The sequence below is a fragment of the Anoxybacillus andreesenii genome (genome assembly GCF_030813005.1).
In the GTDB taxonomy this organism is placed as follows: domain Bacteria; phylum Bacillota; class Bacilli; order Bacillales; family Cytobacillaceae; genus Robertmurraya; species Robertmurraya andreesenii.
Map to the genome: position 1 here is coordinate 114,948 of NZ_JAUSTU010000012.1, position 42,529 is coordinate 157,476.

Below are 42,529 nucleotides of genomic sequence, written 5' to 3' on the forward strand. Positions count from 1 at the left end.
TCCCTTTATTATGCAATCGATTGCTTGAGAAAATCAATCAGGATTACGGCCGGAATGTAGAAGGGATTTCAGCAGCGGCTAGAAATCGGCTCCTTCAATATCATTGGCCGGGGAATGTCAGGGAGCTTGAGAACATCCTTGGCAGAGCCGTTATTTTCATGAGTAATCACGAATCCGAAATTGACCTTGAACATTTGCCAGAGTTAGTCCGAGATACGACAGGAAAACCGGATCATGTGTCACTCCCTCTTGCCGAAGGAAAGACCCTCCATACCCTAGTTGAACAGTTTGAAAGGAATCTGATCGTTGACATGCTAAAAAGGATGAAGGGGAATAAGACTGAAACAGCTAAAGCCTTAGGCTTATCCGTAAGAAACCTCTATTATAAGCTTGAAAAATACAAAATTGCCAATGATGGCATGCAGGATTTTTCATAGGTATGAAAAAAAATTCATGGTTTATGGTCAATTATTAAAACGCTTTCATTATTTTTCTCTTGGCACGTTTCTTGCAGAATAATATCTGCCAAATTATAAATCTGTATTCGACCGTGATAATAAGAGAAGAGTCATGAGAAGGAGGTTGAATACTGAATGAAATTGGATTCGCTAATTGAAAGAGCCAGCCAATTTGGAGAAAAGACGGTCGCAGTAGCTGCTGCAGAAGATGAGGAAGTACTTGAAGCTATATGCCATGCCTTGCAATTAAATCTAGCTCGTTTCTTATTATTTGGTGATAAGGAGAAAATATCGGCGATGATGGAGAGAAAATTTCCAGGAATGCATCAACATCAAAAACTGGAAATGATTCATACACCGACAAACTCCCTTGCCGTTGAGAAAGCAGTAAGAGCAGTTCATATAGGTGAAGCCAATGTGTTAATGAAAGGGAATGTCCAAACGGCTACCTTGTTAAAGACCATTCTAAATAAAGAGTATGGACTAAGAACGGGTCGGATCCTTTCACAGGTGGCTGTCTTTGAAATACCGGACTTCGAACGATTCATCTTCATTACGGATTCAGCTATGAATATGGAGCCAAATGTTGAGCAAAAGGCTGAAATAATATCGAATGCCGTTCAAATTGCGAGAAGTATTGGTTTAGAATGTCCACTTGTTGCCCCAATCGCCGCTGTTGAGGTGGTGAATCCGAACATGCAGGCAACAATCGATGCGGCCATTCTAACTCAGATGAACCGAAGGGGACAAATTGTAAATTGCATTGTCGACGGACCACTCGGCTTTGATAATGCAGTATCAATTAGTGCTGCTGAACATAAGAGCATTAACAGTGAAGTTGCCGGTCGCGCCGATATTCTTTTAGTACCGACACTCGAGGTGGGGAATGCTCTGTATAAATCATTAACCTACTTTGCCAAGGCAAAGGTCAGTTCCGTTATTGCTGGGGCGAAGGCACCCATTGTACTCACTTCTCGTGCTGACACTGCCGAAGCCAAGTTTAATTCTTTAGTATTAGCGATATGTTCCGCAAATGAAAGCTGAAATGAAATTTTTAACTCAAAGGAGAGGTTGAAAAATGGAAATTTTTAAATATATGGAAACTTATGATTATGAACAGCTCGTTTTTTGTCAGGACAAACAATCTGGATTGAAGGCGATCATTGCCATTCACGATACGACATTAGGGCCAGCTCTAGGTGGAACGAGAATGTGGACTTATGATTCTGAGGAAGCAGCGATTGAGGATGCCTTGCGCTTAGCCAAAGGCATGACTTACAAGAACGCTGCAGCTGGATTGAATCTAGGTGGTGGAAAGACGGTAATTATCGGTGATCCTCGTAAAGATAAGAACGAGGAAATGTTCCGTGCATTCGGTCGCTATATTCAAGGCCTGAATGGACGCTATATTACCGCAGAGGATGTCGGTACAACGGTAGCGGATATGGATTTGATTCACGAAGAAACCGATTATGTAACAGGGATTTCTCCTGCATTCGGTTCATCAGGAAATCCTTCACCAGTCACAGCCTATGGCGTATATCGTGGAATGAAGGCTGCAGCTAAAGCAGCATTTGGAGATGACTCCCTAGAAGGAAAGGTCATTGCGATACAAGGAATCGGCAATGTTGCCTATAATTTATGTCGCCATCTTCATGAAGAAGGTGCAAAGCTCATCGTTACTGATATTAACAAAGAGGCTGTCGGTCGAGCTGTAGAAGAATTTGGCGCTACCGCTGTTGATCCGAATGAAATCTACGGAGTCGAGTGTGATATTTATGCACCTTGTGCTCTTGGTGCGGTTATTAACGATGATACGATTCCTTTAATGAAAGCGAAGGTTATTGCGGGTGCGGCTAATAACCAATTAAAAGATACTCGCCACGGTGATATCATTCATGAAATGGGGATCATTTATGCACCGGATTATGTCATTAATGCTGGTGGAGTTATCAATGTTGCAGACGAACTCTATGGCTATAATCGTGAGCGTGCGATGAAGCGTGTGGAAACCATCTACAACAATATTGAAAAGGTAATTGAAATTGCCAAGCGAGATGGAATACCTACGTATAAGGCAGCTGATCGAATGGCGGAAGAGCGGATTGAAAGAATGCGCAACTCCCGAAGCCAGTTCCTTCAAAATGAACATCATATTTTAAGCAGAAGATAAAGAATGTAAGGAGAATAAGCTGAATAGGTGAACTGCATTCAGCTTTTTTTCCTACCTAGTCATCGTTTTATTGGAGGGTTATACTGTGCCACAATCTGTTAATCGAATTCTCGTCATCAACCCTGGCTCGACTTCCACAAAAATTGGAGTTTTCGATAATGAGCTACCCATATTTGAAAAAAACATTCGTCATGATCGGGAAAGATTAAGTGAATTTAACAAAATCATTGACCAATATGAATTTCGCAAAAATACGATTCTCGAATCATTGGATACAGAAGGAATTAATATTTCGAAGCTCGATGCCGTATGTGGACGTGGAGGCCTGCTTCGTCCGATTGAAGGCGGTACTTATCGAGTGAATGATTCCATGCTCTCTGATTTACGTGCAGGCTTTGCTGGTGAGCATGCTTCTAACCTCGGGGGGATTCTTGCTTTTGAAATCGCAGCAGGGTTAAATATTCCGGCCTATATCGTTGATCCTGTCGTAGTCGATGAAATGGAGCCGGTTGCACGTATTTCGGGCTTTTCTTTAATCGAAAGGAAAAGTATTTTTCATGCTCTTAACCAAAAAGCAGTCGCCAGAAGAGTCGCCAAGGAGCTGGGACTGAAGTACGAGAATCTCAATTTCATTGTCGCTCATATGGGCGGCGGTATCACAGTTGGGGCACATAAAAAAGGTAGGGTAGTCGATGTCAACAATGGCTTGCACGGTGATGGCCCTTTTAGTCCTGAACGCGCTGGAACCGTGCCCGCAGGAGATTTAGTTTCCCTCTGCTATTCAGGCCAGTATTTTTTTGAGGAAATCATGAAAAGGCTTGTCGGACAGGGTGGCCTCGTCGGTTACTTACAAACGAATGATGCTCTTCAAGTCGAAAACATGATTGCAAATGGTGATGAAGAGGCTCGTCTTGTATATGAAGCGATGGCCTATCAGGTTGCGAAGGAAATTGGTGCTGCTAGTGCCGTTTTGGCAGGAAAAGTGGATGCCATTATTCTAACAGGAGGACTCGCTTACGGAAAAGAGTTTGTCAGCACTATTAGTGAACGGGTTCACTGGATAGCTGACGTCATTGTGAAACCGGGTGAGAATGAGCTGCAGGCACTCGCTGAAGGGGCGCTTAGAGTTCTGCGCGGTGAGGAAAGAGAAAAAGAATATCATGTGGCTTCTAATAGTAATGAGAAGGTTCTTAAAGGGAGGTAGTCACGGTGGCGAAGGAATATGATTTAGTGATTTTAGGTGGGGGTACAGGCGGATATGTAGCAGCAGTCCGTGCCGCACAGCTTGGATTGAATACAGCTATTGTAGAAAAAGAAAAGCTTGGCGGAACATGCCTGCACAAAGGCTGTATTCCAAGTAAAGCGCTTTTAAGAAGTGCTGAGGTATTTGCGACAATTAAGCGCAGCGAGGAATTTGGCGTGGAGACATCTGGTGTGGCCCTTAATTTCGCCAGAGTTCAGGATAGAAAAACGAAGATTATCGATCAGCTTCATAAAGGCGTCGAGCATTTAATGAAGAAGGGAAAAATCGATGTCTATGAAGGGCTTGGAAGGATATTGGGCCCATCCATTTTCTCACCTATGCCAGGCACGATTTCTGTTGAAATGAATAATGGTGAAGAAAATGAAATGCTTATTCCGAAGAATGTCATCATCGCAACCGGCTCTCGACCAAGAACTCTTCCGGGATTAGAAATTGATGGGAAGTATGTGATGACCTCTGATGAAGCACTGCAAATGGAATCGCTTCCAAGCTCCATCATTATTGTTGGCGGTGGAGTGATTGGAATCGAATGGGCATCCATGCTTTCTGATTTCGGAGTAGATGTGACTGTATTAGAATATGCGGATCGCATTATTCCTACAGAGGATAAGGATATTTCCAAAGAAATGCAAAGATTGATGAAGAAAAGGAAAATCAAAGTTGTTACAGGAGCAAAGGTGCTTCCAGAAACCTTACAAAAGGGAGAAGGAGTTGCGATTTCTGCGGAAGTAAAGGGAGAGCAAAAAGAATTCCATGCTGAGAAAATGCTCGTTTCCGTAGGGCGCATGGCAAATGTAGAAGGAATTGGCCTTGAGAATACAGATATACAAGTTGAAAAAGGCGTGATCGTTACGAACTCTTTTTATCAAACGAAGGAATCTCATATCTACGCGATTGGGGACTGTATTGGTGGGATGCAGCTAGCACATGTCGCTTCTCATGAGGGGATTGTTGCTGTAGAGCATATAGTTGGAGAGAGCCCAGAGCCTCTTCAATATCACTTGATTTCCAGATGTATCTACAGCTCTCCAGAGGTTGCTAGTGTCGGCTTGACAGAGGATGAAGCGAAGGAAAAAGGACATAAGGTCAAGGTGGGCAAGTTCTCATTTCGTGCCATTGGCAAAGCGCTTGTTTTTGGTGAATCCGATGGCTTTGTCAAAATGATTGCCGATGAAGACACAAATGATATTTTGGGAGTGCATATGATTGGTCCTCATGTGACTGACATGATTTCTGAGGCAGGGTTAGCACAAGTGTTGGATGCAACACCTTGGGAGGTTGCCCACACGATACACCCGCATCCAACCCTATCCGAAGCAATTGGAGAAGCAGCCTTAGCAGTAGATGGCAAGGCAATTCATGGATAATTTTTCCGAGGAGGGAATTGAATGGCTGAAAATCGTCATAATGCTCTAGGTTTGAGCGATCAGGATGTATTATCAATGTATGAAACGATGCTATTGGCAAGACGCATCGACGAACGGATGTGGCTTTTGAACCGTGCTGGTAAAATTCCTTTTGTCATTTCATGTCAGGGTCAGGAGGCAGCACAGGTTGGGGCAGCATTTGCTTTAGATAAAGATAAGGACTATGTTCTTCCTTATTATCGGGATATGGGCGTGGTCCTCACCTTTGGCATGACAGCAAGAGATTTAATGCTTTCAGCCTTTGCGAAGGCAGAGGACCCAAATTCTGGTGGTCGTCAAATGCCAGGGCATTTTGGACAGAAAAAGAACCGCATTGTAACAGGCTCATCCCCTGTAACCACTCAGGTTCCCCATGCGGTCGGTGTAGCACTCGGTGGAAAGATGGAAGGGAAGGACTTAGTTGCCTTTGTCACCTTTGGAGAAGGCTCCTCGAACCAGGGGGACTTCCATGAGGGGGCAAACTTTGCGGGTGTTCATAAACTACCTGTTATTTTCATGTGTGAGAATAATAAATATGCGATTTCCGTCCCGATTGAAAAACAGCTAGCCTGTGAGAAGGTATCAGACCGTGCCATTGGATATGGTATGCCGGGAGTGACAGTGGATGGAAATGATCCCCTTGAGGTTTACAAGGTCGTGAAGGAAGCTGCTGAACGTGGTCGTCGTGGGGAAGGTCCGTCCTTAATTGAGACCATTTCCTATCGTCTCACTCCGCATTCCTCTGATGACGATGACCGTAGCTACCGTGCACCGGATGAAGTAGCTGAGGCGAAGACGAAGGATCCAATCATCACTTTTGGTGCTTATTTGAAGGAAACCGGTGTCATGGATGATACCCTTGAAGCAGCCATTAATGAAAAGGTTATGAAAATAGTAAATGAAGCGACAGATTACGCAGAAAATGCTCCATATGCTGAACCAGAATATGCGTTGAAGCATGTCTATGCTGAGTAAGGGGGAGATGAAATGCCAGTAATTTCTTATATTGATGCCGTGACGATGGCTATTCGCGAGGAAATGGAAAGAGATCCGAAGGTTTTCGTTCTTGGTGAGGATGTCGGGAAAAAAGGTGGAGTCTTTAAGGCGACGCAAGGGTTATATGAACAGTTTGGCGAGGACCGTGTAATGGATACTCCCCTTGCTGAATCGGCAATAGCAGGAGTTGGTATCGGAGCGGCAATGTACGGGATGCGCCCCATTGCCGAAATGCAATTTGCAGATTTTATTATGCCTGCTGTCAACCAGATTATTTCGGAGGCTGCGAGAATTCGTTATCGTTCCAACAATGATTGGAATTGTCCCATTGTCATTCGTGCTCCTTATGGGGGAGGGATTCATGGGGCATTGTATCATTCCCAATCAGTTGAAGCGATTTTTGCCAACCAGCCCGGACTCAAAATTGTCATGCCTTCCACCCCTTACGATGTGAAGGGACTTCTTAAGGCAGCGATTCGAGATGAGGATCCTGTTCTCTTTTTCGAGCATAAAAGGGCTTATCGTCTGATCAAGGGTGAGGTTCCAACGGATGATTATGTTCTCCCAATCGGTAAGGCAGACGTCAAATGCGAGGGCGACGATATTACTGTCATTACTTATGGGCTCTGTGTTCATTTTGCCCTACAGGCTGCGGAAAAATTAGCGAGCGAGGGAATTTCTGCTCATATTCTCGATTTACGGACCATTTATCCTCTTGATAAGGAGGCCATTATCGAAGCGGCTTCAAAAACTGGGAAGGTCCTCCTTGTCACAGAGGATAATAAAGAAGGCAGCATTATCAGTGAAGTATCCGCGATTATCGCAGAGAACTGCCTTTTCGATTTGGATGCACCAATTAAGCGATTAGCAGGTCCGGATGTTCCTGCGATGCCTTACGCACCTACAATGGAGAAATTTTTCATGGTCAATCCTGAAAAAATTGAGAAAGCGATGCGGGAATTAGCTGAATTCTAGAATCTAGAGGATTTAACCGTAAGGAGGTTGTCATATGGCCATTGAGCAAATTAAAATGCCACAATTAGGGGAAAGTGTGACAGAAGGCACCATTAGCAAGTGGCTCATTGCTGTTGGAGATAAAGTAAATAAATACGACCCGTTAGCAGAGGTCATGACTGATAAAGTGACGGCTGAAATCCCTTCCTCTTTTACAGGAGTGGTAAAGGAGCTAATCGCCGAGGAGGGCGATACCCTTGCAGTCGGACAAATCATTTGCACGGTTGAAATCGAGAGCAGTGGTGAACCGGTGATAGACTCTGAACCAGCATTAGTGGAAGAAAGTCCATCCGAAGTACCAGCTGCTACAGAGGCAAGCAATCGAGCTCGTTATTCTCCGGCTGTTCTGAAGCTTTCTCAGGAGCATGGCATTGATTTGAACCTTGTTCAAGGAACAGGTGCAGGTGGACGTATTACGAGAAAAGATATTCTAAAGCTTGTGGAATCTGGAAATATTCCACAGCCGATACAGAAGATAGATCAACCAAGTAAGGTACAAATCGCTCACGACCCTATGCCAAATCTAAAGCAAGCGCCTCAACCAAATATTCCAGTCGGTGTAGGTGATACAGAAATTCCAGTCACAGGAATACGGAAGGCGATCGCTGCCAATATGCTTCGCAGTAAGCATGAAATCCCTCATGCCTGGACGATGGTCGAGGTTGACGTGACCAATCTCGTCAATTATCGCAATTCCGTAAAAGATGATTTCAAAAATAAGGAAGGGTTTAATTTAACCTTCTTCGCCTTCTTCGTAAAAGCAGTCGCCCAGGCTCTAAAGGAGTTCCCGCAAATCAATTCCATGTGGGCCGGAGATAAAATTGTTCAGAAGAAGGACATCAACATTTCGATTGCAGTTGCGACCGATGAGGCCTTGTTTGTTCCTGTGATAAAAGCAGCTGATGAAAAGTCGATAAAGGGTATTGCTCGGGAAATTACCGAGTATGCTTCTAAGGTGCGAAGTGGAAAGTTAACGAGTGAAGACATGCAAGGAGGAACCTTCACTGTTAACAATACGGGTTCCTTTGGCTCCATTCAATCAATGGGGATCATCAACTATCCCCAGGCTGCTATTCTTCAGGTGGAATCGATTGTGAAGAGACCGGTCATTATCAATGACATGATCGCCGTTCGCGATATGGTTAATCTCTGCCTATCTCTCGATCATCGAGTCCTGGATGGCCTCATTTGTGGAAGATTCCTTCAAAGAGTGAAGGAAATCCTTGAGCATGTGAGCGAGGAGAATACGCCAATTTATTAAGCTCTTTTCTCAAACATTGTTGCTATTGAACAATCAATAATTAGACAAAACGATGCTTGATGTAGTCTATCTGTAGAAACAACGGAGAAAAGTGCTGCTCAATCTATGCGTATCGCACGCCTAGTATGAAACGGAATGGCCGGTATTAGGGACATTCCAACAATCCGTGCGAAAATAGCCATTTATTAGGAAGAATATGATAGAGGAATCGTCACCCATGGTGGCGGTTTTTTCTCTTCATTGATAAAATAAAGATAATACATATTGTTTGAATCTTAGCACAACTGTTTCTCGTAATCTGGACAGGAGGAGAAGCCTATATGGATGTCAAGGAAATGCGTGAATACACATTCCCGACAAGCACATTGGAGGAATGGCAGAAAAAAAGTGAAGAGTCTCTTAAAGGGAGAAAAATAGAAACACTTGAAAAGCAAACTTATGAAAATATCAAACTAAAACCGCTTTATACAAGGGCTGAAGGAACTCCACAAAGCCAATATCCAGCTCAATCTGATTTTAGAAGAGGATTTCAACCACTTGGCTATTTCAAAGAGGAATGGAGGGTAGCACAAAAGCTTTCAACCGAAAACGGAACATTAAAAGAAACACTCTCCAAAGCATTTGACAGTGGGCAAACAGCAATTGCATTGGATGTTACAACCGCTGTATTATCCCAATTAAAGGAAATGGAAGAGTTTCATGATCAATACCCTTATAGCGTGAATGCAAGGGAGCACCATGAAGAAATGATAAAAGTAGTAAGTGGCTTTTCAAACGCTGGTTCTGGTACAGGCTTTATAGCCAAAGACCCAATCGCTCTTCTTGCAGAACAGGGGGCTAGTGAAGATATCCTCAATGAAAAATATGATTCTTTTCATAACACGGTTAAAAAAGCTAGAGTGAGCCTTCCATATGTTCGAACCATTTTGGTTGACACGATTCCATATCATAATGGTGGAGCAAACGCCGTTCAAGAGTTAGCCATCGCCCTAAGTACGGCGGTCACTCATATTGAAGAACTTCTTAGTAGAAGAGACCTCTCTATCGAGGAGATTATTTCAAAGCTTGTCTTCCAATTTGCGGTTGGTGCAAACTTCTTTATGGAGCTATCAAAGCTTAGAGCTTCTCGAATTCTCTGGAATAAAATAATGGAGGCCTACGGGATAGCGGAAGAAAAAAGGGAAATGGTCATTGCTGCTTCAACTTCCAGCTACACGAAAACGGTGTATGACCCATATGTGAACATGCTTCGTGCTGGAAGTGAGGCCTTCGCAGCTGTTCTAGGTGGTGTTCAATATTTGCATGTGAGTCCTTATAATGAGCCAGAAGGAATCACGACGGACTTTTCGGACCGTATCGCTCGAAACATCCAGCTGATTTTAAAGGAAGAAGCCCATTTGACGAAAACGGTCGATCCAGCAGGAGGCTCCTGGTACATTGAGCATCTAACAACTGAGCTTGCGGAAAAGGCATGGGAGCTCTTTCTTTCAATTGATGAAAGAGGTGGCATGATCGAAGCATTGAAGCAGGGCTGGCTGCAGTCAGAAATAGCTGCTGTACAAGCAAAAAGGAAAGAAGCGATTTCCACAAGGAAGCAAACGATCGTTGGAACTAATCGCTATGCCGATCTCCGTGGGGACCGGCTTGAAATACCTGAAAAGGTAGATCTTTTCACGGGAGGTTTTATCGAGCCCATTCCACAAAGAAGGCTGGCCGTGGTTTTTGAACAGCTAAGGAAAAAAGCAGATTCATTAACAAAGCCCTTTGTTGGTTTGATTACACTTGGTGAATTAAGAACCCATAAAGCACGCCTTGATTTCGTCAATGGCTTTCTTGCTCCTGGTGGAATTGAAGGGGTTGCAAGTGGGGAAGTGAATAGGGCTGAAGAGGCTCTAGCTTTTATGAAAGAGTCGAATTACAGGCATTACTGCCTATGTGGATCTAATGAACAATACGAGGAATTCGGGTTAGAGATAGCTAAGCAAATCAAAGCAGAGTATCCCGATATTCAGCTTTATCTTGCTGGTTTGCCGACAAACGAGGAAAAATGGCTGCAAATCGGGATAAGGGATTTTATCCATTTAAAGAGCAATTGCTATGAAACATTAGCTGCTCTTATCGCTGAAATGGAGGTGGCATCGGATGAGTAAGCCAGATTTTAAAAGCATTTCACTTTTTTCAGAGGAAAAGGCAGGGAAATCGGATTGGAAGCAAAAGGCTGAACAAGCTATTAATCAGTCGATTGATCAGGTCTTTTCCGAGACCAATGAGGATATAAAAATAAAGCCTTTATATACTGAAGCGGATCGTGAACAACTGGAGCAGCTTGATCATTTACCAGGATTGCCACCGTACACAAGGGGGCCATATCCGACGATGTACGTCAATCGTCCATGGACCGTCCGCCAATACGCTGGCTTTTCAACAGCTGAGGAAAGCAATGCCTTCTATCGCCGCAATCTAGCGATGGGACAAAAGGGATTATCTGTTGCCTTTGATTTGGCAACACACCGTGGCTATGATTCCGACCACCCTCGTGTTGTCGGTGATGTCGGCAAAGCCGGAGTTGCCATCGATTCGGTCTTGGATATGAAAACATTGTTTGACGGGATTCCTCTTGATCAAATGTCTGTGTCGATGACGATGAACGGAGCAGTCCTGCCTGTGCTGGCCTTTTATATTGTGACAGCAGAAGAGCAGGGAGTTTCCCAGGAGAAGCTGTCCGGCACAATTCAAAATGATATTTTGAAGGAATATATGGTACGCAATACGTATATTTATCCACCTGAAATGTCGATGAGAATTATCGCTGATATTTTTGAGTATACGTCGACCTATATGCCGAAATTTAATAGCATTAGTATTTCCGGCTATCATATGCAGGAGGCCGGTGCGCCTGCAGATATTGAATTGGCCTACACGCTTGCCGACGGGCTTGAATATGTACGAACAGGGCTCAAGGCAGGAATTGACGTTGATTCCTTTGCCCCACGATTATCCTTCTTTTGGGCGATTGGAATGAACTACTTTATGGAAGTGGCAAAAATGAGGGCAGCTCGTATGATTTGGGCCAAAATGATGAAGTCCTTTAATCCGAAAAACCCAAAATCATTGGCATTAAGAACCCATTCGCAAACATCAGGCTGGAGCCTAACAGAGCAGGATCCATTTAATAATGTTACGCGCACCTTGCTTGAAGCCCATGCAGCTGCAATGGGGCACACACAGTCCCTCCATACGAACGCTTTAGATGAGGCGATTGCGCTGCCAACCGATTTTTCAGCAAGGATTGCACGAAATACCCAGCTCTTCCTGCAGGAGGAGACGGGGATTACCGATGTGATTGATCCATGGGGTGGCTCCTACTATGTCGAGGCATTGACTGACGAGCTCGTAAAGCGTGCCTGGGAGCATATAGAAGAAATTGAAGAATTAGGTGGCATGGCTAAGGCGATTGAAACGGGCTTACCGAAAATGAAAATTGAAGAAGCAGCAGCAAGAAGACAGGCGCAAATTGATTCCGGAAAGGAAACGATCATTGGGGTCAATAAGTATCGCCTGGAGCATGAAGAGCCACTTGAGATCCTTGATATTGATAATACCGCTGTGCGCCAAAGACAAATTGAAAAGCTCGCTGAATTGAAAGCGAGTCGGGATGAGGCAAGGGTGAAGGTAGCACTTGAGGCGATTACGAAGGCTGCGGAGACGGGTGAAGGAAACCTTCTTCAATTATCTGTTGAGGCTGCGAGAGCAAGAGCAACCTTAGGCGAAATCTCAGAGGCTATTGAAAAGGTTACGAACAGACATAAAGCAGTCATTCGCTCTATTAGCGGTGTCTATAGCTCGGCATTTTCAAATGAAGAGGAAATAGCGGAAATTAGGGAGATGACCGAGGAGTTCTTGGCTAATGAAGGGCGGCGTCCAAGGATTCTTATAGCCAAAATGGGTCAGGATGGCCATGATCGTGGTGCCAAGGTGATTGCGACCGCATTTGCCGATTTAGGCTTTGATGTCGATATCGGACCATTATTTCAAACTCCTGAGGAAACAGCATTGCAAGCAGTGGAAAATGATGTTCATGTCGTCGGGATCAGTTCCCTAGCTGCGGGTCATAAAACCTTGCTGCCACAGCTTATTGAAGAACTCAAAAAGCTTGGACGGGAGGATATTTTGGTCGTCGTCGGTGGAGTCATTCCTGCCCAGGATTATCAGTTCTTATACGAGCATGGTGCTGCCGCTATTTTTGGACCGGGAACGGTGGTTCCAGTCGCTGCGCAAAAGGTTGTACGTGCCATCTATGAAAGACTAGGCTATGAGGAAATTTGAGATGAAGGATGGAAAACAGCCTGTTCGTTTTCAAAGAAAACGGGAAAATACACTGTCTGTGGAAGAGCTTTATGAAGGTATTTTGAAGGGCGAACGGACCATTTTGGCACGGGCGATTACTTTGATTGAAAGCAATGCTGAGCACCATTTTCAAAAAGCACAGGAGCTTTTGACTAAGCTTCTTCCCCACGCTGGAAAAGCACTCAGGATTGGCATTACCGGTGTTCCAGGGGCTGGGAAAAGTACTTTCATTGAGGCCTTTGGAACCTATCTTTGTGGCCTTGGTTTGAAGGTGGCGGTTCTCGCAGTTGACCCTAGCTCGAGCGTAACGGGTGGCAGCATTCTTGGTGACAAAACAAGAATGGAGGAGCTTGCTCGAAATCCGAAGGCCTTCATTCGTCCTTCCCCCTCCAGTGGAAAATTAGGTGGGGTTCATAGGAAAACGAGAGAGACGATGCTAGTTTGTGAGGCTGCTGGTTTTGATGTCATCCTAGTTGAAACCGTTGGGGTTGGGCAAAGCGAGGTCCTTGTTCGAGAAATGGTTGATTTTTTCATGCTCCTTGTCCTAACGGGTGCCGGAGACGAGCTTCAGGGTATGAAAAAAGGAATTATGGAGCTTGCGGACGGAATTTTTGTCAATAAAGCGGATGGAGATAATAAACCATTTGCTGAGAAGACAAAGCGGGAATACAACCAAGTGCTCCATTTCTTACAGCCGGCGACAAAGGGCTGGGAGACGAAGGCTTACACGTGCTCGGCTCTATTTCATGAGGGAATCGACCGTGTCTGGGAAACGGTCAAAGCCTTTGACGAAAATACGAAGCGAACGGGGATTTTTGAAGAAAGGCGAAGAAAGCAAACGAAGGAATGGATGAGGTCAATGATTTTGGACCAGCTCCAATTCAGCTTTTTTAATCATCCCGCAGTGAAGGAGCTGCTCCCGAAATTTGAAAATGAAGTAATGGCTGGAAATCGAACCGTCTCTTCAGCGATCGATAGTCTTTTTCAGCATTACTTTCAAGAACAAAATGAATAAAAAAAGAGCTACCACGAAAATTTGTGGCAGCTTGAATAGGGGTAAATATGGGATAGTTATTGCTACTCTGTATTTACCCACTATATAAAAGGGTAAACCTATTTTTACAAATCTTCTAATTATTTCGAAGAAAATAATGCGAAGCCTATTCTTTAGGCAGCTTTGCAATCAAGAACATCAATTACTTGTCATAATCCCTTACCAATTGTTATTATGTAATAAACTTCAATTACAATAAAGGGAGCGAATATAGATGAACATGGATTTTAATTTATTCATGAATGATGTCGTTCGTCAGGCTCGACAAGAGATTGTTGCGGCAGGATATAAAGAATTAGCTACGCGTGAAGAAGTGGATGAAGCGTTGAAGCAAGAAGGCACAACGCTTGTGATGGTGAATTCTGTATGCGGTTGTGCGGGAGGGATTGCTCGTCCAGCTGCAATGCATTCGCTTCATTATGATAAAAGACCGAATCAGCTAGTAACGGTTTTTGCAGGACAGGATAAGGAAGCAACGGAACAAGCACGTTCCTATTTCACAGGGTATCCACCATCCTCACCATCCTTTGCATTGCTTAAAGATGGAAAGCTTTGTACCATGATTGAACGCCATGATATTGAAGGCCATAGCCCAATGGAAGTGGTGCAGAAGCTTCAGGATGCTTTTGAGCAATATTGTGAAGAGATTTAAGCCTCGGTATCTCCGAGGTTTTTTTCATGGAGTAAATTGAAATAATAATTAGTAATACCGATTTTCGCACGGATTGTGATTCAGGAATGTCCTTAATGCCGGCCATTCAGTTTCATACTAGGCGTAATAAATACTTGGGGGAGCATATGAAATTCAAAATTGGGTATCGAACCATTAAAACAGCTTTGGGGACGACGATTTCTATTTTATTGGCACAATCGTTGGGATTTTATAATTTTGCATCTGCAGGGATCCTCACCATTCTTTGTATTAAGCCGACGAAGATCATGTCTGTAAGGGCAGCTGTAGATCGGATGATTGCTTGTATCATTGCGATGGGCTTTTCGGCTGTATTTTTTGAGGTGCTCGCCTACAACCCGATTATAATCGGGGTGATGCTATTATTTTTTATTCCTACGGTTGTTAGTTTTAAGGCACAGGAAGGAATTGTGTCTAGCAGTGTGATCATTTTACACTTCTATAATGCCAAGCATGTCACCCTTGGTTTATTCCTAAATGAACTTGGTATCATTACGATAGGGATTGGAATAGCCCTGTTGATGAACCTTTACATGCCGAGTGTGGAGAAAAGACTTTTAGACTACCAGAATGAGATCGAGGGACAATTTCGAAAAATCATAAGGGAGATTAGCCATTATCTGAGGACAAATGATTGCCGCTGGGATGGCGAGGAAATTACTAATGCGGCAAAGCTTATCGATACAGCCAAATCCTTAGCATTTCAAGACGTGGAAAATCACTTTCTCCAGAATGAAAATTTATATTATCATTATTTTAAAATGCGAGAAAGACAGTTTGAAGTCATTGAACGAATCCTTGAATTAGTCGCTTCTATCCCTGTTCCAGTCATCCAAGGACAAATGATAGCCGATTTCCTCGATGAATTAGCGGATTTCGTCAGTCCGGGAGAGATTTCAAAGGATTTTCTCGAGAAATTGCTTGAGATGCGGAGGCAATTTCAAAATATGGAGCTTCCAAAATACCGTGAGGAGTTTGAGGTTCGTGCAGCTCTTCTGCAAATACTAAAAGAAATAGAAGCGTATTTAACGCTGAAACAATCCTTTAAGTTTCTTAAGAGGGAGAAGAAAAAGTATGTACGAGGTAGTATCGAATTAAGGTAGCGGAGCAGAAAGACCTGATTTTTTGTCAGGTCTTTTCCATTTCATTATAGGAACATTGATAGTCCGAGCAACAAAGTCGATGCTAGCATCGCGAATATCATTAAGTAAACAATCATTTTTCTTGTTTTTCTATTTTTCATAGATATATCCCTCCCTGTTTCCAGATCGTCTATTCCTATTTTACTAATGTTTTCGGAAATGAACAACCGCTCGATTTAGGGAAGGAAATAAGAACTTTTTATCGAATAGTATTTTTATCGAATAGTATAACAACATCGTGCAAAGGTTGGAGGGGGAGAACATGATTAAAAAAGTGGATCATATCGGAATTGCGGTGAGGTCTCTAGAAGAATCCTTGCCGTTTTATACAGAGGTATTGGGGCTCAAGTTACAGGGGATTGAAGAAGTAGAAAGTGAGAAGGTAAAGGTTGCCTTCATTCAAATTGGGGAAACAAAGCTAGAGTTGCTAGAGCCGACAAGTGCTGACAGTGCCATTGCAATGCATATCGACAAACGAGGGGAAGGCATTCATCATATTGCCCTCGGGGTCGATTCGATAGAAGCTAGAATAGCCGAAATGAAGGAAAAAGGAATCAACATGATCAATGATCAAGCAAAAATAGGGGCAGGGGGAGCATTAGTCGCTTTTATGCACCCGAAATCAACGGGGAAAGTTCTGATGGAGCTATGTGAGAAAAAGGAAAAGGGAGAGTAGTAGGATGGACATCTATGAAAAAATAAATGAACTATATGACAGGCGAAGAGAAGTAGAGCTAGGTGGTGGGGACGAACGGATTGAAAAGCAGCATGCCAAAGGGAAGCTGACTGCGAGGGAAAGAATTGATTTATTAGTAGACGAAGGGACCTTTGTGGAATTAAATCCATTTATTGAGCATCGCTCCCGAGATTTCGGGCTGGAAAACCAAAAGGGACCAGGGGATGGGGTTGTTACAGGCTACGGAAAAGTTAATGGCAGACCGATTTACTTATTCTCTCAAGACTTTACTGTTTTTGGCGGGGCCCTTGGAGAAATGCATGCCAATAAGATTGCGAATGTAATGGACTTAGCCGCAAAAAATGGTGCGCCTTTTGTCGGATTAAATGATTCAGGAGGAGCGAGAATTCAGGAAGGCGTCGTTTCTCTCGATGGCTATGGGAAGATATTTTACCGGAATTCGATTTATTCTGGAGTTATCCCACAAATATCTGTCATCATGGGGCCTTGTGCCGGTGGTGCTGTCTATTCTCCTGCGATTACAGATTTTGTGTTCATGGTGGAAAAAACAAGCCAAATGTTTATTACTGGCCCGAAAGTAATCGAAACGGTAACAGGAGAGAAAATCTCACCGGAGGACTTAGGTGGCGCAAGGGTTCACAATTCAATCAGTGGCAATGCTCATTTCCGAAGTGAAACGGAGGAAGAAATTATTGAAAAGGTCAGATTACTATTAAGCTATCTGCCGCAAAATAGTGAGGAAAAGCCTCCAATACAAGCCGTGGTGGATGAGGATGACTACCGTCCCGACCTCACGGATGTGATTCCTTTTGATGCGATTCGCCCTTATGATGTAAGGGTTGTTATTGAGCAGGTTGTGGATCAAGGTTCATTCCTAGAGGTACATAAAGACTTTGCCAAAAATATTGTCGTCGGTCTTGCAAGGATCAAAGGCGAGGTTGTTGGACTCGTGTGTAACCAGCCGAAATTTATGGCGGGTGGCCTTGATATTGACTCATCGGATAAGTCGGCAAGATTTATTCGCTTCTGCGATAGCTTTAATATTCCTATTATTACCTTTGAAGATGTGACGGGCTTTTTCCCAGGCGTAAAGCAAGAGCATGGGGGAATTATCCGCCACGGAGCAAAGATTCTCTATGCGTATTCTGAAGCGACCGTGCCAAAGCTAACTGTAATTTTGCGAAAAGCTTACGGTGGCGCTTATGTTGCCCTTAACAGCAAATCGATTGGTGCAGACCTCGTTTATGCCTGGCCGAATGCAGAAATTGCTGTTATGGGTCCACAGGGAGCGGCGAATATTATTTTTGCAAAAGAAATTCAAAATAGTGAGGACCCAGAGCAAACGAGAGCACAAAAAATTGAAGAATACCGTGAGAAATTTGCTAATCCATATGTGGCAGCAAGTATGGGCATGGTCGATGATGTGATTGATCCACGGGAAACGAGGATTAAATTAATCCAAGCGCTTGAAATGCTACGCAATAAAAAAGAATCGCGCCCAGCAAAAAAACATGGAAATATTCCTTTGTGATAAAAAATTTGCTGATCCTTTATTTGAAAAGCTATACTAAGATAGGAAGTTAAGACTGGAAGGAGCTACATCGATGATTAATGAAGAAAGATTATTAAATGAATTTTTGGAGCTTGTCCAAATCGACTCGGAAACAAAATATGAAACAGAGATCGCAAAGGTGTTGAAGAAGAAGTTCTCTGACCTAGGCGTGGATGTGTTTGAGGATGATACAACTAGCCAAACGGGCCATGGAGCTGGGAATTTAATCTGTACCCTTGAAGGCAATAAGGGTGGCGTGGATCCGATTTATTTTACCTCTCATATGGATACAGTAGTGCCTGGTAAAGGGGTCAAGCCATCGATCAAAGACGGCTATGTTGTGACAGACGGAACGACGATTCTAGGCTCTGATGATAAAACAGGTCTAGCGGTCATGCTTGAAGTTGTCCGTGTCTTAAAAGAGCAAAACATCGAGCACGGGACCATTCAATTCGTTATTACCGTAGGTGAAGAATCTGGCTTATTAGGTGCCAAGGCACTCGATCCGTCATTAATAAAAGCGAAATTTGGCTATGCTCTTGATAGTGATGGCAAGGTAGGGAATATCATTGTAGCGGCACCAACCCAAGCAAAGGTAAAAGCAACGATTCTAGGAAAAACAGCCCATGCAGGTGTTGCGCCTGAAAAAGGCATTTCAGCGATTACCCTTGCGGCAAAAGCGGTTGCGAAAATGCCACTCGGTCGGATTGATGAAGAAACAACCGCTAATATTGGAGAATTTAAGGGTGTTGGCCCTACGAATATCGTTTGTGACCGTGTAGAGCTTTTGGCGGAAGCGCGCTCCCTTGTACCTGGAAAAATGGAGGCTCAGGTTCAAAAAATGAAGCATGCGTTTGAATCGGTTGCATCGGAAATGGGAGGCAAGGCCGAGGTAGAAGTAGAGGTCATGTACCCGGGCTTTAAATTTGGCGAAGGCGATCATGTGGTCGAGGTAGCTAAGAAAGCAGCTGCCAAGATTGGTCGCACGTCGGAGCTATTAAAGAGTGGTGGAGGAAGTGATGCGAACGTCATCGCAGGCTTCGGCATTCCAACGGTCAATCTTGCTGTAGGCTACGAAGAAATCCATACAACCAATGAGCGGATGCCAATTGAGGAGCTAAATAAGCTTGCCGAGATGGTGATTGCGATTATTGAGGAAGTCAGCAAATAATAGCAATATGAAAGGGAACCCAAGAGGTTCCTCTTTTTTACTTACTTTTTTGCTGTTTCCGCACGGATAGTGGCTCTGGAATGTCCTTAATGCCGGCCATTCCGTTTCATACTAGGCGTGTGATACGAATAGAGTGAGCAGCACTTTTCTCCGTTGTTTTTACAGATAGACTGCATAAACAAGAGTTTTGTCTAATTATTTTTTGTTCAAAAGCAACAACGTTTGAGAAAAGAGCCGATATTTGAGCATTGTCATAGACAAAACTATGATATTATTAGTACGATAGTAGTAGAAAAGTTCTGTATTTACGAAGGAAAAGGAGGGGGATTTATGAACCATTCAAATAAGATAGTGGTTTTTACAGTCGGGAATGAAGAGTATGCAGTTCCAATTGATCATGTCCTTTCGATTGAGAAAGTAGAGGGAATTACCCCCATCCCCCATTTGCCTAGCTATGTTAGCGGAATCATTAGAGTCAGAGGCGAATTAATACCAGTCCTAGATGCAGAAAAAATACTCTACCATCGCTCAATTTCAGCAAGTGATTCGGTTAGAATGATTGTTCTTCAAACCTCTGAAATGTCGTTAGGGATTTTGGTCAGAAATGCAAAGGAAATTCTTGATATACCAGAAGAGCGGATTAAACAGGTAGGATTGGTCGCTTATCAAAAGACCAGTTATTTCTCAGGGGTCGTTAACCTAGAGAGCCGCCTAATCACGCTCATCTCTCCAACGGTTTTAGTGAAATCCCTTGAAGGAATAAGGGAAATTCAAGAATACATGCAAAGCCAAATACAGAAGTAGCCATGAGTTTGGCTGCTTTTTTTCGTTAATATGTTAGGCTGTGCTAATGCTGGATGTTGATTTTAGCCTTATACGTACGTGTGAACGGGTTTTACTCGGTACGAGTAACGTAGAGAACGCGTACGTATAAGGCGTATATAAGATCAACCTTTAACTCAGCATATGTTAAACTATTGTTAATACCTCGTGTAATTGGATGTGTTGTTTACATGAAGAGCATGTATCCGAAAAATGGGCGGGTCATTCTACATGTCGATATGAATAGCTTCTATGCCTCCGTTGAAATGGCTTACGATCCGTCGCTGAAGGGGAAGCCTCTTGCGATTGCGGGAAATCCTGAGGAAAGAAGAGGAATTATCGTCACTTGTAGCTATGAGGCAAGAAGCTATGGCGTCAAAACAACCATGCCATTATGGGAAGCAAAAAAGCTTTGCCCCCATCTAATTGTGAAACGGCCGGATTTTAATCGATACCGGGCGGCGAGCATGGGTATGTTTGAGATTTTGAATCAATTTTCAACTCTTGTTGAGCCCGTTTCTATTGATGAGGGCTATGTCGATATTACGAACAGCTATGAGTGGGGTGCTCCGCCCGAGATAGCTAAGCTCATCCAGCAACGACTGCTGCGTCAGCTTGATTTGCCATGCAGCATAGGCATTGCCCCGAATAAATTTCTTGCAAAAATGGCCTCTGATATGAAAAAACCATTGGGGATTACGATTTTAAGAAAAAGGGATATTCCAAAGGTGCTATGGCCGCTTGAAGTGGGAGAGATGCATGGAGTCGGAAAGAAGACAGCCGAAAAGCTAAACACCATCCATATTCATACGATTGAGGACTTGGCAAAAGCTAATGAGATACAGCTTAAATCCTTGCTTGGCATTAACGGAATCAGACTGAAGGAAAGGGCGAATGGCATTGATAACCGACCTGTTGATCCCGATGCTGTTTCTGATTTTAAGAGCATCGGCAATTCAACAACACTTCCTATGGATGTTGCGAACCAGCAGGAGCTTTTTTCTGTTTTGGAAAAGCTAGCGGAAAAGGTTTCCGTTCGATTGAAGCGGAAGGATGTACTGGCTAAGACGATTGCGATCACGATTCGTTACAAGGATCGTAAAACGATTACAAGAAGCAAGAAGCTATTAAATCCAATTTCTTCGCGGGATGAAATTCTTGGAGCTGCAAAGCAAATTTTCTTGCGGAATTGGTCGGGGGAAGCCGTCCGTCTACTTGGCATCACTGGAAATGATCTCGTCGAGAAGGATCATGCGGTCAAGCAGCTCGATTTATTTTCCTATGAAGAAGATGCCAAAAAAGAGCCGCTCATTGATGCCGTGTCCAAGCTGAAAGAAAAGTTTGGTGCACATATTATCGAGCAAGCAAGCCATCTTACCCAGGAACAAAAGCCGCAAATTGGTACGGATACGAGCTTCAACAAGGATTTCTTATACAAAACGAAAAAAGATACAGATTAGTTGATTTTTTTACCCATTTCATGAAAAACTATAGATGATCTGCTAAAGAAGGGAAGTAACGAAATGACAAAACAACAATTTGGCGTAATTGGGCTTGCGGTCATGGGCAAGAATCTCGCGATGAATATTGAAAGCAGAGGCTACTCTGTTTCCGTCTATAACCGCTCGAGAGAGAAGACAGATGAGATGCTGAAGGAGGTAGAAGGAAGAAATTTCGTTGGAACCTACTCCTTAGAAGAATTCGTTGATTCTTTAGAGAAGCCGCGCAAGATTATGCTAATGGTGAAGGCAGGGAAACCAACGGATGCAACTATTGAACAGCTGAAGCCACTCCTTGAAAAAGGGGATATCTTAATAGATGGGGGCAATACCTTTTTCGTTGATACCCAAAGACGTAACAAAGAATTAAGCGAGCTTGGCATTCATTTCATTGGAACAGGGGTGTCAGGTGGTGAGGAAGGGGCATTAAAGGGACCTTCCATTATGCCGGGAGGACAAAGGGAAGCGTACGATTTAGTTGCTCCAATTTTTAAGGATATTTCGGCGAAGGTGAATGGTGAGCCTTGCACGACCTATATTGGTCCGGATGGGGCAGGCCATTATGTCAAGATGGTACATAACGGAATTGAATATGGGGATATGCAGCTTATTTCGGAATCCTATTTTCTTTTGAAGCATGTACTAGGTCTATCCGCTGACGAGCTCCATCAGGTTTTCTCTGACTGGAACAAGGGCGAGCTTGATAGTTACCTCATTGAAATTACGGCTGATATTTTTAAGAAAATCGACGAGGAAACAGGGAAGCCACTTGTCGATGTCATTCTTGATACAGCTGGTCAAAAGGGTACGGGCAAATGGACGAGTCAAAGTGCCCTTGATTTAGGTGTACCGCTACCACTAATCACGGAATCGGTATTTGCTCGCTTCATATCTGCCATGAAGGATGAGCGTGTTGAAGCAAGTAAAGCACTTAAGGGTCCTGAAACAAAGAGCTTTAGCGGGGATCGAGCAGCTTTCATTGAATCGGTTCGCAAGGCCCTTTACATGAGTAAAATCTGTTCCTATGCTCAAGGGTTTGCCCAGATGAGAGTGGCCTCTGAAGAGTATGGCTGGGATTTGCAATACGGAGAGATTGCCATGATTTTCCGTGGAGGCTGTATTATTCGTGCACAATTCCTGCAGAAAATCAAGGATGCTTACGACCGTGAATCTGGATTAAAAAATCTTCTTCTTGACCCGTACTTTAAGGAAATCGTCGAAAGCTATCAAACGTCTTTGCGGGAGATCATTGGGGTAGCCGTACAAAACGGAATACCGGTGCCATGCTTATCGGCAGCATTATCCTATTATGACAGCTATCGCACCGAAACCTTACCTGCAAACCTTCTCCAGGCACAGCGGGATTATTTTGGAGCCCATACGTATCAACGCATCGATAAAGAGGGAATCTTTCATACGAATTGGATGGAATAATGTATGCAAACTGCTAAATCAGTTTTTGATTTAGCAGTTTTTTTTGTCTTGGAATGACTTCATCAGCCACGTCTTCCCATTAAGTACCATAGAAAGCGGCTAAACAAAGATGCTACAATTTTTCTGTAAAAAAATTGAAAACAGAAAGGGAAGCATCTATGAATCACACAAATTTACCCAGAAAATGGCTTATAGGCCTAATTGCGGCAGTTTTTACTTTTGCCTATATTCCATTTGAAAATTTCCTTGTCTATGCCAAAGGAAACGAGGAGCACCAAGCTGCTAAGAATCAAGAGAACAAAAAGAACAAGGTTCGTAAAGAAGTAGAGAATTTACGAACAGAAAATTCAAAAACATTCCTGAATGAAGACGGAACTTATACGGCAGAAATAGCACAAAGTCCCATTCACTATAAAGATGCAAAAGGAAAATGGAAAGAGATTGATAATACTTTAGTGGATGTGCAAGACAAGGCAGCTGTCGAAAACAAATCCAATAAATTCAAGGTTAAAATAGAAAAAGAGATTAAAGGCGAGCGTAGCATCAGTATTACGGACCAAGATAAATCAATCAACCTTGGACTTGAGTCCATTCAAGAGCAAAATGGAACTAAAGTAATGCCTGTTCAAGAAACAAAAGGAGAGGTAAAAGAAAACTCTATTACATATCCTGAAATTCTTGATGGAGTTAATCTGAAGTATTCAATAGGTTCTGATCGGGTAAAAGAAGACATTATTTACAAAGAGAAACCTGAAGATGGTTTTCCAGAAAAATTCACCTATAAAATGGATCTAGAAGGCTTAGAGGTAAAAAAAGAAGGAGAAATCATTTATCTTCTTGACTCCCAAACGAAAGAGAAACTCTATTATATCGAAGCCCCTTACATGTATGATTCTTATATTCCAAAAGGATATAAATCAAACAAAGGGATCACATCAATTCCTGAAGAAGCAATTTCATACAACATTACTTTAGATTACGAAGTTCAAAATGGGCAACTTTACTTATATATGATTCCTGACCAGGAATGGTTAAATGATAAAAATAGAGTCTATCCTATCACAATTGACCCAACGATTGTAAGAATAACTTCTAGTAATCTGGTAGACGACACGAATCTTCGCAGTGGAGCGCCTACGCAGACTGGTGGGAATGATCTTGAATTAGGAACAGGTCTCTACAAAGATTCTACTCATCAAAATGTTATTCGTTCACTACTGAAATTTAATGTGAGTTCTATCCCACAAAATGTCATCATCACTAACGCTGATCTAAATTTATGGATGTCTTCTGTCAGTAATGATACACCGATTGACATTGGTGCTTATCAGATGACAAAAGCCTGGGAAGAAAATCAAGCAAGCTGGAATTATAGCAAAACTTCCCCTTATACATCATGGAGTGCGAAAGGTGGCGACTATGTTGCAACTCCGATAGACACAGTTGGTGGAATAGGATCACTGCTTGATTTATCCATCAACTTAAAATGGAGTATCCCTGTGAGTCTAGTGAATCGTTGGCTAGCCAATCCAGCATCAAATTATGGGATCCTTATGAAAAGTAAAAGTGAATCACTTAATACTTACAAAAAATTCATTTCGAGTGAACATTCAATAGGAACCGAATATCAGCCACTTCTTGTCGTTACTTATAAGACGGGTGCTAGGTTAGGCATCGAAGATTATTGGAGCTATGATACGCATCCATTAGTCGGAGGAGCCAGCTATACCAATCTGACCACAAGCAACAACGTCATCCAGTATGAAGATTTCTCGGTTCTAGGCCGTGCTGATTCAGGCTTTACTTTCACTAGAACCTATAACAGCAAGGATTTAGAGAAATCAGCCCTTGGATATGGATGGACATTCACTGGTAACGAAAAATTATTTGTAAGCAGCGATGGTATTCAATATTATGATGAAGATGGGACGACACATGAATTTACTTATGATGCCAAGTCATTAACTTATCGAGAGGGAGCAGGAAACTATGAGACGATTAAGGATACTGCTCAAAACACTTATACGCTTTACAATTTAGATGGAACCTCTACCACCTTCAAAATAATGAAGGTAGATTATGATACGGATGTGAATATTGCCTATATTCAGTCTAAAGAGGATAGAAACGGAAATAAAATCAACTACACTTACAATTCCAGCAATCAACTTGTCAAAATAGCAACCGATCTTGGCAATTCTCTATCCAAAGCAGTTGACATCCAATATAATTCAAAAGGGCAAATTTCAAAAATCAGCTATGATGGTAAAGAATTCTCCTACCGATATAATGCAGCTGGATATTTGGAGTATGTGGATCAGCTTAGATATGTAACGGGTGAAAAAACGACAACTCAATTTATTTATAAGAATAATAGAATTGCTACCATTATTGACCCAAATGGAAGAAAAACGGATTACACGTACGAAAATGAGAATTTAGTTAAAGTTCAAGAACCGCATGAAGTGAATGGAGTAAAGGATCCAGCCGATAGACCTGGAACAAATTATACACTGGACCAAGCGGCTAAGATTGCCACAGTTACGGATGCAGAAGATAATACCACGGTTTACCATGTGAATGATAATTATGTGGTAACAAAAGTAACCGATCCATCTGGAAAAGTAACGGAATATAAACTAGATAACAATTATAATGTTCTTACAGAAAACGAGACAGAAGAAGGGGCTAGTAAAACCGTCCAAACGAATACCTATGATCCAAATGGGAACCTACTAACCACAAAAGATGCAGAAGGAAATACCCAGACTTATACGTATACAAATTTCAATTTGGTTTCTACTCATACGGATTCAACCAGCAAGACTAGCACCTATCATTATGATTCAAAAGGAAATTTAAAGGAATCCATTGTCCCGAATAACAATTCAGAGTTCTTAACAACGACTTATTCTTATAATTCTTATGGGGACCTACTATCCATGTCATCCTCGGATGGCATGAAAGAAGAATATAATATTGACTATTCATCTGCCATCAAAACAATCACCCATACGGACCCACATGGAAATAGGACCAAAACCAAGACAGATCTATCTGGGAATGTATTAAGTTACGAGGATGGGAAAGGGAAATCTACTTCCTATCGTTATAATCTAAAAAATGAACTAGAAAAAGTAATTGATGCCAAAAATAGTCAAACGAATTACCAATATGATAAAAACGGAAATCTCTTATCCATCACGAATGCTTTGGGAGCTATCACAAGTTATCAATATAATGGCCAAAATCTCATTGAAAGTGAAACAAATGCCCTTGGGAAAATAACAAATTATTTATATGATGCGAATGGTTCCATCAAGCAGGTAACAAAACCAAATGGTCATATCATCCAATATAATAAAGATGAAGAGACAGGCAGTGAAACGGTTGTCGCTAATGGGAAGACAAAATGGAGATATGTGAAAGATGGTGAGGACCAGCTCATCTATGATGAGAATAATTCCTTGGCAAAAAGAATCACTTATTACGAAAATGGGCTCGTAAAATCCATCGACCAAGGCGATAGTGGCCGAATGACCTCTTTTGAGTATAAAGGGGATGAATATCTTTCAAGCATTAACTTCCCTGCATATTCAGGGCAGAATCAAGTGACCTTTGAACCAAATGATGCCTACAATACGAAAGAAATTAAGTTAAATGACCAGAACTTAGCATCCTTTGAATACAATAAATCGGGTTTACTTCAGTCAATCTTGTTCAATAAAGGTAGTAGAATTTCAAAAGAATACACAAATGGTCGTTTAGCAAGTGAAACGCTAAGTTTATCGGCAAGTCAGGTCTTTAATTCGTATCAATACAATTATGATTCTAATAACTCAATTACCTCCATCCTTTCCAATGAGGGAACAACAAAATATGAGTATGACGATCTAAACCAGTTAACGAAAGAAACTCTTCCTGATGGAACGCAAATGGACTATGGATATGATACAGTTGGAAACCGAGTTTCAAAGAAGATAACAAAAGATGGTGTTACGAAGGAAGTTTCTTCTCAATACAACGAGGCGAATCAATTAGTTCAGGTTGGCGATAAGAAATATGTATACGATGCGAACGGAAATCTCCAATCAGACGGAAACCGTACGTATGAGTACAACGAATTCGACCAATTGGTAAAAATCAAAGATTCCGCTGGCAAAGTACTTGCGGAATATTCCTATGATGAAGAAGGAAGAAGAGTTTCCAGCAACGACAGCCATGGCAAAACCTTCTACACCTATAATGGCAACCAAGTTTTATATGAAGAAGATGAAAATAAGAATGTGATAAAGGGCTACACATACGACGATGACGGTCATCCGCTAACCATGTTTTATAAAGGGATCACATATTATTACTTGACTAATTACCGTGGTGACGTCTTGGCAATGACCGACGAGAGTGGCAAAATTGTGGCTTCTTACACCTATGACGCATGGGGAAATATCCTTACCCAAAGCGGTGAAATGGCAGAAATTAACCCATACCGCTATGCAGGATATCGTTATGATGACGATACGAAATTGTATTATCTAATGGCGAGGTATTATAACCCTGAAAATGGAGTGTTTTTGTCGCTTGATCCAGTTAGAGGGGACTTATTGGAGCCTCAAACTTTGAATGGTTACAACTATGCACATAATAATCCAGTGATGTTTATTGATCCCGATGGCACTAAGGCAAAGTATATAAAAATAAAAAGAAAAATAGTTGCAATTGCTATTGATCTTGCTCTTATTTTCATTCCTGGAATAGTAGCAATAAAATCCGCTATTAAGTTAGGGAAATTACGAAATGTAAGCTCATTTAAACTTAGACAAGTTACTGATGAGGCAATCAAAAGAATACCATATCAAATTATAGGAGCTACAATCACGATGATTGTAAACGGAATTCTTACTGTTTTGGGTAAATCATTTGGTGAAATAATAGCAAATGTACTTGATAGTTTAGATAAAAAATATGATGGTTACATCACAGTTCGATACAAGTAGAGGATTTCATATGTTAGTAATCTTATTTATTATCAATATTATTTTATTGGCTTACAATTTATATAAATTTATAGGCATTAAGAAATATTTAAAGAATGATTTTGATGAGCATGTTCTTCGAAAAATGCTTAGAAGATCTTCTTTTAGATTAACAACATTATTATTTACATTAATAATAATATATGTATTATTAGTTATTTACTGGTGAAACATTTAAGAAAAGAAGCTATTTTTGGCTTCTTTTCTTAAGCATCCTTTGAATACAATAAATCTGGTCTACTTCAGTCAATCCTGTTCAATAAAGGTAGTAGAATTTCAAAAGAATACACAAATGGTCGTTTAGCAAGTGAAACGCTAGGTTTATTGGGAAGCCAGGTCTTTAATTCGTATCAATACAATTATGATTCTAATAACTCAATTACCTCTATCCTATCTAATGAGGGAATAACAAAATATGAGTATGACGATCTAAACCAGTTAACGAAAGAAACTCTTCCTGATGGAACACAAATGGACTATGAATATGATACAGTCGGAAACCGAGTTTCAAAGAAGATAACAAAAGATGGTGTTACGAAGGAAGTTTCTTCTCAATATAACGAGGCGAATCAATTAGTTCAGGTTGGCGATAAGAAATATGTATACGATGCGAACGGAAATCTTCAATCAGACGGAAACCGTACGTATGAGTACAACGAATTCGACCAATTGGTAAAAATCAAAGATTCCACAGGGAAGACCCTAGCGGAATATTCTTATGATGAAGAAGGAAGAAGAGTTTCCAGCAACGACAGCCATGGCAAAACCTTCTACACCTATAATGGCAACCAAGTTTTATATGAAGAAGATGAAAATAAGAATGTGATAAAGGGCTACACATACGATGATGACGGACATCCACTAACCATGTTTTATAAAGGGATCACGTATTATTACTTGACTAATTACCGTGGTGACGTCTTGGCAATGACCGACGAGAGTGGCAGAATTGTGGCTTCTTACACGTATGACGCATGGGGAAATATCCTTACCCAAAGCGGTGAAATGGCAGAAATTAACCCATACCGCTATGCAGGATATCGCTATGATGACGATACGAAATTGTATTATCTAATGGCGAGATATTATAACCCTGAAAATGGAGTGTTTTTGTCACTGGATCCAGTGAGAGGAGACTTGATGGAGCCCCAAACTTTGAACGGGTATAATTATGCGAATAATAATCCGATAATGAATATTGATCCTGACGGAAACTATTGGAAAAATGCATTTTGGAATTCTAAATATTTCCTTTCAAGAGCATTTAATTGGGCAATTTTTACTACGTTAGCAACTATTGGTGGATATACAACAGTATTTTTAAAACAATTGGCTAAAAAGCAATTGTCAAAAGCGAAAGGTCAACTTTTTAATAAACAGTTAAAGAAACAATTGACAAGAAGAGGGATTTCTAATAAAATCGCCAGCAAGGTAGTAGCCATTGTTTCTGTAGCTTTGTCGTTCTATTCATATTTTGCTGATCCAGGTAGTGCAGTGTTTATCTATCTTGATTCAAGAGATAAAAAACCTAATAACGGCTATTTAAATAATTTATGGTGAGGTATTAATATGCTATATCTATTTCTTAATAAAAAAAATATAGAAGTAAAGGCTATAGCAGAGCTACTTTTCACTGATGTTTCAAATGATCCATGGGAGGTTAAAAATCTGACAGAGGAAAAATTAGATTTCTCAATTGAGAGCATTGCGATCATAGATGTTTATTTACAAAGACTAAAAAAGTCTACCTACCTTGAGAAAAATCAAATACGACTTTCCTCAAGAATTGGAGCTTATCTCGGTGAAGTGATTAGAAGAAAACTTTCTACTGTTTATCATTGGTACGATTTTAATGTGATATTCGATAAAATTATTGATTTAGATGAATTTTATGACATCGTGTACCAACAGGAAACTCTATACTCGAGAAGGAAAAGGGACTATATACTTCCGATGTATGAAGTTTTTATGTTTTTTCAAAACAAATCAAGGTATAAAAATATGAGCGCTTATGTTTTAAAAATGTTAATTTCTCGTAACGAAAAATAAGTAATCACTGAAAGAATTCATCTAAACGTGTTCAGCTTGAGGGACATAGGGACAGGTAGAGACCACTGAAAAACGAATCTTAAAAATAAGGTATTGCTAGAAAAATTAAATAAAAAATAAAAACCCCTTGTTATATATATGGCACGAAGAACTATAATAACAGGGGGCTTTTTTAATGCTTATTAATCAAATGGACAACTAGGCATCTATTCATTATTATACGATAAAATTCCGGAACATCTAACAATCAGGATTATGATACGGACGTGAATATTGCCTATATTCAAACCAAAGAAGATAGAAACGGAAAAAAGCTCAATTACACTTACAATTCCAGCAATCAACTTATTAAGATGGCAACCGATCTTGGCAATTCTCTTTCCAAAACAGTTGATATTCAATATAATTCAAAAGGACAAATGCCAAAAACCAGCTATGATGGAAAAGAATTTTCCTACCGATACAATGCGGCTGGATATTTGGAGTATGTCGATCAGCTTAGATATGTAACAGGTGAAAAAACGACAACTCAATTTATTTATAAGAATAATAGAATTGCCACCATTATTGATCCAAATGGGAGAAAAACGGATTATACGGACGAAAATGAGAATTTAGTTAAAGTTCAAGAACCGCAAGAAGTGAATGGAGTAGAGGGTCCTGCCGATAGACCCGGAACAAGTTATACACTGGACCAAGCATCTAAGATTGCCACAGTTACGGATGCAGAAGATAATACCACGGTTTACCATGTGAATGATAATTATGTGGTAACAAAAGTAACCGATCCATCTGGAAAAGTAACGGAATATAAATTAGACCAGTTAACGAAAGAAACTCTTCCTGATGGAACGCAAATGGACTATGGATATGATACAGTAGGAAACCGAGTTTCAAAGAAGATAACAAAAGATGGTGTTACGAAGGAAGTTTCTTCCCAGTATAACGAGGCGAATCAATTAGTTCAGGTTGGCAATAAGAAATATGTATACGATGCGGACGGAAATCTCCAATCAGACGGAAACCGTACGTATGAGTACAACGAATTCGACCAATTGATAAAAATCAAAGATTCCACAGGGAAGACCCTAGCGGAATACTCCTATGATGAAGAAGGAAGAAGAGTTTCCAGCAACGATAGTCATGGGAAAACCTTCTACACCTATAATAGCAACCAAGTTTTATATGAAGAAGATGAAAATAAGAATGTGATAAAGGGCTACACATACGACGATGACGGTCATCCGCTAACCATGTTTTATAAAGGGATCACGTATTACTACTTGACCAATTACCGTGGCGACGTCTTGGCAATGACCGACGAGAGTGGCAAAGTTGTAGCTGCATACACCTATGACGCTTGGGGAAATATCCTCACACAGAGCGGTGAAATGGCAGAAACTAACCCATACCGCTATGCAGGATATCGCTATGATGACGATGCTAAATTGTATTATTTGATGGCGAGATATTATAATCCTGAAAATGGAGTGTTATTATCTGTTGACCCATATAGAGGGGATTTACAAGATCCACTGACTATGAATGGATATAATTATGTCAATAATAATCCAGTGAATTTTGATGACCCAAAGGGCAGTTTAAGAAAAGCTGTTAAAACAGTAATTAATATTGTTGTTAAACAATTAAAAAAATGGTCTAGTAGAGCCAAAGTTGGAACACAAATTGGTAATTTTGGTAAATTAGTTAAAAATCCTAATATTAAATGGACAAGTTCAAGAGAACATGCACTAAACAAATTGAAACAACGTGGTGTAACAGAAGAACAGGTAAAATCATGGATAAGGAATGGAAAAGTAATTCAGCAGGATAGTGAAACTTTTATGTATGTGACAAAAGATGGAGTCGCTATTTTGAATAAAAATGGGGTATTACAGACTGCATACGGAAAAGACCAATTTAAAGATCCAATAAAAAATGCTATAAAACAACTTTATGGGGAATAAGAGAGGTGTAATTATGAATAAGACAAAGCGGATAATAAATGATTGGGACCCCATGAATCTTCTTTCACATGCACCAGATGATGAATATGAGGATGAAATTATTTTAATTAATGATTTCTTGGCACAAACCAGTGATGTAAACCAATTAGCATATGAAATTAAATTCATATTCATTAGGATGTTTGGAAATGACTTTAAAAAAAGTTATGATGATTGCCTTGAGATAGCAAAACAGCTATTAAATTAGTTAAAAATTTTGATTGGCAAATTGCCTTTCATGGGAAGCAAGGGGGCGGGCGGTTCCTTTGCTTCTTTTACATACTGGTAAAAATCAAAGATTCCACTAATAAGATACTTGCGGAATACTCGTACGATGAAGAAGGAAGAAGAATTTCCAGTAACGACAGCCATGGAAAAATCTTCTTTACCTATAATGGTAGCCAAGTTCTCTATGAAGAAGACGAAAATAAAAATGTGGTAAAAGGTTACACATACGATAATGACGGTCATCCGCTGAATATGTTTTATAAAGGAATCACATATAACTACTTGACAAATTACCGTGGCGACGTTTTGGCACTGACCGATGAGAGTGGCAAAGTAGTCGCTTCCTACACCTATGACGCATGGGGAAACATCCTCACACAAAGCGGCGAAATGGCAGAAATCAACCCATACCGCTAGACTATTCAAAAGGTAGATTAGCCAGTGAAACGCTGAGGCTATTGGAGGGTCAGGAAAATAAGTATCAGTACGAGTACGATTCCAATAATTTGATTACGTTAATTATTACTACAGACGGAACAACAAAATATGAGTATGATGATTTAAACCAGTTAACGAAAGAAACTCTTCCTGATGGAACACAAATGGACTATGAATATGATACAGTCGGAAACCGAGTTTCAAAGAAGATAACAAAAGATGGTGTTACGAAGGAAGTTTCTTCTCAATATAACGAGGCGAATCAATTAGTTCAGGTTGGCAATAAGAAATATGTATACGATGCGAGCGGAAATCTCCAATCAGACGGAAACCGTACGTATGAGTACAACGAATTCGACCAATTGGTAAAAATCAAAGATTCGACAGGGAAGACCCTAGTGGAATACTCATATGATGAAGAAGGAAGAAGAATTTCCAGCAACGACAGCCATGGCAAAACCTTCTACACCTATAATGGCAACCAAGTTTTATATGAAGAAGATGAAAATAAGAATGTGATAAAGGGCTACACATACGATGATGACGGACATCCACTAACCATGTTTTATAAAGGGGTCACGTATTACTACTTGACCAATTACCGTGGCGACGTCTTGGCAATGACCGACGAGAGTGGCAAAGTCGTGGCTTCCTACACCTATGATACTTGGGGAAATATCCTCAGCCAAAGCGGAGAAATGGCGGAAGTTAACCCATACCGCTATGCAGGCTATCGTTATGATGACGATACGAAGTTGTACTATCTAATGGCGAGATATTATAACCCTGAAAATGGAGTGTTTCTTTCACAGGATCCAGTGAGAGGGAACTTATTGGAGCCTCAAACTTTGAATGGGTTTAATTATGCGAATAACAATCCGGTAATGAATGTAGATCCTAGTGGAACTATATCCAAAACGATCTCACTCGGATTTAACGGATATATTAAATTTATTATTACCCTTTCAGCGATTAGTATAAAATTTTGTTTAACTGCTGGTTCATTGGTGAATATTGGAATTAGTTTTTCTGCGGGTGGAGCTGCAGGATTTGCAGTAAAAAAGTTTTTACAATGGTACCTATTCCCAACTTTAGCTGCAATAATAACTATTCCAATAGCTCAAGGAGTTGTTAAATCAATTACTAAAAAGACAGCAGGATGGGCTTTCAAGAAATTCACAAAAGGAAAAAATTGGCTAAAAACAGTAGTGTTCGCAACAACAATTCAATTACCTAACCTCTTGATGAGGAGGTAAAGGAGAGAATAAAATTGGTAGCTGAAACTGAATATATAAATAATCCTATAGCTTTTCTTGCTGGAATAATATTTATTTTGATATCGCTTTTTTTGTTTTACCTTGAATCTAGAAGAAATAAAGAAAATTCTAAGTTCTTATTCATTGTGAATAATTGGGAAGCATTTGGATTATTGATACTAGGTTTAGTTCTTGTTTTTTTTGTTATATCAAATATTATTTTTTAATAATTGGATTTATTGAAAGATTATTATAATCTAAATGGTAAAAATGGTATATGAAGCAAGGGAACGCTTCGAGATCACTGGAAAAGTCCCCCTAATTGAAGACTAAATATAGCTCCATTTCCAGATTTAATTGGGAAACGGAGCTTTTTATTTTCAGTCTGAAGACGGAGGAAAAACCCATCAAGAGACTCTAATCCCATGTAGTGCGATTTTTTAAAATAAAGTCAATGAAGAAGATTCACCACATGAGTCGAGTAGGATGGGGGAAGAAATATGGGAACCGTTGGATTTAGAGCATTTTTACTGATTTGGATTGGACAATTATTTTCTGTCGTTGGCTCAGGATTAACATCGTTTGCGCTGGGTGTGTGGGTATTAAAGGAAACGGGGTCTGTCTCCTTGTTTTCGTTCATGCTTTTATCAGCAACCTTTCCAGCAATATTATTCTCACCCTTCGCTGGGGTTATTGTGGACCGTTACAACAGACGAACCATTATGATTGTCAGTGATGCTGTTGCGGGTCTTGGAACATTAACGATGTTCATCTTATACAGTGCGAATATGATGGAAATTTGGCATCTGTTCATCATCCTGTCTATATCATCTGTTGCCAGCTCCTTGCAGTTTCCTGCTTATCAAGCAGCGGTTTCAACTCTCGTATCGAAGGAGCATTTGGGTAGAGCCAGTGGAATGGTTCAGGTCGCTGATTCGATTTCAATTATTGTAGCACCAGTTCTAGCAGGCTTTCTGTTAAACATTATTGGGATTCGTGGCATCGTCTTAATCGATTTTGCTACTCTCTTATTAGGGATCACCGCCCTGCTTTTCGTGAAAATCCCACATGTTCAAAAACCAAAAGAAGCAGAGGATAAGAATTCCATTTGGAAGGAAGCGGCCTTTGGCTGGAGATATATTGCGGAGCGTCCTGGACTTAAATTTCTATTGATCTTTTTTGCTATATCCAATTTCCTTCTCTCCTTCTTTAATATTTTGCTCCAACCTTATATTTTGTCCTTTACAAACGAAAGGGTGCTCGGCCTTGTCCTCTCTTGCTTTGGAATCGGCATGCTCCTTGGTGGGGTTTTGATGGGTGTATGGGGAGGACCGAAGCAAAGAATAAAGGGACTACTTGGATTTGGATTGCTGTCAGGGCTAGCCTTGACATTAGCAGGGGTCGAATCATCTGCTCTTCTAGTTGCCATTTCGCTAGGTTTGACGGCATTTTTTATGCCACTGACAAACGGGTGCAGTCAAGTCATTTGGCAGAGTAAGGTGCCGCTTGAGGTTCAGGGAAGAGTATTTGCTTTAAGAAGAATGACGGCTTTATCACTCAGTCCCGTTGCATATGTACTAGCAGGTCCTTTGATTGACTATGTGTTTGAGCCAGCGATGCTGGAGAACGGCATTTTGGCGAGTTCAGCAGGTCTCCTATTTGGAGTTGGAGAAGGTAGAGGGATGGGTCTATTTATCACAATAATAGGGCTAGGATGGGCATTGGCATCGATTTTTGGGTACTTAAATCCTCGGGTAAGGAATCTGGAAACCGAGCTTCCTGATCATGATGCTACCATCGAAATGGTGAATGAGCCACTCGTGCAGGTGAGTGAATAGGAAAGAGGGATTTTCATAAGAAACAATCATGTTCTTCCGTTCACAACCCTGAATAAATATAATAGCTAGTTTTGAAGATTCTTTCTTGAGTAGTTTTTAGTAAAAAAAGTCTTCATATAGGCAATGAAGACCCCAAATGATGTAGTATCAAGATAAAGAGGTCTTCATGAAGGTAATTCACTTCACTTTTGCCTGGTTCTTCTCATGGAATAGCTCATCGGTTGGTATACCTGATTGAGCCTTTCTCCTACCTTTTGGAGCAACAGCGAAGAGAAGGTATACCAACCGATTATTCTAATAATAGGTAAAGTATCGTATTAATTAGCAGTTATCTACTTCTAAATTAGTGATTGGCCACCAGAAAAAGCCGTCTTTTTCAAGAAGCTCATCGGCACACTTCGGTCCCATCGTTCCAGCAGCATAATTAGGGAAATTCTCTTCAATGGTATTTTCCCACACATGCGAAATCTTATCGGTAAAGCTCCATGAGAGTGCTACCTCATCCCAGTGGGTGAAGTTAGTCGCATCTCCGCGCATGCAATCGTATAGTAGTTTTTCATAGGATTCAGGGGTATTATAGCCATTCATTCCCTTGTTCGCATAATTGAGTTTAATTGGAGTTGCGACTTCATTCTGCCTTGCCTTTTTGGCATTTAAATGAAGTGTAATGCCTTCCTCAGGCTGAATGTGAATGACAAGCAAATTCGGATTGAGCGGCTCCTCCGGACGGTAATACAAGTTCATCGGGATATCCTTAAATTGAATGATGATCTTTGTCGACTTTGCTTCCATTCTTTTTCCCGTTCGGATATAAAAAGGTACACCGGCCCATCGGAAGTTGTCAATTAAGAGCTTTCCAGCGACAAAGGTTTCTGTGTTGGAATGCGCGTCTACCATTGGCTCTTCACGGTAGCCCGGAACCTCGTGACCATCAATCGTTCCTGCTCCATATTGACCACGGACAAAAAACTCCTTCACCCCCGATGATACTATAATAAAATAATCCTAGAACGCAAAAATCTTTTAAATGATAGAAAAGGAAACGGATTTACAGTGTTTCCATTTTATTGTTCTTATTTTACCAAATGCAAAGTTGCATAAATTTTGGCGAGCTTATTATGGGAAAACTCTTATGTAGTATTTAACTTTGCTGTATACAAATCTAATAATTCTTCTCCCCCTTTTCTTTTAAATAATGAGATGATAAACGCAATTATTATACCACTAATAAATCCACCAACATGTCCAGAAATTGCTAAGTTGGGAATACTAATAGTAAAAATAAGACTGAAAAACAAAAGATATAGAATGAACTTTTTATCATAGGGGGATATCTTACTAGGGTACCTAAGGAGTAAAAACGCTAATATACCGATCAATCCGTACCCTGCTCCGGAAGAACCTACTAAAGGGTATGCCCCATCAAAAAAATAATAAATAGACATACCTGCACAAATAGATAGTATTAAAAATACAATTAAAAACAAAACGCTACCGTAATATTTTTCAATTGGTCTTGCTAATATGATTAGAATTGGAATGTTTATAATATAGTGAAATAAACTCATATGAGCAAAACTATAGGTAATAAATCTCCATATATATCCGCTCTCAATTAATTCTTTATCTAATCCTCCCAGTATAATAATAGAATCCTCAGTAAACCCCAAATATATTTGAAGAATAATAACAACACTACACAAGCATACTATTAAACTTGTTATAGGATAGTATTTTAAGAAAAGATTAAAGTTAATTTTAATAGAAAACATATATATTATCATCACCTTACTAAAGTTTATTAATATTTCCATTTTATAGTATTTATTTCAATATAGCAATTATTTTTATAAAAATAAAAAAATTATAAATTAATTGTTTACTTTTATAATATTTTGTAATAATCTATAAATGCATCCAGTTTATTACATAAAAGTAAAAACAAAAGGGGGGTGAAAAACTATGAACGACATTACTACTAATGGTGACAGACCAGAATTGGAAAAGAATGTTTCGAGTGTTACAGGAGAATTAAATTCTTCTTCTGAGTTTGGAATTGGAATTGTAACTGGTACGCAAGAAATTGAAGCAGATTGGAGTTTGTGTATCACTTTATGTTGTTGTAGTTGTAGTGGCGGTGGTGGCGGCGGCTCATCGCAACTACAAAAAACTAGATAACTTATAACTAATAATTTTAAGCATAAAGCTGCTGTATTTTCTTTAAATATCAGCAGCTTTATACATAGGGGTTGAACTTATGAAAAAGTACAAAGTAAAGAATTTTGTTTATCATACTCTTCCTTCGAAGGAAGTTGTTGTGCAAAATCAAAAAGGAGTAGTTAAGATCACCAATCAAAGCCTTATTAGACTAATTAGTGATATTGATAAGAACCAGAAAAATTTTATTTTTCACGAAGAACTTGCAGGCTATATGTATGAAAGTACAGACGCCGCTATAAATTTTTTGAAACAGTATGGAATAATTGAAAGTTTCACAGAGTCAATTAACTTTAATGTTAAACGCTTACAAATAATTTCAAATAACTCCATTGTGGAAGAACATCTAATGCATAGTTTTAACTTGTTAAAGAATGAACAAATAATTGAAGTTATAAATAATAGAGACCTCAAAGCAGATTTCTTTGAAAATGACTTAGTGATCGTTTTTTTAAATCCTTATGACAAACAAATTGTTGAGCAAATTTTCAACAAGTTAAAGAATAATGGCAATTGTTTACTATTAATGACTTATATGTATAATAACCAGTTTTATATCGACAACTTATATTCTCCTAAATGGAAGAATCCTTGTCATAAATGTCATATGGGATTTATCGAATCTCAACTACGTATTTCTGATAGTGGAAACCTATCATATCAGGCACTAATTGATATCTTATATCATGAAGATAATAGTTTTAAAGTGGAATCCCAAATATCAACGATTACACTTTTAAATATTATTACACTTATTTTTAATCGGTTAGATAAACTAGTATTCCGTACTAATGGCAATATATTATTTTATGGTGAATCTTTAGAAGATATAAATTCATCAACTATGTTTGATCCCCAAAATAAAAAAATCTACAATGATACAAGTATTCACTGGGAGCTGTGTGACTGTTATGAGTAAAACAGAGAATAAAATTAAGCCAGAAATAACTAATAAAACAGAGTATTGGGATATTAATTTATCAAAAATTACAGATGCAAATTTAATAGATGAGGTTATCAAGTTTCATCAAGGTACTACTATCATAAAGAGGGACAATAATAGCAATCCTTATAACATTGATATTATCAAATGGCTTAGTAATACTGAACATACAGATGTATTACCAAATTTATATATTTCTGAACACCCATTAATTCCTTTTGATTGTAATAATCAAGGGAGTATTCGAGAATTTAACATAAACGAGGAGTTGAATTTTACCACTCTTTCTAGAATTATTAAGAATACCTTTGGAAGAACAAATGAAAAAAAATCGAAAAGACATCCATCTGCTGGGGGACTATATCCCGTTATACCAGTGATTTGTATACTAAATACATTTACTGAAGCTATTCTCACTCGGGGGGCTTATGTCTATGATTCCTATAGTCATTCTTTAAAAAAAATTAAAGAATGGACAGATAACGAATACTACGAATTTGTTAATGTCTTAAACCCATGGGAAAAAGGGGCTCTATTTTCAAACTATTTGATTGCATATGCAATAGATATTAAAAGGGCTGTAGCTAAATATAAGAAAAGAGGCTATAGGCAAGCACTAATTGAATTAGGCACTATGGATCAAGCATTTAAAGAATCCTTAATAGAAGAAAATCAAAACTTAGGTGAATTTAGTTATTCTGCTTTCGATGATAATGCTCTAACCTATCATTTAGGATTAAATCCTAGGACGTGTCCTGTTGCATTAATTCAGTGGTTTGGTAAGCGTGGTGTTAAATCATGATCCATATAAACGAATGTTCAATGGCCTATAATGTCCCAACTAAAAAGTTTTCATTGGATAAATTTTACAAAAGTTATACATATATAGGCACTATTAAAAAAGGTAAATACCTCGGTCCAACTGGAAGTAATGCATTGTCTAGTGATAAAACTTTGGCAATGAAGAAATCATTATCAGAAGCGGTTGAAAGAAAGGCCCTTATGGCAGGAGGAGTTATTGATGCTGAAGGCTATTGTCCTACTTACGATTTAATACAAAATAAAATTTCAAGTTTAAGTCACGAATTCACTTCTTATAGAATAACCACACCACATATAATTGACTCTACTGGAACTTCTGCTCATATAAATAGTCAACTAGCTTTGCAAAAAGCACTTGAGGAATTATTAGAAAAGAATTCATTGTTTTTGTTTTGGTATGGGAGAGAAGGATGGAAACTTAGGTTAGAAGATTACGAATATCATCCACTTTTTAATCAAATTATCAAGGAAGGTTATGATTTATTAGTCTTTCTTAATGTAAGTTTTCCTCCGTTGTATACAGTGATTGTCGTTATCTATACTGGTAATTTAATCATTTCTACTGGTATATCAGCTTCATTAGATTTTAATCTAGCCCTAGATGCAGCTATTAGAGAAGCGTATCTGCTAAAATGGGAAAAACATGGGTTAGATTTAAGAATTCAAACTAGAAGTAATAGAGATGATTTAGAGTATCTAAATCATCTAATGAATTTTGATTATTTTGATAAGGAAAAAAAATCCACAGAATATTATATATCCAAGAAAAGTTACCTTGAAGATCTATTAGAGTGTATTCCTAAATGGGTTTCAAATCTACACACTTTTGTTCTAAAAAATACTACATTTCCCAATTTAACCTGTATTAAAGTTTTTTCTACAGATTTATACAATCATTTGCCGCAAAAAAAATACTTAGATTTAAATCAAACTATTAATAAAATGACATTAAACATTAATGAGGAACAACTAATTAAAATATGTAATTGTATCATAAAATAAACAATTTAAGGAGTTTATTATGTTACTTAAATCTTATCAGAAAGGGACACCTTTTATTGGGGAAGTTTTTAAAATTGACAGATCGGTCTTCCGAAACCAAATAAAACAAGCACACCTTACTTCTGCTTCTAACTATTCAATTGTCGGCCATAATGGCAATCTTAATCTAAACCATGTCATAAAGTCTGCGATGGGCGAATGGATTGAGAGGCTCTCCTTATTTTATGATAGGTACTTAAGCCAAGAATTCATTCCTGCAGTAAATTTAATAAATGGAGAAATAATAGAGGTAGAGAAAGGTAGAATTATTTTTAAAGAAAAAGAGATGTTTAACGACTCTTGTGGAGTTGCTTCTCACTTAGTATCTAAAAAAGTGATCCGTTCTAGTTATTATGAATTCTTTGAAAGGCAGAGCTTAATCTATAATTGGATTACTGAGTCAAAAGGGACAATAATTGATTATTCAGATATAAATCATCCAATTATAAATCATCTTATTGAGACGAACTATAAATTTATTGATGAATTATATTTGTTTGATATATCCCTTCATAAGTCAATTAAAGTAGTTCTCGCTCTAGGTTTTGGTGAGAATTATAAAACCGTTGGGTTAAATGCAAGTTTTAATAGTAAACAAGCTATTATTGGAGCGTTAGAAGAATCTATTCAGACATTTGCTCCCAACTGGACAAAAGGGTATATAAATTCATTCTATACTAGTGAAAACAAACGAAAAAACTTTGATATGTATTTACAATTATATATGGATTTAACACCACAAGAATTTAAGCGTAAATACAATTACCTAATAAATAGTGAAGAAAAGGTAAAAATAGTTAATTATTTGGAACAAAGCCAGGAATTCTCAGTCAATGCTATGAAGAGAGTAGCGGATGATTTAGATTTGCATCCATATTGTGCCTTTATTCCTTCTTTTTACGATGGATTATCCACAAAAATTATTAAAATCTTTTCTCCAAATGGATATCCACATATGCATCCACCGTTTTTTTCTGAAGAAGAGACATCGATTACCTTTAATAAACAAAATGAGAAGTTTCCGAACGCATACATGGAAATACCTTTCCCATAGTCAAATGAGGATACTTGGAATTTGGAGTTCGAAATTATTTATTTAGTAATATAAAAAGCAAAGTTTCACCAAGCGTATATTAATTGAGTTGAAAAATAGGTAAATCAGCTGGATGATAATTTGAAAAATGATTTTACAATTAATCTGCTAGGGGTATGATATGAGAATAGCTCAGTTACACAATGGAATAAAAATAGTTTATGATAATTTAGATTTATTTGGAACGGTTTCTTTCGGGATATTTTTGGGAAAGGGTTCAAAGCATGAGAAGGATTATGAACATGGTATCACACATTTTATAGAACATATGCTTTTTAAATCTAACATTTCTTTTCTTAAAAGTAGTTCCATAGATAATATAGAAAAAAGAGGAGCATTAGTAAATGGTTTCACAACTAAAGAATTTATATGTGTCCATACTAAAGCATTGAAATCAGAAATTAAACCAATAATAAATTTATTGTTTGATATGTTTTTTTCCCCGTTATTTCTTAATGATGAAATCAATATAGAAAAAAAAGTAATGCTTCCTCGCTATTTAGTGTTTAGTTTAAAATTTCATAAAGCAGTCTATACTGGGTAAAAACTATTAGATACCCTAGGAGTTGATAGCTTTATGA

At 39.5% G+C, this 42,529-nt stretch carries 36 protein-coding genes and 1 pseudogene (1 of these 37 running past the window's edge); 34 read left to right on the plus strand and 3 right to left on the minus strand.

Going from position 1 to position 42,529, the window contains the following annotated elements; all coding sequences use genetic code 11:
- The 13 genes from J2S07_RS13630 to J2S07_RS13690 form a co-directional block, all read left to right on the plus strand.
- Positions 1–437, plus strand: the 3' portion of a protein-coding gene (locus J2S07_RS13630; RefSeq protein ID WP_307150997.1) for a sigma 54-interacting transcriptional regulator. The gene continues 1,639 nt to the left of window position 1, outside the view; 437 of the gene's 2,076 nt are visible here — the last part of the coding sequence; its start codon lies off the left edge, out of view; the stop codon is at positions 435–437.
- A 156-nt stretch (positions 438–593) separates the two neighbouring features.
- Entirely contained in the window at positions 594–1,502 is a 909-nt protein-coding gene (yqiS, locus tag J2S07_RS13635) for a phosphate butyryltransferase (RefSeq protein WP_307150958.1), read from the plus strand.
- A 34-nt stretch (positions 1,503–1,536) separates the two neighbouring features.
- A complete protein-coding gene (gene bcd / locus J2S07_RS13640; RefSeq protein ID WP_307150959.1) occupies positions 1,537–2,631 on the plus strand; it encodes a branched-chain amino acid dehydrogenase in 1,095 nt (364 codons plus the stop codon).
- Positions 2,632–2,716: 85 nt separating this feature from the next.
- Complete coding sequence (buk, locus tag J2S07_RS13645) at positions 2,717–3,835, plus strand: butyrate kinase (protein ID WP_307150960.1); 1,119 nt, start codon at positions 2,717–2,719, stop codon at positions 3,833–3,835.
- Positions 3,836–3,840: 5 nt separating this feature from the next.
- Complete coding sequence (lpdA, locus tag J2S07_RS13650) at positions 3,841–5,262, plus strand: dihydrolipoyl dehydrogenase (protein ID WP_307150961.1); 1,422 nt, start codon at positions 3,841–3,843, stop codon at positions 5,260–5,262.
- Between the two features lie 21 nt (positions 5,263–5,283).
- Positions 5,284–6,276 carry a thiamine pyrophosphate-dependent dehydrogenase E1 component subunit alpha gene (locus tag J2S07_RS13655; protein ID WP_307150962.1) on the plus strand — a complete coding sequence of 331 codons (993 nt, stop codon included), beginning with the start codon at positions 5,284–5,286 and terminating at the stop codon, positions 6,274–6,276.
- Between the two features lie 12 nt (positions 6,277–6,288).
- Positions 6,289–7,272: an alpha-ketoacid dehydrogenase subunit beta gene (locus tag J2S07_RS13660; RefSeq protein WP_307150963.1), complete on the plus strand. Its 984-nt coding sequence runs from the start codon at positions 6,289–6,291 to the stop codon at positions 7,270–7,272.
- A 34-nt stretch (positions 7,273–7,306) separates the two neighbouring features.
- Positions 7,307–8,572 carry a dihydrolipoamide acetyltransferase family protein gene (locus J2S07_RS13665; protein WP_307150964.1) on the plus strand — a complete coding sequence of 422 codons (1,266 nt, stop codon included), beginning with the start codon at positions 7,307–7,309 and terminating at the stop codon, positions 8,570–8,572.
- A gap of 320 nt (positions 8,573–8,892) precedes the next feature.
- Positions 8,893–10,722 (plus strand): methylmalonyl-CoA mutase family protein, encoded by a 1,830-nt coding sequence (locus tag J2S07_RS13670; protein WP_307150965.1) that lies wholly within the window; start codon positions 8,893–8,895, stop codon positions 10,720–10,722.
- Complete coding sequence (gene scpA, locus J2S07_RS13675; RefSeq protein WP_307150966.1) at positions 10,715–12,898, plus strand: methylmalonyl-CoA mutase; 2,184 nt, start codon at positions 10,715–10,717, stop codon at positions 12,896–12,898. Before J2S07_RS13670 ends, scpA begins: the two co-directional genes overlap by 8 nt.
- Positions 12,885–13,934 carry a methylmalonyl Co-A mutase-associated GTPase MeaB gene (gene meaB / locus J2S07_RS13680; protein WP_370872828.1) on the plus strand — a complete coding sequence of 350 codons (1,050 nt, stop codon included), beginning with the start codon at positions 12,885–12,887 and terminating at the stop codon, positions 13,932–13,934. Before scpA ends, meaB begins: the two co-directional genes overlap by 14 nt.
- 253 nt (positions 13,935–14,187) lie before the next feature.
- A complete protein-coding gene (locus tag J2S07_RS13685) occupies positions 14,188–14,625 on the plus strand; it encodes a BrxA/BrxB family bacilliredoxin (protein WP_307150968.1) in 438 nt (145 codons plus the stop codon).
- 146 nt (positions 14,626–14,771) lie between these two features.
- The gene (locus tag J2S07_RS13690) at positions 14,772–15,767 is read left to right on the plus strand and encodes an aromatic acid exporter family protein (RefSeq protein WP_307150969.1); all 996 of its coding nucleotides are present in this window, start codon (positions 14,772–14,774) and stop codon (positions 15,765–15,767) included.
- A gap of 44 nt (positions 15,768–15,811) precedes the next feature.
- Here the strand turns inward: J2S07_RS13690 and prli42 are convergent, their stop codons facing one another.
- Positions 15,812–15,907: a stressosome-associated protein Prli42 gene (gene prli42, locus J2S07_RS13695; RefSeq protein ID WP_307150970.1), complete on the minus strand. Its 96-nt coding sequence runs from the start codon at positions 15,905–15,907 to the stop codon at positions 15,812–15,814.
- Positions 15,908–16,068: 161 nt separating this feature from the next.
- On the opposite strand from prli42, the gene mce reads away from it, so the two are divergent.
- From mce to J2S07_RS13765, 15 genes are all read left to right on the plus strand, one after another.
- Positions 16,069–16,482, plus strand: coding sequence for a methylmalonyl-CoA epimerase (gene mce / locus J2S07_RS13700; protein ID WP_307150971.1), 414 nt, complete (start codon positions 16,069–16,071; stop codon positions 16,480–16,482).
- A gap of 4 nt (positions 16,483–16,486) precedes the next feature.
- Positions 16,487–18,034, plus strand: coding sequence for an acyl-CoA carboxylase subunit beta (locus J2S07_RS13705; RefSeq protein ID WP_307150972.1), 1,548 nt, complete (start codon positions 16,487–16,489; stop codon positions 18,032–18,034).
- A gap of 73 nt (positions 18,035–18,107) precedes the next feature.
- The gene (locus tag J2S07_RS13710) at positions 18,108–19,226 is read left to right on the plus strand and encodes a tripeptidase T (protein WP_307150973.1); all 1,119 of its coding nucleotides are present in this window, start codon (positions 18,108–18,110) and stop codon (positions 19,224–19,226) included.
- 330 nt (positions 19,227–19,556) lie between these two features.
- On the plus strand, positions 19,557–20,030 hold the full coding sequence (locus tag J2S07_RS13715) for a chemotaxis protein CheW (protein WP_307150974.1): 474 nt from the start codon (positions 19,557–19,559) through the stop codon (positions 20,028–20,030).
- Positions 20,031–20,239: 209 nt separating this feature from the next.
- The gene (locus J2S07_RS13720) at positions 20,240–21,508 is read left to right on the plus strand and encodes a DNA polymerase IV (RefSeq protein ID WP_307150975.1); all 1,269 of its coding nucleotides are present in this window, start codon (positions 20,240–20,242) and stop codon (positions 21,506–21,508) included.
- A 63-nt stretch (positions 21,509–21,571) separates the two neighbouring features.
- A complete protein-coding gene (gene gnd / locus J2S07_RS13725) occupies positions 21,572–22,981 on the plus strand; it encodes an NADP-dependent phosphogluconate dehydrogenase (protein ID WP_307150976.1) in 1,410 nt (469 codons plus the stop codon).
- 158 nt (positions 22,982–23,139) lie between these two features.
- Entirely contained in the window at positions 23,140–27,978 is a 4,839-nt protein-coding gene (locus tag J2S07_RS13730; RefSeq protein ID WP_307150977.1) for a DNRLRE domain-containing protein, read from the plus strand.
- A 363-nt stretch (positions 27,979–28,341) separates the two neighbouring features.
- Positions 28,342–29,577, plus strand: a complete 1,236-nt coding sequence (locus tag J2S07_RS13735) for an RHS repeat domain-containing protein (RefSeq protein ID WP_307150978.1) — start codon at positions 28,342–28,344, stop codon at positions 29,575–29,577.
- Between the two features lie 9 nt (positions 29,578–29,586).
- On the plus strand, positions 29,587–30,066 hold the full coding sequence (locus J2S07_RS13740; RefSeq protein WP_307150979.1) for a hypothetical protein: 480 nt from the start codon (positions 29,587–29,589) through the stop codon (positions 30,064–30,066).
- Positions 30,067–30,332: 266 nt separating this feature from the next.
- On the plus strand, positions 30,333–32,033 hold the full coding sequence (locus tag J2S07_RS13745) for an RHS repeat-associated core domain-containing protein (protein WP_307150980.1): 1,701 nt from the start codon (positions 30,333–30,335) through the stop codon (positions 32,031–32,033).
- A gap of 13 nt (positions 32,034–32,046) precedes the next feature.
- A complete protein-coding gene (locus tag J2S07_RS13750; RefSeq protein WP_307150981.1) occupies positions 32,047–32,280 on the plus strand; it encodes a DUF1871 family protein in 234 nt (77 codons plus the stop codon).
- A 104-nt stretch (positions 32,281–32,384) separates the two neighbouring features.
- Positions 32,385–32,717 (plus strand): hypothetical protein, encoded by a 333-nt coding sequence (locus J2S07_RS22070; protein WP_510182029.1) that lies wholly within the window; start codon positions 32,385–32,387, stop codon positions 32,715–32,717.
- Positions 32,660–33,994: an RHS repeat domain-containing protein gene (locus J2S07_RS13755; RefSeq protein WP_307150982.1), complete on the plus strand. Its 1,335-nt coding sequence runs from the start codon at positions 32,660–32,662 to the stop codon at positions 33,992–33,994. The genes J2S07_RS22070 and J2S07_RS13755 overlap by 58 nt, the downstream gene beginning before the upstream one ends.
- Before the next feature lie 14 nt (positions 33,995–34,008).
- Entirely contained in the window at positions 34,009–34,221 is a 213-nt protein-coding gene (locus tag J2S07_RS13760; RefSeq protein WP_307150983.1) for a DUF2768 family protein, read from the plus strand.
- Positions 34,222–34,494: 273 nt separating this feature from the next.
- Entirely contained in the window at positions 34,495–35,832 is a 1,338-nt protein-coding gene (locus J2S07_RS13765; RefSeq protein ID WP_307150984.1) for an MFS transporter, read from the plus strand.
- A gap of 321 nt (positions 35,833–36,153) precedes the next feature.
- Here the strand turns inward: J2S07_RS13765 and J2S07_RS13770 are convergent.
- Positions 36,154–36,810 (minus strand): annotated as a pseudogene (locus tag J2S07_RS13770) (glucose-6-phosphate dehydrogenase (NADP(+))); the annotation flags it as partial.
- 152 nt (positions 36,811–36,962) lie between these two features.
- Positions 36,963–37,604 carry a rhomboid family intramembrane serine protease gene (locus J2S07_RS13775; protein ID WP_307150985.1) on the minus strand — a complete coding sequence of 214 codons (642 nt, stop codon included), beginning with the start codon at positions 37,602–37,604 and terminating at the stop codon, positions 36,963–36,965.
- Positions 37,605–37,794: 190 nt separating this feature from the next.
- On the opposite strand from J2S07_RS13775, the gene J2S07_RS13780 reads away from it, so the two are divergent.
- The 6 genes from J2S07_RS13780 to J2S07_RS13805 all read left to right on the plus strand — a co-directional run bounded on the left by J2S07_RS13780 (position 37,795) and on the right by J2S07_RS13805 (position 42,492).
- On the plus strand, positions 37,795–38,010 hold the full coding sequence (locus J2S07_RS13780) for a hypothetical protein (protein ID WP_307150986.1): 216 nt from the start codon (positions 37,795–37,797) through the stop codon (positions 38,008–38,010).
- Between the two features lie 79 nt (positions 38,011–38,089).
- Positions 38,090–38,968 carry an McbB family protein gene (locus tag J2S07_RS13785; protein WP_307150987.1) on the plus strand — a complete coding sequence of 293 codons (879 nt, stop codon included), beginning with the start codon at positions 38,090–38,092 and terminating at the stop codon, positions 38,966–38,968.
- On the plus strand, positions 38,961–39,794 hold the full coding sequence (locus tag J2S07_RS13790; protein WP_307150988.1) for a nitroreductase family protein: 834 nt from the start codon (positions 38,961–38,963) through the stop codon (positions 39,792–39,794). The genes J2S07_RS13785 and J2S07_RS13790 overlap by 8 nt, the downstream gene beginning before the upstream one ends.
- Positions 39,791–40,816, plus strand: a complete 1,026-nt coding sequence (locus tag J2S07_RS13795) for a YcaO-like family protein (RefSeq protein WP_307150989.1) — start codon at positions 39,791–39,793, stop codon at positions 40,814–40,816. The genes J2S07_RS13790 and J2S07_RS13795 overlap by 4 nt, the downstream gene beginning before the upstream one ends.
- 19 nt (positions 40,817–40,835) lie before the next feature.
- Positions 40,836–41,909, plus strand: coding sequence for a YcaO-like family protein (locus tag J2S07_RS13800; RefSeq protein ID WP_307150990.1), 1,074 nt, complete (start codon positions 40,836–40,838; stop codon positions 41,907–41,909).
- A gap of 160 nt (positions 41,910–42,069) precedes the next feature.
- On the plus strand, positions 42,070–42,492 hold the full coding sequence (locus tag J2S07_RS13805) for a M16 family metallopeptidase (protein ID WP_307150991.1): 423 nt from the start codon (positions 42,070–42,072) through the stop codon (positions 42,490–42,492).
- Positions 42,493–42,529: the final 37 nt, after the last annotated feature.

What these genes read in the sequence shown, in the direction of transcription:
- yqiS (WP_307150958.1), top strand. Translation starts at nt 594, where the DNA reads ATGAAATTGGATTCGCTAATTGAAAGAGCCAGCCAATTTGGAGAAAAG.
- bcd (WP_307150959.1), top strand. Translation starts at nt 1,537, where the DNA reads ATGGAAATTTTTAAATATATGGAAACTTATGATTATGAACAGCTCGTT.
- J2S07_RS13655 (WP_307150962.1), top strand. Translation starts at nt 5,284, where the DNA reads ATGGCTGAAAATCGTCATAATGCTCTAGGTTTGAGCGATCAGGATGTA.
- J2S07_RS13660 (WP_307150963.1), top strand. Translation starts at nt 6,289, where the DNA reads ATGCCAGTAATTTCTTATATTGATGCCGTGACGATGGCTATTCGCGAG.
- J2S07_RS13665 (WP_307150964.1), top strand. Translation starts at nt 7,307, where the DNA reads ATGGCCATTGAGCAAATTAAAATGCCACAATTAGGGGAAAGTGTGACA.
- J2S07_RS13670 (WP_307150965.1), top strand. Translation starts at nt 8,893, where the DNA reads ATGGATGTCAAGGAAATGCGTGAATACACATTCCCGACAAGCACATTG.
- scpA (WP_307150966.1), top strand. Translation starts at nt 10,715, where the DNA reads ATGAGTAAGCCAGATTTTAAAAGCATTTCACTTTTTTCAGAGGAAAAG.
- meaB (WP_370872828.1), top strand. Translation starts at nt 12,885, where the DNA reads ATGAGGAAATTTGAGATGAAGGATGGAAAACAGCCTGTTCGTTTTCAA.
- J2S07_RS13685 (WP_307150968.1), top strand. Translation starts at nt 14,188, where the DNA reads ATGAACATGGATTTTAATTTATTCATGAATGATGTCGTTCGTCAGGCT.
- J2S07_RS13690 (WP_307150969.1), top strand. Translation starts at nt 14,772, where the DNA reads ATGAAATTCAAAATTGGGTATCGAACCATTAAAACAGCTTTGGGGACG.
- prli42 (WP_307150970.1), bottom strand. Translation starts at nt 15,907, where the DNA reads ATGAAAAATAGAAAAACAAGAAAAATGATTGTTTACTTAATGATATTC.
- mce (WP_307150971.1), top strand. Translation starts at nt 16,069, where the DNA reads ATGATTAAAAAAGTGGATCATATCGGAATTGCGGTGAGGTCTCTAGAA.
- J2S07_RS13705 (WP_307150972.1), top strand. Translation starts at nt 16,487, where the DNA reads ATGGACATCTATGAAAAAATAAATGAACTATATGACAGGCGAAGAGAA.
- J2S07_RS13710 (WP_307150973.1), top strand. Translation starts at nt 18,108, where the DNA reads ATGATTAATGAAGAAAGATTATTAAATGAATTTTTGGAGCTTGTCCAA.
- J2S07_RS13715 (WP_307150974.1), top strand. Translation starts at nt 19,557, where the DNA reads ATGAACCATTCAAATAAGATAGTGGTTTTTACAGTCGGGAATGAAGAG.
- J2S07_RS13720 (WP_307150975.1), top strand. Translation starts at nt 20,240, where the DNA reads ATGAAGAGCATGTATCCGAAAAATGGGCGGGTCATTCTACATGTCGAT.
- gnd (WP_307150976.1), top strand. Translation starts at nt 21,572, where the DNA reads ATGACAAAACAACAATTTGGCGTAATTGGGCTTGCGGTCATGGGCAAG.
- J2S07_RS13730 (WP_307150977.1), top strand. Translation starts at nt 23,140, where the DNA reads ATGAATCACACAAATTTACCCAGAAAATGGCTTATAGGCCTAATTGCG.
- J2S07_RS13740 (WP_307150979.1), top strand. Translation starts at nt 29,587, where the DNA reads ATGCTATATCTATTTCTTAATAAAAAAAATATAGAAGTAAAGGCTATA.
- J2S07_RS13750 (WP_307150981.1), top strand. Translation starts at nt 32,047, where the DNA reads ATGAATAAGACAAAGCGGATAATAAATGATTGGGACCCCATGAATCTT.
- J2S07_RS13755 (WP_307150982.1), top strand. Translation starts at nt 32,660, where the DNA reads ATGGGGAAACATCCTCACACAAAGCGGCGAAATGGCAGAAATCAACCC.
- J2S07_RS13765 (WP_307150984.1), top strand. Translation starts at nt 34,495, where the DNA reads ATGGGAACCGTTGGATTTAGAGCATTTTTACTGATTTGGATTGGACAA.
- J2S07_RS13775 (WP_307150985.1), bottom strand. Translation starts at nt 37,604, where the DNA reads ATGTTTTCTATTAAAATTAACTTTAATCTTTTCTTAAAATACTATCCT.
- J2S07_RS13780 (WP_307150986.1), top strand. Translation starts at nt 37,795, where the DNA reads ATGAACGACATTACTACTAATGGTGACAGACCAGAATTGGAAAAGAAT.
- J2S07_RS13785 (WP_307150987.1), top strand. Translation starts at nt 38,090, where the DNA reads ATGAAAAAGTACAAAGTAAAGAATTTTGTTTATCATACTCTTCCTTCG.
- J2S07_RS13790 (WP_307150988.1), top strand. Translation starts at nt 38,961, where the DNA reads ATGAGTAAAACAGAGAATAAAATTAAGCCAGAAATAACTAATAAAACA.
- J2S07_RS13795 (WP_307150989.1), top strand. Translation starts at nt 39,791, where the DNA reads ATGATCCATATAAACGAATGTTCAATGGCCTATAATGTCCCAACTAAA.
- J2S07_RS13800 (WP_307150990.1), top strand. Translation starts at nt 40,836, where the DNA reads ATGTTACTTAAATCTTATCAGAAAGGGACACCTTTTATTGGGGAAGTT.
- J2S07_RS13805 (WP_307150991.1), top strand. Translation starts at nt 42,070, where the DNA reads ATGAGAATAGCTCAGTTACACAATGGAATAAAAATAGTTTATGATAAT.